Below are 57671 nucleotides of genomic sequence, written 5' to 3'. Positions count from 1 at the left end.
CCGACCTGCGCCGGTGGCTCCGGCGGTGCTCACCCCAAAGCCAGTGCCAGGGACGCCGATGTGCTGTGGCTGGCGAAGTTCCACGTGACGCGACAAAATGGCAAATTCAAAGACGTTTCATCCAGATGTATGTGTACAGGCAACAGTTTTATTGAAACGTATGCATTTGGCGATAAGAGCGCTCGCCCGACAATCAGGTGAACCACAATAGACGACCATGAGCATTTCATTGCCTTCCTGCCTGATATGAAGCTCGACAGGCGTTATCGAAGCTGTGCAGAGCTGGAACATCTGAATGGCGAGCTTCCGACCGCACTTCATCACAGAGCCGACGGCGCCGCCTGGAGATATGCAACATGATGGACTGGAACTGGTTCGATTGGTTCCCTGTAGTCTTCCTGCCGTTCAAGCTTCTCGTGTTGGGCACGGGCATGTTCTTCGCTATAAAGTGGCATCACGATCAAGCGAAGAAGGACAATGAAAACAGCGGGAAGCAAGCGCCCGCCGAACGCACTATTGACGCCTCAGATTAGTCGGTCTTGGTTAAGCAAAGGGGGCAGCAGGTCTCTGGATCGGCTATTGGGCAGTGTCGGCAGGCGGGTCAGCGCCTCGTAGAAACAGGCCTCGGGATGGTTGTGATCCAGGGGGCCCATCTATCGCAAAAGTACTTCGCGGTAGCCGTTGCGTCGAGCAGTCAGGGCGAAGGTATAGTCATCACGCGCGCGGCGGATGTCGATTTCGTGCCTGTCAACATGCATCGCAGGGAATCGAGAGCTGGAAGATGTCCGTCACAACGTCTTTGTGACTGCATTCATCTCTGCTCTATGAGGGCCTCAATGTTGCTTCGCGAAATAACGACCTCTCGGCCACGCACTTTCAGCTCATCGACAGAAGCAATGCCCATCAGCGCCAGGCTTATAGAGACTTCCCTTTCAAGAATGGCGATCACGCCCGCGACACCTTGCTCTCCCGCCGCGGACAGCCCGTAGGCATAGGCACGACCAAGCAATACGCCATCTGCACCGAGACCGATCGCCTTGATGATGTCTGTGCCGCGACGGATGCCACCGTCCAGCATCAGGCAGAAGTCCGGACCGACGGCCGCGCGAATGCCGGTCAGGGCGCGGATCGTGCTGGACGCTCCGTCCAGCTGACGTCCACCGTGGTTTGAAATCACGACGCCGTCGCAGCCGATATCGCGTGCCTTCACGGCATCGTCGGCCGAAAGCACGCCCTTGACGACCAGCTTGCCCGTCCAGCGTTCGCGCAGCCAGGCGAGGTCTTTCCACGAGAGCGCCTTGTCGATGCCGCGTGACAGATTGGCCGCCTGCTCCAACGCGCCGCGGCCGAACTCCGGACGATGTTCGATCGCGCGCACCGAGGGCATTCCACCGAGGGCGATTTCCGCCAACCAGCGCGGGCGAACGGACAGGCGGGCGAACAGCCCCGGCGTCACTCGGGTCAGCGAACGGAAGCCGTTGCGGAGATCGCGTTCACGGATGCCGGTAATCGCAGTGTCGACAGTGACGAACAGCGTATCAACGCCTGCCTGTTCCGCAGCGATAAGGAACTCCTCGCAGAGTGTGCGATCCTCGAGCACATAAAGCTGGAAGTGCAGCGGTCCTTTCGTCTCGGCTCGCAGGTCCGCGAGCGACGCAATGGAGAAGGTCGAGAGGCAGAACGGTATGCCGGCCGCATGGGCGGCGCGAACCGCTTTTATCTCGCCATTGCCCGCGTAGAGACCGAGAAACCCGACCGGTCCCAGCATGAAGGGCAGAGGGTGGCGCATGCCAAGATAGGAGGCTGAGAGATCCTGCGGCTTTGGTTCCACCAGCACATTCTGCTTGAGCTCAAAACCGCCGAAGTCCGTGCGGTTCGCCTGCATCGTGGCTTCGTCGAGGGATCCGCCGTCGATGTAGTCGAAGAAGATCTTCGGCAGCCGGCGGCGTGCGCGTTCGCGGTAGTCAGAGACATTGACCAGCGTCATCTCAGCCTCGACCGGGATCAATAGAATCGAAAAAGCGGGATAATGCATCCTCGCCCGTAACCGGCTCGCTTCCGGCCATGACTGCACTCGAAAAGCCGATCAGCGATGAGACGGGGTTGTGGCTCGTCGCACCCGCACGAAGGTTCATCACCAGCGTTGGGCAGAGGAAAAGGCCCAGGCGGACGACGCGGCGCCAGTCAGCGGGCAGCATGTCGCGCGCTTTGAGGTCCGCAAGCAGCGGCCGCCACATGGCCTCGCCCTTTACGGCAAGCAGTTCGCGCCGAACCTGGCTCGGCTCGTAGCTGGTGGCGACCCGCAATATATCGCCATCAAGCATCACGCTGGCCGAATAACGCTCGGCTGCGAACGCCGGATCGTACAGCCAGAGCGGATGGGCGAGAACGTTGTGAAAGGTGGTCTTCACCTCCGCGAGCAGCGTGGGAATGTTTTCGCCGGCGAAGGCGGGGTCGAAGAAGGAGAGGTGCGCCTCATTGCCGCGATCCTCGTACCAGACATTGGCGTTATGGGCATCGCCGTGAGCGGTGACGCCGCCGGCATCAGCCAGACGCGCGAGTTTGAGCCGTTCGTATGCCTCATCGAAAAGTGCCGCGAGGCTGTCGCGATATTCGATGCCGTTCACTGAGAAGCGAAGCCTGGAAAGGCTTTGCCAATGCAGCGTCAGGCCGGGGAACTCGAAGGTCTTGCCGACATAAAAGTCTGCCATCCGGCCGCCCGGATAGGTGCCCACGGGAGGATCGATCAGGCGTTCGTAGAATAATCGATGTATTGGCTCGGCTGCCACTTCGGCGGGCGTCACGCCGTGCAGGGTTTCCCGATAGATCTTCATGACTGCCTCGTTCAGCTTGCGCTCGGCTTCTACGGCCTTTGTGCGTTTCGCTGGATCGTCCTGAAGGTCAAGCGCACGCAGCACGTCGGAGAAGCGGGGATCGGTGCGCCGGCGGTAGACAAGGATCTGCTCGCCGGGCAGCACAGACATCAGCAGAGGTTGGTCAACCGGCAGGCCAGCTCGGGCAAGAATGTCGGCGCGGTAGTATTCGCCGCTCATCGCTTCTTCGCCCTCTTCCTGGTGGAACTTGAAGAAAAACTGACCGTCGTCGGTATCGAAAAAGCCGTTCAGCGAATTCAGGCTGTATTGGTCGTGGTTGATCGCCACGTTTCTCGCTTCAATCTTGAAGAGGTCGCGCAGCAGCTCGGCGAGCATCTGTTCGGCTCTGCCGTCGGAGGCCTTGGCAATTTTTCTGATTTCCGCGGTGCGGCTGGCGGGCTGGTTCATGGCGCTTGTTCCGGATGTTGTTTCATTTGCTGCCGTGCAGGTAGCGGCTGCCGAGTGAATAACGGCTGCCGACATAGGTCAGCGTATTGACGGTTGCGACGACCTGGCCTGTCCAGGTCTTACGGTGCAGGACGAGGCAGCTGTCGCCAGTGCGGATCTGCAGTAGACGCGCATGAGCCTCGCTGGCTGGCAGCGCGCTGATCAGGTGTTCGACTTCGGTGAGCGGGGTCGCGTTCTGCAGATAGTCGTAAGTTGCGGCAGTGGTGAAATCCTGCTCGACATAACCCGAAACGAGGTCCGGGTTGACGTAGCGTTCCTCGAGTTGCACCGGCAGATCGTCTTCAAAATGGATGACGACCGAATGGTCCACGGGCTTGCTCGTGCTGAACTCGAAGGCGAGCAACAGCTCGGGTTCGGGTCGGGCGATGCGCTCCAGCACCACCACTTCAGCCCGGTGGCGGCTGCCGCGCGCCCTGATCTCGGTGATTATGTTGCTGATCTCGATCAGTGTCGATTGCGGCTTGGGTGGCGCGACGAACGTGCCGACGCCCTGGATGCGACGCAAATGGCCTTCTGAGGTGAGTTCACGCAGCGCCCGGTGAACGGTCATGCGCGAGACGCCGAGCGTGGAGACCAGCTCGTTCTCCGACGGCAGTCGGCTGTTGCGCGCCCATTTACCGCTTCCGATATTGCCGAGGACGAAATCCTTGACCTTCTCATAAAGCGGCGAGGCGGCATCCGAAAGTGCATTCATGGTCACTGTCTCCGCCTCCGCTGTCTTGCGCCGGCATACTGGGGAAGTAACGTGGCGGATTATTCCGCCACGTTTATTATCGTCTTCAAGGCGCTGCTCTCGCCGCGGAGCAGCCGATCGTAGGCGCCGGGTACGTCATCGAGTGACGGCAGCACCTCGATGAAACGCAGGAGCGCCGGTGCAAGTTCGCTCAGCAACGCCACCGCCTCCGGCAATTCGTCGGAGAAGGCGTGGCAGCCGATCAGAGAGATTTCACGTTCGACGAGGACGTTGGGATCAAAGTCGAGCTTGCCGTGGCTGATGCCGACAAGCGCCAGACCGCCGCCACCTGAAAGGAGTTGGATAGCCCGGGCGATTGCCTGAATGCTGCCGGTGGCATCAAGCGCATGGCGAAGACGCCCGCCGGAAAGGGCTGCCTCTATCTGCGTCTTGTCGAGTGGCACGACCTTGCCACCTGTGACATCGCTGACGAGCTTTGCCTTCCCGGCGTTGAGGTCCGCGAGCAGGAGCGGTCCGTCATGCAGGCGGGACAGCAGGAGAGCACTCAGACCGCCGATCGTGCCGCAGCCGGCAACGAGAACCGGCTCACCGGGGGGAACGGCGAGGCGGCGCACCGCATGGAGCGCCACGGCGAGCGGCTCGGCCATGGCTGCGATATGCGGAGAGAGCTGCGGATCATGGCGGACCACCAGCCTGGCCGGCACCTGCACCTCATCGGCGAAACCGCCATCGCACACTTCACCGACGAAGCCCAGGCTTTCGCACACATTGCTGCGGCCACTTAAGCACGCCGGGCAGTTTCCGCACCACATGCGGGAATCCGAAGATACGACATCGCCGATGGCAAGATCACTCACGCGGTCGCCGATTGCCGTTACGCGCCCGCAGAACTCATGACCGGCGGTGGATGGGCGGCGGGATATCCACTGGCCGGTGCGGTAGTTGTGCAGGTCCGAACCGCAGATGCCCGCTGCCCTGACCTTCAGATTGACGAAACCCGCTGGTGGCGCCGATGGCGACGCCATCTCCTCCACGCGCAGATCCATCGCATCATAAAGCCGCACCGCCTTCATCGTTCAAGCACCCTTCTTCAGATAGGCGTCGCGCACCGGCGAGACGGCGAGCGCATGTGAGGAGAAGCCTTCGTAGATGGCCAGGTTGTGCGAATGCCTGGCGAATTCCGGGTAGGCCGGCGGTGTCACATAGCCGATCGAGCTGCGCTTGACGAAGTCGGTGACCGAGAGCGGGCCGAAGGTGCGCGCCCAGCGGCTGGTCGGCAGGACGGCGTTCGGGCCGAGCGAGAAGTTGGCGATGCTGACCGGCGTGTGGGTGCCCATCAGGATTTCAGCGGCTTCGGTGATGTGGCCGAGGTGGATGAACGGCTCTTCCGACAGCAGTTCGAGGTGTTCCGGTGCATAGGCATTGACGAACGCGTAGCTCTCTTCGATCGACGACGTCAGGACGATGCCGCCGGTCTTGCCGGTGAGGACGGTCCTGGAAAAGCCGACGCGCTGTTCCGTCATTTTAGCCCAATGGTCAGGCAAAGCGGCGATCGCCTCTTCAACAACACGGCGGCTGTGGGTGACGAGATAGGCCGAGGAATCCGGCCCGTGTTCGGCTTCGATCAGAAGGTCGAGCGCGGCGAGGCCGCCGTGGACCGTATCGTCGGCCAGGATCATCACTTCGGATGGGCCAGCCGGCAGGCCGGTATCAATGACACCGGACAGCGAACGTTTGGCGGCCACGACCCATGGGCTGCCGGGGCCGACGATCTTGAGCGCCGGCTTCACGGTCTCCGTGCCGTAGGCGACGGCGGCCACGGCCTGTGCGCCACCGACCTTGTAGACTGTGTCGACACCGGCGAGACGCGCGGCAACCAGCGTGGCGGCATCGACAGAGCCATCAGGCGCCGGCGGCGTGACAATGGCCAGGTTTGGAACGCCGGCAACGACGGCCGGGACTGAGGTCATCATGGTGACCGACGGGAAAGAGCCCTTCCCGCGCGGAACGTAGAGCGCGACGGACTGGATCGGCGTGAAGCGGTCGCCCGCAAATGCGCCGGGGCGGATTTCCTTCAGCCACATGGCCTCCGGCTTCTGCTCCTCGTGGAAATGGCGGATGTTGTCTATGCCGAACTGGATGGATTCGACGACGCTCGCATCGACCAGCCTGAAGGCTGCGTCGAACTCGGCTTCGGTAACTTTGAGGTTGGCTTCGGTCACCTCGGCCCTGTCGAGTTCCCGGCCGAAGCGTGCCAGTGCCCTGTCGCCCTCGGTGCGCACGGCCTCCAGGATCGGAGCAACCTTTTCGATAAAGCCGGAGATGTCGCTTTCCGAGCGGCGCAGCAGGGCGGCCTTCTCATCGGCGTCGAGCTTGAAATATTCGTAGAAAGACACTGATGTCATCGTCTTGTCCTTGATGTCGGGCCTTGCGGCCGATGGTCACTTCGATTTCAGGAAGATGTCGAGACCGACGAGGCGGTCGAGCAGCGCGATCGCGATGCCGGCGCAGGCAATGAACACCACGGAAATGGCGGCCAGATCCGGCGTGATGATCGAGCGGATGGAATTGTAGATCTGTACCGGCAGCGTCACGCTTCGCGCGTCCACCAAAAGCAGGCTGACAAGGAACTCGTTCAACGCGAGAATGAACATCAAAAGCGAGCCGGTGATCACGCCCGGCAACACCGCCGGAAGCGTGATGTAAAGAAAACGCTGCAACGGCGGGGCTCCGCAATTGGCAGCTGCGAGTTCCAGATCTGGCGAGAGATTGCTGGCGCTTGCCGTCACCGCCCATATCATGAAGGGCAGGTTGATGACGGAGCATGCGATGCCGACCGGCCAGAGATTGCCAACAACACCCATCTGCCCGAAGACGAGCATCATCCCGATACCGGAGCCGATCAGCGGGATCGTGAAGGGAAGCAGCAGATAGATCTGGATAGAACGTGCGAACCGCACCCGATACTTGGCAAGCGCGATGCCGGCGAGCGTGCCGACGGGAATGGATACCGCGGTGCAGATGGCGGCAACGATCAGCGAGCGCACGAAGGCCTGACGAAGATCGCTCGCTTGGGCGATCTTGTTATACCAATGCAGTGAGAAGCCATCCGGCGGGAAGGTGATAATATTGCCGGAGGTGAACGAAGCGCCGAGAACCACGATGGTCGGAGCCGACAGCATTACGAGCGCGGTGGCGACGAAGGCCCAGATGACGATGGATTTGCTGCGGCTGCCGGTCATTTGCGGTCACCTCCCATGGCTAGCGTTCCTGCACCGAACAGCATGAAGACCAAACCGACGAGAAGGGAGCCGACGGCGACGAGCAGCAGCGAGAGTGTCGCGCCGAGGCCCTGGTCGGAGGTTCGGAAGAACTGGTCGTAGATAGCGTTGGCGATGAAATCCTGCGTGCCACCACCAAGAATGGCGGGGATGGCGAAGTCGGTCAGGGAAAGGGTGACCACCACGAGGCCGGCGCCGACAAGGCCGGGGCGCGAAAGGGGGAGGACGACATGGCGGAAGGTGCGTATCCAGCTGGCGCCGAGAGAGGCGGCCGCGGCCTCGAGTTCGGCCGGAATGGCGGTCAGCGCCGGCGCCAGCATCAAAACCGCAAAAGGCAGCATGTATTGCACGAGGCCGAACAGCACGGCCGGATAATTGTAGAGCAGACGCATCGGCGAGACGCCGACCAGGCCGAGAGCCTCGTTGACCATGCCCTGGTTGCCGAGGATGATCAGCCAGCCATAGGCACGTACCACCTGTCCGATGAAGAAGGGCAGGAACAGCGCCACAAGCAGGAACTTGCGCAGCGCGGATGAAGGTGTGCGAACCATGAGATAGGCGTACGGAAAGGCGAAGATCAGCGTGATCACCGTCACGATCAGCGAGCCCATCAGGCTGCGACCTGCAACGGTCGCGAAGAGTTTCTCGGTGAGCGCTCGCTGGTAATTGGCCAACGTATAGGTCTCTGACATCAAAAAGGTATTCGTGTCCAGCGTCCGCAGGCTCGTGTCGCCGATCTGGATGAGGCCGAGAACCAGAAGACCAACCAGCACGATTGCCGGCAACAGCATCAGATAGGGCAGGCCCCTCTGGAAGCTGGATGGCCAGAAAATGGCCGCAATGCGTTCGAGCACATCCATGACGCGCCACGTCAGGGGATATGCGACACGGGAAGCGCGCATGATACCGATCCTTAAGCGGTTCCAGCAAAGGCTTAAGTGCGTTTGCGAAGGGGCCGCGTAATTTCTAGGTCACAAAACGGAATGCCCGCCGCCAGAGGGGACGCGGCGGGCAAGGCCGGGCCTCAGCCCTGCATGATTTCCTTGAACTTGCCGAACCACTGGCTCTCATTCTCGACCTGGATCCTGGATGAAATCCGGATCAGGTGTTTGAACTCTTCTGCCGTGGTGGGATATGAGGGATCGCCCACGAGGTCGGCTGGCGGGTTGACGCCGGGAATGACACCGGGAAGGCCAAGGCCGTCAAGCCAGATCTGCTGGGCTTGCCTGGTCAGGGCATGGTTGATGTACTGCTTTGCCCAGTACAGCTCGTTCTCCGGCAGGCCCTTCGGAATCCACAGGCCGTCGGTGTCGAATTTGGCGCCTTCTTCCGGAACCACCCATGCGATCTCGATGCCGTTCTTCTTGGCTTCGCGGGCATTGGTCGAAATAGTGCAGGCGGCGTCGATTTCGCCCTTCTGGAACCATGTCGTGAAGTCCGGGTCTTCGCCAAGCAGCGGCTGTTGTTCCTTGATCTTCGAAATGAAGTCCCAGGCCGGCTGCATGTTGCCGGGGATGTCCTCCAGCTTGCCGCCGCCGGCAACCTGCGCCGGGAAATGGAAGCCGATGCCGTCGTTGTAGAGCGCGATCCGGCCCTTCAGCTTCGGGTCGAGCAAATCTTTCCAGGACTTGGGTGCGCCGTTCGGGAATGCCGATGGGCGGTAGGCAAGCACATAGACATAGCCATAGGTATTGACGATCGGGTAGCCGTCGAGACCGACAGGCTTGGCCAGATCGGTGGCGTCCTTGAGGTTTGGCAGATCCGAGAGGTCCTCGGTCACGCCGCGCAGCGCCGATTTTGTGGCGTTGGTCGTGGTGTCCCAGTTGATGTGGATCGGCGGTACGCGCTTCTGCGCGACTGCGGCCCACACCTTGGGCTGGATTTCGTTGTCCTCGGTCAGGTCGTGGCGCACCGCGATGCCCGTCGCTTTGGTGAAGCTGTCGGAAACGCCGGCCTTCAGCGCGTCCACCCAGCTGCCGCCCCAGGCGCGGACGATGATTTCGGCCGGCTTTTCCGGCTCCTGCGCGAAGGCGCGGCTTACACCGAGCGTCGACAGGCAGGCGGACGCGCCCGCTGCGGAAAACGATGCCAGCAGCGTACGACGACGAAGCTGGGCTGTCAGGAATTTATCATGCGACATCAGATATTCTCCTCTGGCTCGACCTTCTGGGGGTCATTTTTGAAAGACATGCATATCCCGTGCATTCCAGCCGAGACAAACGTCATCGCCAGGGCCAAACTGCAGATGTGATTCAGGATCGTGGTCGAATACGCGCATCAGCGCGCCGCCAAGAGCCTGAACCCGGATCTCGTAAACCACGCGCTCGCCTTCGAAAATGCAGTCCTCGACCTTGCCTTCGACCACGGTCGACAGGCCTTCGAGACGACCGCCCTTCGGCGCGATGCGGATCTGCTCCGCGCGAACGGCGCCGGCGCAAGCCGCGCCGATAGAAAGCCTTTCGTCCGATATGATGCCGGCGAGCACCGCGCCCTCGGCTTTGATCGTGACAGTCGGTGCGGCGAGTTCGGCAACCTCGCCTTCGATGAAATTGGTGACGCCGATGAAGTTTGCGACGAAAGCGTTGGACGGCGTGCGGTAGGTGTCCACCGGCCGCGCCTTCTGCTGGATTTCGCCACCGTTCATCACGATCACCTCGTCAGACACTACGAGCGCTTCACGCTGGTCATGGGTGACGTTGATGGTGGTTACGCCAAGTTCCTTCTGGATACGGCGGAACTCCAGCTGCATTTCCTCGCGCAGCTTGCGGTCGAGTGCGGCGAGCGGCTCGTCGAGCAGAAGAAGATCAGGTTCGAACACCAGCGCGCGGGCGATGGCGACACGCTGCTGCTGGCCGCCGGAGAGCTCGTTGATGCGGCGGGCGCCGTAGCCGCCAAGACGGACGAGGTCGAGATAGCGCTCGACTTTCTCCGGAATGGTGCGGGCGTCATGGCGGCGCATTTTGAGCGGAAAAGCCACGTTTTCAGCGGCGGTCATATGCGGAAAAAGCGCGAGCTTCTGGAATACCATGCCGATGGCGCGGTGGTGCGGAGGCACGGCACTGACGGGCTGGCCGTTGATGAAGATCTCACCACTGGTCGGGCGATCGAAACCGGCGATCATTCGCAGCAGCGTCGTCTTTCCGGAGCCGGAAGGCCCGAGAATGGTGAGGAAGCGGCCCTGAGGAAGGTCAAAGGAGGCATTTTTGACGGCGTGCACATTGCCGAAGGACATGCCGACATCCTTTACGGAGACGGCGATCTGGCCGGCGGAAGTATCGGCCGGCCGGAGTTCGGCTGCTGCAGCACCCATGACATTTCCTCTGTCACACTTCGTCAGCGGCGAAGCCCCTGCAAAGTTCGCTTCTGTAGTCTCGATGGCAGGTGGCCAATCGAGTTTGCGTTAGGTTGTCTATACATATTTATACATGTAGCGTCAACTGGATATGCGTAATTTTGCGCCGCAGAAATAATTGAGTAATATTTGTGCAAGTACGGAAATACTGTTCTGCCATGTCGCCAGTTTTGTCCGCCACGGATTAAAAAGGCAAGCGCCCGGCGCGGTTGTTCGGTACTGTTTTGCACCTGCCATGAAATGGCGCTGGACGACTTTAGATTGAGGCCAGATAGCCACCGTCGACAGGGATGCAATGGCCTGTGATATACGCGGCCGCGTCGCTGCAAAGGAATACGGCGACGCCACCTATGTCGCTTTCCTTGCCGAAACGCCGCTGAGGGATCCTGTCCAGCATCCGTGACTGCCATTCGTCGTTCTCGTAGAAAGTTTCGGTCATGGCCGTACGGAAATAACCCGGCGCAATGGCGTTTACCCGAATGTCATGCGCCGCCCATTCGCTCGCAAGCGCATGGGTCACGCCCAGCAGGCCCGATTTCGACGCGCCGTACGGAACGGCCGTTGGAATGCCCACGTAGGATGTCAGCGAGCAGAGGTTGACGATCGCGCCGCCACCCGTTTGCGCCATGATGCGGCCGGCCGCCTGGGCGCAGAAGAAGGCACCTTTGAGGTTGGTGGACAGGATCGACTCCCAGAGCGCTTCATCGACATCGAATGAAGCGCGGACGTTTTCGAAGCCGGCATTGTTGATGAGGATGTCGAGACCACCAAGTTGCTGGGCCGCAGCCCTCGTCACGCTACCGCACGCCTCCACATCGCGAACGTCCTGCGTGAGTGCAACGCAATGGCGGCCCGCATTTTCGATAAGTGCCTGAGTTTCGGAGAGTGACTCGACGGTGCGCGCAGTGATCGCCAGATCGGCGCCTGCTTGCGCAAGGGCCACGGCGATAGCCTGACCTATGCCACGGCTTGCGCCGGTCACGAGGGCGCGGCGGCCGGAAAGGTCGAAATTGGCGCGGGTCATGACGGCTCCTTGTTTGGTCCCCCAGACGATGACAGCATTTTCATGATAAAATGTCTATACATATTTACCGATACGATTTCCGGGCTTATGACTGGACAATCGCCCCCGCACCTCATGGAGACCGCAAAATGGCAAACCCTTCAAGCCCCATCCGCGACGAAATCCGCGCGATCGCCCCTTACAACGCAGGGCTGACGCTTGAGGACGTGCGGACGAAATATGAGGTCGATACCATCGCCAAGCTTGGCTCCAACGAAAACCCACTCGGGCCGTCGCCCACGCTGCGTCGGCTTTTCCCCGATATCGGCGAACTCGCGCGTCTCTATCCCGATCCGCAAGGGCGGACGCTGTGTGGCCGACTTGCCGCCAAATTCAGCGTGGATGACGGTCAGGTGATCCTTGGCAATGGCTCGGAAGATCTGATCGCAGTGATCTGCCGCTCCGTGGTCCGCCAGGGTGATACGGTCACCACGCTCTATCCGTCTTTCCCGCTGCATGAGGACTACACCACACTGATGGGCGGTGTCGTCGAGCGGGTGACTGTAAAGTCTGATTTGACGATCGACGTGGATGCAATGCTCGCGGCGATCGCGCGCAAGCCGCGCATGCTGATATTTTCCAATCCGATGAATCCAGTTGGCTCATGGATGACGCCGGCTGAACTCCACAAAATAATCGCCGCGCTCGACGAGGCAACGCTGGTCGTCGTCGACGAAGCCTATGCCGAATACGCTGCCGGCGAGGACTATCCCTCGGCCGTCGACCTGCTGCGGGAAACAGGCGTTAACTGGGTGGTGCTCCGCACTTTTTCCAAGGCCTTCGGTCTTGCCGGGCTTCGCATCGGCTATGGCATCGTCAGCAGCGGCGATCTCTGCGATCTCCTGAACCGTGCCCGCACGCCCTTCAACACCAACGCGATAGCGCAAGCCTCCGCCGTTGCGGCCCTCCAAGATGATGCGCATCTCAAGAAGACCATCGAGCTGGCACTTTCGGAGCGCGGGCGTGTCGCCGGCGAACTGGAGGCGTCGGGTTACCGGATGGCACCGTCGAAAGGCAATTTCCTGTTCGTCGATGTCAGAGCCAATGCGGTGCAGATCGCGGAAGAACTGCTCAAGCGCGGAGTTATTGTGAAACCGTGGAAGCAGCCGGGCTTCGACACCTTCATCCGTGTCAGCATCGGCTCACGCGGGGAGAATGATCACTTCCTCTGCGCATTCCGGGAAATCACTGCAGGCTGAGGTGCTGCTTTGAAGCGTGCGCGGATTGGCAGGAGCTGACGCGCGTCGCCCGGGCAGGTGGAGTGTGCCTGGGTAACCGGCCGACGGCATGCTCCATCTGGAGGCTTTTGCAATTCATATGGCCGTGCCTTTGTCGTGCTTCAGGTTCACGAGGGGATCAAGGGCAATTCTACCGCTGCCAAGGACCACAAGTGTCAGCGCCATGGCGGCCCAGGGCAGGTGGAAATTGGCCCATCCATCCGGAATGGTGAGCTGGATTACTGCCGTCATCACGAGCAGGCCAAGAGCTGCATAGCGGGTGAAAAGGCCGAGTACCAGCAGGATAGGTAGCACGAGTTCGCCAATTCCGGCCGCCGCTGCCATGGTCAACGGCATAGGGTAAGGGATCTGGTTGCCGAATATATGCAACTTGAATTCCTGTTCGAACAGATATCTGGCTCCGGTTGAAAGGGTCAGAAATCCGTCCCACTTTGTCAGCCCGGATTTGAAGAACGGAATTGCGAGACCAAGGCGCAATGCCAGCAATGGCAGCGACTGTGGGATGGACGCAAGCAGGCCTTCGGCGCGACGATGAAGCCAGACAAGAGCTGCGTCGCGAATGCCGGAAGAAGCGCGTTCGATGGTCATAGAATTTTCCCTTCAACAGGTTCAAAGGCGCTGAATGCGCCAAGGCCAGTCAGGCCGATCATGGCCGATCCGAAATCAAACCCGGGTGCCGTGGCAAGTGCCGTCAGCGCGGCTTCACCAAGGCGCGCTCCCTCAAGAAGACGGGCCGCGAAGACGGCGTCCACTGAGGGTAAAACCGTGATCTCGACATGCGTGGCCGGCCGCACGACAAGCGCCGTCTCGGGTCGCCAGTCAGTGACCGATGTCACGGCATCTCCCTGGTGGGCGCTCCAGATGGAGGCGGCCGGAAAGTCCGACACAACAAGCCGTGCCGAGGGATGCGCGACGAGCGACACGTTTGCGATGTGCTCAGGGGGAACGGCGAAGAGCTGGGCGACTTCCAACGGCACACCGTCTGCAGCATGATAGGCCTCAGTCCATGCGACCTCGATCCGCGCTACGTCGGCCAGATAAACGAGAGACGCTGCAGGCGGAAAGATTGCGATGAAGTCCGGGAAATCGTCGCCATACTGCATCATGAGCGGTGAGAGGGGTTTGTGATCGGTGGCGTAAGCACGTGCCATTCCGGTAAAGAAATCCGAGCCGACCAGCCGTTTTGTCACTGGAAAACGCTGCCCCAGTGCTGTTGTCAGCCCGACATGGACATTGTTGCGATAGACGGCAAAACGCAATGGATCGGCGGCGCCACGCGCGGTGGTGATGTCGTTCGGAAGCGGCCGGTCCGGATGGAGCAGGGCCGCAGCAAAGGCGTTCTGGGTTTCGGTGATACCCATGGTTACGCCGCCCGGTTGGCGCGGCTTTTCCCGGCCGCTTCGTTCAACATGGCATCGACGCGAGTGGCCTCCGCTTGAAGAGTGGCAAAGTCCGGGACGTTGTTGTCCCATTCAATCAATGTCGGCAAGGCACCGCTGCGCGACAGCGTATACCGGAAGAGCTCCACCACATCCAGGCTGACTGCGCTGCCGTGGGCATCGATCAGTAACCGGTCTCCGACGCAATCAAGGGTCTCGTCATAACCGGCAAGGTGGATCTCACCCACCAGCTCGACCGGAAAGCGGTCGATATAGGCGACCGGATCGAGACGGTGGTTCACCGCCGAAACCATGACGTTGTTGACGTCGAGCAGCAGTCCGCATCCGGTTCGGCTGGCGATTTCGATCAGGAAATCCACCTCGTCGATCGTGCTTTCGGTGAATAGCAGATAGGTCGATGGATTTTCGAGCAGGATTTTCCGGCCAAGCCATTGCTGGGTCTCGTCGACGTGGTCGATGACGCGCGCCAGCGTTTCGGCCGTATAGGGCAGCGGCAGAAGGTCGTTGAGGAAGCCGGTCTCGTGGGTCGACCAGGCCAGGTGTTCCGAGAAGCTCTGCGGCCTGTAGCGATCAATGAGGATGCGGAGCCGTTTCAGATGTTCCTTGTCGAGATCGCGTGCCGCGCCAATCGACAGGCCGACGCCATGAAGCGACAGCGGGTAAAGATCCGCAACCGCCTCAAGATAATGGTGCGGCGGGCCGCCAGCGCCCATATAGTTTTCAGCATGGACTTCGAAGAAGCCGACGTCCGGCCTGGTTGCGAGAATGATTTCGTAGTGCTCCGGCTTCAGGCCGAGCCCAGCACGTTGCGGCAAGGCGATGGCATGTCTTTCTGACGCGGTCATTGCTGTTCTCCCGGTTTTGAGTGAAGGGGTGGAGACCCGGAAACCGGGCCTCCGATAGACGTTCAGCCCTTCATAGGTTCCAGCATGCCCTTGTGGCCGTCGACATTCATCGAGGTGCAGGTGCCGGCCGGGACGGCCTTCCAGGCATTGCCCTGGTAGTCCATGGTCGAGGTGCCTGCGCAGGTGGTGCCGGCGCCGGCGGCGCAATCGTTCTGACCCTTGAGTGCAATGCCATAGCATTTCTCGTTGCCGACCATCTTCTCCGGCGCAAGCGGCGCTGCGAAGGAAACGGATGCAATTGCCGACGCGAGGGAGCCAGCGAGGGCGAGGGTAAGCGTGGAGCGGTTCATGGATGATCTCCTCTTTGACATTCGCAGACCGGTGATCGGCTGCGTATATATCTATCCGTTTGGGCTGCCCCGATGTTACGGTCTGCCCACAACACGAATTCGTGATGTCCTTTTTCGTCTCCACGGAACGGTAAATCGGGCGCCGAGTGTCACGTGCTGCGCAGATCATGGCAGGCCCCCTCAAGCTTTACTGCCCAGGCCCGACGGAATGGATTATTGGCCGCAGCATGCTCCTTTTCGATCGGAGGACCCGGAGCAGGCCGTGGTAGCCTTTAGGTTTTCGTGTTCCAGTCAACGGTCGCGCGGTTTGCGGCTTGCCGAACGCGGCGCGGGTTCGACATTCAGTGCGCCATTGTGAAGTCTTGGCATCGACGCGCAGTAGAACTGCACCGGTTCAGCGCCGTCGCTTGCCTCAAAGGTCAGTTTTGCGGATCCATCGAGCTGAACATGCTCGGAGACCTTGCAAGTGATCGCGGAGAACTTGCCCGCAGGCATATGCGTGCGATTGCATTCGTCCATATCCCAGAGCTGCACGAAGATTTCCGTCCAGGCTTCGGGGTTGGCCCCGAGCCCGACGGCGGGAAATACAGTCTGTGCGCGAAACGACCTAGATCCCGCTCCATGGTCGGCATTTTTCACTCGTCACCGCGGGATCACGTGCGGACAACCGTGCAGCGGATCGGGTATGACCAGACAATTCAGCGCAAAAATCTGCCGCATCGTCGCCTCTGTTACCACATCGTCAGGCGTGCCCTCGCGGTGTACTTTCCCGTCCTTGAGCGCAAATACATGATCGGCGAACCGAGCTGTAAGGTTGATGTCGTGGAGAACCATGACGACCGTTTTGCCACTCTCCCGATTCAGCTTTCGCACCAGTTCCAGAAGCTCAATCTGATGGCGCAGATCCAGAAAAGTCGTTGGCTCATCGAGCAGGAGGATTGGCGCGTCCTGCGCTAAAATCATTGCAATGAAAGCTCGCTGACGCTGTCCTCCGGACAGTTCCGACAGGGGTCGCAGTGAGTATGCCTCCACACCGGCCAAGGCCAGGGCGCGCTCGACTGCCAGCGCATCGGCGCGGGACCATTGTGACAAAGGTGATTGCCATGGAGTTCTGCCCCGCGCGACCAGATCGAACACCCGTAGATATTCCGGGACGGCCGAATTTTGCGGCAGGATCGCCAGTTGCCTTGCGACCTGTTTCGAATTCTGGCGATCGATGGGGTCTCCTTCAAGTAAAACCTCCCCCTCATCCGGACGTAAAAGTCGGGCGAGGCAACGCAGCAATGTTGACTTCCCACAGGCGTTGGGACCGATGATGACACTGATCTTTCCCCTCGGGACAGCAATGCCGAGCTTGTCGAGCACGGGGCCGACCGGCCGCGTAAGTGTCAGGCCTCCAGCTGACAGTGGAAAGGTGGCCGTTTTCATCAAATCACTCCCTTGCGGATTTCGTGGGTAAGTCGCCACACCAACAGGGGGGCCCCGATCATTGCGGTAAAGACCCCGGTTGGAAGATCGGCCCCAATAGGAAGAGAACGGCAGACAAGGTCGGCCACGACGGTCAGGCAGGCTCCAACCGCAGCTGCTCCCAAAATCTGTGAACCATCACGCCCACTGAGAACGGATGAAAGCCTGCGGGCGATCGGGTTGGCTGCGAAGGCGACGAATGGCAGTGGTCCAGCAACGCTGACGGCGCATGCTGTCAGGCCAACAGACAGAAAGAGGATTTTAAAACGGACTGTCGAGACGTTGAGCCCCAAACCTGTGGCAATATCATCGCCAAGTGCCAGCCTCTTCAGTGCAAATCCCTGCCATAGCGCGAACGGCCCAAGCGTGATCAATGCGCCAAAGATCAGGGCTACGTCATTCCATTCCGGACTGGAAAACGCCCCGACGAGCCATTTCATGATATCTGCGGCAGTCAGAAGATCCAGCTGCGCCATCATGATGTCGACGAGAGCCATGAGGAAGAGGCTCAGCGCCATACCAGTAAGTACGAGACGCGCTGACGACAGCCCCTTGTTCCAGGCCAGCAGCAGAACGAGCGCTGCGGACAACACGCCGCCGACCATCGCTCCTGGCAGGACCCAGAAACTACTTCCGGTCAGCATAACGGTGAAAAGCGCTCCGGTCGCAGCACCGGAACTAAATCCGATGATGTCTGGAGAGGCCAACGGATTGCGTAGCATGTCCTGGATCAGTGCCCCGGAGATGCCAAAAGCCGCACCGGCACCGATGCCGACCAGAAGGCGCGGCAGACGATGATACCAGATGACGATATCGGGGGTTTCATTCGCGCGCTGAAAGAGAATGGCCGATATTTCCGCAGCGGTCAGCGGATAGTTTCCAAAGTACAGGGCAAGCCCGGAGACAGCCATCAGGATTGCAAGCGTGAGCACGGTGAAGACAAGCGTCTGGGGGGCGCCCCTCCCGGAAAACGCACCGCATCGCCACGCCGTGGAAATCGGTCTTGTCATACGCCTACCCGCCCACTGCGGATTGCCAGAACCAGAGCAGGTGCTCCGATCACGGCGACCATAACCCCCGCCTGCATGCCGGTGCCGGTGAACAGCAGGCGTCCAGCGATATCAGCAGCCAGGAGGATGGTGGCACCCAGAACGGCCGACACTAATAGCCGGATACGCTCGTCCCCGGCGACCAGCCCCGCGGCAAGATGTGGCGCGATCAGTCCGACAAAGCCGATAGGACCTGCCAGCGAGACAACGGCCGAGCAGAGACAAACGGCGGCGGCAAGTCCAAGCACGTAGGCGAGCCGGATATCGACGCCAAGCGACCTGGCGAGATCCTCGCCGAGCACATAGGCGTTCAGCATCAATCCGGCGGCCGCCGCGAGGACAACGCCTGCGGCGAACAGTGGTGACAACGTCCCGATGGCTGCCAGGGATATCCCGTCAAGCCCGCCCATGACCCAGAAACGATAGGTGTCGAGAGCTTGCTGGCTCAGCAAAAGGAAGCCACGCACAATCGCCAGGAAGAACGCGCTGACGGCAGCACCTGCGAGAAGCAGACGTATCGGGTGCGGCCTGCTGCCTGCAAAGGCTCCAAGCGCCAGAACAGCCAGGGCGCCCGAGGTTGCGCCGGCCATGGCGGCCACCGATCTCGCCAGTGTTATTGCATCGCCGGCAACGGCAATGAAGATGACCACACCGAAAGCCGCTCCGGCATTGATTCCGAGCAGCCCAGGGTCTGCCAACGGGTTTCGGGTAACTGTCTGCATGATGGAGCCAGCCGCTCCGAGGGCCGCGCCGCACAATAGGGCTGCCACCAGCCGCGGCAGTCGCAACGACCATATGACAACATCTTCAGGCCGGTTGAGATCCGTGGCAACAAGTGCGTTCCACAGCTCTCTGAACGCGACAGGTCGAGGGCCGAGTGAGAGTGCCAGTCCGATCAATATCAGGAAAATGGGCAACCCGAGGAGTAACAGCGGCCGGCTCTTCATGGGTTTTGGCCCCCGGCGCCAGCAGCTTTTGCGGGCGAAGTAGTCGCCAGCACCTTCTCAAGCTCCGGAACGAGGCTCGAAAGCGCGTAGTCGAGGCTGAGCGGACTGGAATGCGAAAGCGCTGCAGAAAGCAGAACATTAGCATGGACCTCATGTCCGGTCCTGACAGCTCGCAGAAAGGGATAAAGCGGCTGGCTTGCGAATTCGGGACGCCCCTTCTGGGAGTTCAGCCAGATCAATACGTCAGTGTCGATCGGGGTAAGATCTTCAGGAGATAAGCGCACATAGAAACTCCGCCCCGCCGCCAGCGCATCGACCGCGCCTGGCGTTCTGAAGCCAAGGGCGGCAAGGAAGCGACTTCTGACATCGCGCGACGTAAAGGTTTCCGGCCCTCGTATAGACGCCATCACCGCTGTCTTCGTATGCCAGTCCGGATGTGCCGCCCGGACGGCCGCAAACTTCCCCTCCAGTCGATCGATGATCTCCTTTGCGGCCGTTTCGCGACCCGTCGCGTAACCGAAAACTCTGGTCATCTCCTGCCAGGGCATGTCGTAATCCCCGCCGCCGGCCGCCGGTGGCAACGTGGGCGCAATTCTCGACAGGAATCGGTATTCAGCTTCGGTCATGCCTGACCACATGCCCTCAATGAGGTCGGGGTGCAGCGCGGCAATACGTTCGAGATCGAGATGCCCACTCAAAACAACCGGAAGGTCGTCTCCAAGAGCTTTCTCCGCCCAGGGCCAGACACCCTTCGGATTATTTCCGTACCAGTAGCGCAAGCCTGCCGGCTTGACCCCCAATGCCAGCGCGAAATCGTGCCCGATGTAGCTGAGTGTGACCACTCGAACCGGCTTCGCTGTCACGACCGTAGACCCGTAGCGATGCTCGATCCTGCGTGGGAAATCTTCCGCGCACGCGTTGCTCACGGTCAATAACAACGTCGACAGGACTATCAATCTTCTCAAAACCTGCATCGGGTGCCCCGAATAATCTGACACCCGGCGGTGCCTTCGCGTCGCTGGATGCATTGGTTCAGAATTTGCGCGACGCGGTAAGCATTACGCGACGCCCCTCGTTGTAAGTGCAGCTGCCGGCATAGTCCGCCAGTGCGCCTACCGCCGCAGCGAATGTCGCGGTATTGCATTCGGCCTCGTACTCCCTGTTGGCGAGGTTGCGCGCTGCCAGAACGAGACTCCAGTCGTCCCGCTGGTAGCTGATTGATGCATCGAGAAGGTTGGCGGAGCTGATATGATAGGCGTTGGCCGCATCCGAAAAATATGAGCCAACATGCCGGACCCCGGCTCCAAGGCTGAGACCCTCAAGCGCAGGCATCTGCACATCATATTTGACCCAGGCGGAGGCCGAGTGGACAGGCGCCCTTGCAGGCCTGTTGCCCTGCAGCGTCGGATCCTTCGTCACCTCGGCATCCACATACGTGTAGGAGCCGAGAACCGTGAAGCCGTGGTCGAGCTCAAGAAGCGCGTCGACGTCGAGGCCCATAGAGCGAACCTTGCCTGCCTGGATCTTTGTTATTCCGGTCAGGTCGGACGGGTCGTTGTAGGTCGCGTTCAGCTTTGTTGTGTCGAACAGGGCCACGTTAAAGTGACCGCGGTCTTCCGGCAGCTTGTAACGCAGGCCAATTTCGTAGGCGCGGGATTTCTCCATCTCAAGCGCTGCGCCGCTCGCCGTAATCCCGGCGGGAGGAACGTTGAAGGAGTAGGCACCGTTGCCATAGACGGTCCATGCATCATCAAAATTCCAGGCAATGCCGAAACTGCCGGAGGTTACCTGACCTTCAGATGCGATCTTTCCGGCGCTCGTTTCTGTCGAGCTCTTGACCCAGTCATGCCGGATGCCGCCACTGAAAACGAGGTTTTCGAACTCACTCCGGCTCGTCAGATACACACCAGTCTGATCGATGTCATTGTTCAAAACGGCAGGCAGATGGGCGGGAAGCGCACCGGACAGGAAGTTTGTCAGATCACCCGTGAAGAGGTTCATCTCTCCAAGATAACCCTGGGCATAATCCACATCGGAACGGGCAAGATAATGGTCGAAGCCTGCCACGACAGTGCCGCTCAAGTCTCCGGACTCGAATTCGTAAGACAGACTATTATCGAAACTCGCCTGGTAGGCGTTCTGTTCGAGATCGAACTTGCTGAGCAATGCGGTGTCAACCGCACTCGGATCTGCTCCAGGCACACCAAACAGTGCAGGCAGCGAGACGAAAGCGGCCGGAACCGCGGTTCGCATCCGCCAGTCGTTTTCCGCATATCGCGCTTTGCTGTGGAAGGTGATGCCCGTTTCGAACTCATGTTCAAATTCATAGCCGATGGTGGTCTGCCTGGTTTTGACGGAGTTGTGGCCTGCAAGTCCGGTGTAGGTGTCCGGCGAAAAATGGCCAAGGGGGTTGTGGCGCAGCGATCCGTATTCCGGCACGACCGACCAGCTGTCTCCGACATCGTCCCTTTGAATTTCTGCGAAAAGAGTGAGGCTGGTGGTGTCTTCCGGCTTCCACGTCAATGACGGCGCCACGTAGAACCGTCCTTGGTCGACTTCATCATAATTAGTGCCTGACCGGTTGGCCACACCTATGAACCGATAGGCGAAATCATCACCGATCGGGCCGGTGCTGTCGATGCCGGCTTCCGTTCCTCCATAGCTGGAAAGACGGCCAAAGACCGTACTGCTTGGCTCGAAGCTCGGACGTTTGGTCACGGCATTGACCAGGCCCCCGGGCTCGTTGGACCCATAAAGATCGGAGGTCGGTCCTCGGAGAATATCGAGGCGCTCTAATCCAAAAGGTTCAGTCCGCCATGCTGCCCAGCCGAATGTGCGTAACGGCATGCCATCTCGATAGGTGCCAACATTCTGGGTTTCAAAACCGCGTATCACGTATTGGTCGTAGCGATTGTCGTTACCGTAGAGTCCGGTGGCGACACCGGGCGAGTAGGCGATTGCTTCTTCGAGATCGGAGACCCCCCGGTCGATCATCTGTCGCTGTGTCACGACGTTTACCGAACGTGGTGTCTTCTGAATGTCGGCGGAGATGCGGGTGCCCGTGGTACCGGAAGCCAGACTGTAGGAATCCTCACTCGACTGGCCGCCGCTTAGAATGATGGTCTGGAGGACCGTGGCGTCGTCAGAGCCTGCCGCGCCGCCTGCCGTCGCCGATGGACTGATGATCGTAACGCTGTTTCTGCTGGTGAACCGCCAGGTTAGGCCAGTCCCCGATAACAGCCTGGCGATCACCTCCGGCGCTGCGCCGTCTCCTCGAAAGCCACCTGTCCGCAATGACCGCGTGGCCGCAGCATCATAGATAAGCTGCAAACCGGTCGCGTCTGCAAAGCGGTTTAATGCCTGAGGCAGAGGCCCGGCCGCGATTTCGTAGCGCACCGTCACGGCTCGCTCCTGAGCAGCGGCGACGTCGACGAAAGGAACCGTCAGAACGGGAAAACATACCGTCGTCGCAAGAAAAACCACCAGCCTGCGCGTGGAGCGGTGAGACGCCGCAAAGTGAGAACTCATTTAGACCCCCTGGACACATCTCTGACCCCTGACAAACAGGCAATCAGATGATTTCGCCGTTTATGACGTTTGCCCAGAGAAAAACCGGAGTAAGAAAATCAAGAAATTTTAGAAAAATTAGCGATGGATCAGGATCAGGAGACTTCCCAGTCTGGTGTCATTGAATCCAAAGGATTTTTCCAGTGCATCGATGACCTTGACGATGTCGCTGGTCTCAAAGACGCCGCTTACGCGTCGCGCTCTGATCGACTGATCGACGATCCTTATCACCCCGTTATGATAGCGGTTTAGTTCATCGATAACCTCGCCGAGCGGCTGGTCGACGAAGATCAGTTTCCTCCGTCTCCATGCCGTTTCGGATGCCGCGTCCACTTTCTCGATGGCGCCAAGGTTTCCATCTTCGTACCGGACACGTTCATCGGGGCCGAGTTCGAGGGATGCTCCGGCAGGGTTACCCGAAACGGAAACATGGCTTTCGATTACCGTCACGACGCTGCCGCGGTCATCGTTTCGAACGCCATATACCGTGCCGAGCGCGGTTGCCTCGCCTCCCTGAGACTCCACAATGAAGGGTCGGTTCGAATCGGAAGCCACGGTGAACACGGCCTCACCCCTTTTAAGGTGGATCCTGCGCTCACCAGAAGAGTATGCGATTGCAATAGCTGTGCCGCTGTTCATTTCGGCTGTTGAGCCGTCCGGCAAAGTCAGGACCTGGAATTCTCCAACTGCCGTGTAGCCATCGGCAAACATTCTCGATGGGAAATCAAGGGCGTAACTCCCGAGGCCAAGTAGACAGAGAAACGTGAACCCGGCCGCAATCGGTCGAAGGAAACCACGCGCAGGCGGTGGCGCCAGAACGGCCGGGGACGGCTGCATCGAACCAAGTTCTTGCCAGGTGCCGGCAATTTCCGCATAGGCATCGCGGTGCCGATCAGAGGCTGCAAGCCAGGCATGGAATGCCACCTCATCCTCTGCCGACAGAGGGCCGCCATCGTGCCGAAAGAACCATCCGGCGGCCTGTTCCAGAATATCCTTGTCGTTAAAATCCGTCATGAACAAGGGTTCGCCTTGTAACGCCCCGAGACAATGAGACAATGAGTAAGTCCAACCAAAACAGAAGACGTTCTGGAAGAGGCTAACCCCAGGTTGGGTGCAAAATTAGTCATTCGCCTTCACGCGCCGGGCGCAGTGGATAGTTGCCGCTGCCAGATGCTTCTCCACAGCACTGGCGCTGATCCCCATCCGATCGGCGATCTCGGCGTGGGACAACCCTTCAAATCGCCGAAGAACGAAGCATTCGCGGCATCGTGGTGGAAGTTCCGCAACCGCCTGCGCGAGAATTGCCAATCGCTGCCGGCCAATGACCTCCCGCTCCGCATCCGGCCGGTCATCGGCAGCATCCACGGTGTCAGCGTCGATGAAACTTTTTTGAAGGCGCACTCGACGGCGATGGTGATCAGTAACGAGATTAGACAATATGCGGTAGAGATAAGCCCGTGGATTGAAGGGCAGGTCGTCGCCAGTCGTCACCAGCCGTAGACAAGCTTCCTGGACAAGCTCTTCCGCCACCGTATCGTCGCCGACCCTCCGTCGGGCATAGCGCCGCAGCTCTCCGTAACATCGCTCAATGACACCCGCGAGGAGCCGCTGGGGGTCATTGCCGTCCGAGAGCACCAAATCCGTCATTTCCTGAACTGCCTGTACCACCGAGTTATGACCGATGCCGACCTTTGCCATTCATTAGAGCGAACGGGCGGGTATTTCAAGTTTCACGTTCCCTCGAACATCACAGCCGGGCTTGGCATCGCGCCGGGAGCCGGCCGGGCGTTATGAAATTACTCAACTCCCGGCTCACTGAACGAAATTGAACCGTTGAGACGTGAACCTGCTCAGGTCGCTCCGATGCTTGGCTCCTGTGTGTCAGACGATCGCTACAATGTTCCCCTGATTTTTACGGGTTGTTTATTGCCGTCCGGGGGAGACGCTTATTCATCTGACGTTCATGCGCCGGAGGCCACCTTGCGCGTGGTCGCTCCGCCAAGTGGCCCAACAGAGGCCCGCAGCACCCTAGGTCTGCGGGCCTCTATTTTTTGATCGCGAGAAGTTGATCATCGAAATATTCCTGAAAACCAGGCCCTCTGAAGTTGGCGGGTAATTTGGGGGTTGTAGGCTGGTTTCTACGGTTTTAAGACGACGCCCGTCGCGCGTCCCCTGAAACAGGCCGCGGCATCGGGGCCTGTCGCTTGGCGGGGCGACGGGCCCCTTTTTTGCGATCAGTCTGAACCACCAGCCAAACGATTGACTGTATTTCGTGGAGGAACTGTCGACAGCAGGCTGCCCACACTGGATCCCGTCAAGATGTGCTAATCTCAATAGTTCTTTTTGCGAACGGTCTTGTTGCCGTGTGGCCCGCGGAGGCAGGTGTTCTGTCACGGCTTTCAGCAACAAGATTTTGTCAGCGTTCAACGCGATCGGCGGCCAAAGCGCCGCTTTTGACAACCGATTGAACATACAGCCTGGTTCATGCGCGTGGGCGCAATCGCGAAACCGGCAGCGCGGTGCCAGTAGCGCGTCGTGCCGAACTGGAAGCATTTCATAGCCGGAAGATCACACCGGAACGCCGGGAAGGGGGCGCAAAGCTTGTCAGCTATATCATCTCGTTCCTCGCAAGACTGCAGCGCGCTCCCTGTTTCGACTAATGGTCAAGCGGGGTGGATTGACTGATCATACCGGTGCCCAACACTTGTGCCAACCAGCTTGAATGCCGCGCCTGGAGACCCTGCGATCGACCATTGTGGTTCTCGGAGAATTGATTCATCCTCACGAGAACAGTCAACGTTGGATGAGGGCTTGTCCTGATCATAGTGGAAGCTGGCTGTTCTGCTGTCCCTGGTCTTGGGGCAAACGCTGATTTTGCTGGTCGCGTCGCATTCGGCACAGCGTGTCATGATCACAGATGAATCTGAAGGAGATATCGCATGCCCAAGCCCGTCAAGGCTCTTGTTGTAAGCACAATTGCAGTGTTGGCCTCATGCGCCGCCGATAATGCGTCGACAACGCCGGCAAAAGGGCTCTGCAACGCTGACGCTGTTCAAAGCCTTGTTGGCAAGTTAAAGCCGACAGATGCGGAGGCCATGCGGATCACGAACTCGAAAATCGTCCGCCAGATCGAGCCAGGCCAGATGGTGACCCAGGACTTCAGAGAGGATCGGGTCACTATCGAGACCGATCCTGTGTCCGGTCGGGTCGTAGGAGCCAGGTGCGGATGAGACGCCTCAGAGATAGACCGTGCAGGCGCTAGATTTACTGCCAGGTTACAAGTTTCTGTCAAAACCCTATAGTGGCGTGCGCAGAGGGAAATCTGTTTGGAGCGAGGGTGATGAATGCCGTTGGATCCAAACGGGAACGAAAATTGTTCCTGGGTCTGATCGTAGAGACCGCGGTAGGTCCCGCGGCCGAAAGGGATATCGACATCCCCGTATGCTTTGGCGGCCACGTCATCTCATCCACCATGAATGAAATCGGTCGTTCATCCCGGGGGTCTCGAACCCGGCGTCGATCCTGTCCTGGTCGACATGAAATTTCCGCGGATGCCCATGCTTCGCTTTTGCCGTCCCGGGCTGGAGGTTATTTAAAGGAAATCTTGCCCGCACAGACGCTCTACCGATTTGTTGGCCCCAAAACGCGAATTGCGAGCCGATGGTCAAAAATTGCTCGCCCGTTACAAGCGCGGAATCTGAGTCATGCGGGCAGAGAGTTTCCCGCCTTCTCAAGCGGCCGCTCTCTACCCGTTCCGGAAATTCGGTTCCAGTGTGCTGTGGTGCAAAATGAGCGCATTGCCGACGTTCCCGCCCCAATGATATCGGCGGCCCCCACCAATGCGATGGCCGCATCCTGACGTACGTCAACGCAGCTTATGACGATCCGCCCACGCAGCGACGGCCTTGCCGATGATCTCTGGCTGATCTTCCGGGCAAATGTGGGCAGCCGGTCCGCATGCCTCCACCTCCAGGGAGGAGATGTTCCCTTGCGCCCAACCTGACATTTCCGGTCCGATCATGAGGGCGCCACCCGAGTTGTCGAAGGTCAGCAGCAGTTTGGGGGTTTCCGGTGAATTCGCCAGCCAAGTGTCGTAGGCTTCGATGCGTCTCACCGTATCGGCAGGTTCGCCCTCTATCGGCATTTCTCTCGGCCACGCGAGCAGGGGGCGCCTGCTTTCTCGGGTGGAATAAGGCTGCCGGTAGATGTCGTGATCCTCGGCGCTCAGGCCGGACTGAATCGTAACCGAGAGCGCCTGCTCGATAAAGAAGTTCTCATCGAGAACCTTGGCTTCGCCGCTGCCGGTGGCGCGGATCGTCTCGTATCTTAGCCGATGCGGGCCAGGAAAATCATTCCAAGTCATCGGTCGAAGGATCGTCTCCATGAGGACTACGCCCCGGACGCGTTCCGGATGCCGAGCCGCCCAGTCCATGGCGAGCGCGCCGCCCCAATCGTGGCCGATGAGGATCGCTTGGTCGAGTGACAACTTTTCGAACCAGGCGTCGAGATATTCGGCATGATCGGAGAAGCGGTAGGTGATGTCTGGCTTGCCGGACTGACCCATGCCGATGAGATCAGGAGCTAGGCTGCGGGCAGGCGATCCAATATGCGGAATGACGTTTCGCCAGACATAGGACGATGTCGGGTTGCCGTGTAGGAACACGAATGGGTTGCCGGTCCCGGACTCGCGGTAGAACATCGTGGAATTGAGAACTTGCAGCGAAGGCATGGCTTTATTCCTTGCGTCGGATTTAGTAAGGTGCCTGTCTATCTAAACTAGTTAGACAGGCACCTGTCAATATGTCCATAGGCTCTGCTCCCGCTCCGCAATCGCTCGGCGTCCTGCTGCGGCTTGCTCACCAGCATTTTTCCTTGGCCGTCGATGAGGCGCTGGACCAGTCGGGTTTCGGCGACATCCGCCTACATCACGCGAATGTCTTCAGCTTTGTGCCGCCCGAAGGCATTCAGGTGTCCGAACTCACGGTGAAGGCGGGCGTACGCAAGCAATCGATGGCGCAGGCGGTGGAGGAGTTGGAGAAACTAGGCTATGTCGAGCGGCGGCCGCATCCAGCCGACAAGCGTGCACGCCTGGTTTTTCTTACGGAACGCGGAAAGCAGATACGTCCGCTCGCAATGGCCACCGGCAAGCGCGTGGAAGAAGTGTGGGCGCGACTCCTTGGCGAAAGGGACCTGGAGGTGTTGCGTTCTGCTCTGCAAGCACTTCTCGGCAAGCTGCAAGGTAGGGGCAATGATGACAAGAACTGAATGGTTCTAGGCGGCCGATTCATTATCCGACACGAGGCCCGATCGCTGGGGCGGGGCACCGTGGGAATGTACAGAAGGTCCGCCGGCTTCAGGTTCCTACCCCGATTGCGACCTTGCCGGTACGCGCCAATCGGTCAAATGTGCACCCTTTGATCCACCTGCCGTGTATCTGTGCTCCTTTAATGTTCAGAGGCCACCTAGCCGCGATCGCCTTTTCCGGACCTTGCGACGAGATCACGAACGTAGCTTTCCAGCGATGTCGAACCGCGCCAGGGGTCGTCAGCCAGATCAAAGCCGCCATCGACGCTGATCTCGGTCATCCGTACGTAGGACGCTGCAGCCGGCTCGGAGAAGCCCAGATCCAGAAACGCCTGCTTCCACTTGGTTCGTGGCGTGATCGCCAGTTTCACAGACCTCCCAAGCTCCGCTGCGAAAGCATCCGCCACATCGCGCGGCGAATAACGCTCGGGTCCTTCAATGTACCAGACGCCGACGTCTTCGCTCGAAGACAATAGTCGCTCGGCGGCGGCCTGGCCGAGGTCGGCGGGCGCGACCATCGGAATGCTCGTATCCTCAGAAAACATCGTCGGCAGAACGCCATCGCGCTGGATCACATCGAGAAAACCATCCCAGTTGCTCATGTAGTAAACACCACGGTTGATCGCCGCCGGGATGGACTGCTGGCGCAGGCCCTCCTCGAATTCCCACAGGACGTTGAGATCCCCGAGGCGCTCTCCTGGCTGTGCGCCGGCCGTTGACGCCGCGACCACCTTTTCCAGCCCCGACTCCTCCAGGGCGGCGAGGATACTGGCGACTGTGCGCCGTTCGACGACGTCCGTGTCATTACTCGTATCAGCCGGCGGGTTGAGGAGGAAGGCGCGTTTGGCGCGCTGAAACGCCGCACGCAGCGATGGTGTGTCCTCCACATTCAATTCGATGATCTCAGCGCCCTTCGTGCGCCACCCGTCGGCTCGTCCGGCATCACGCGTCACGATTGCCACCGCCTCACCTCGGCCCAGCAGATTCACGGCGATCGCCGAACCAACATGTCCAGTGCCGCCCATGATGATGTGCATTGTCGGCTCCGTTTTTACGCCCATGCACGCAAACGCGCGACGATAAAATCACCAGCGGTCCGGGACATGGGTGTTACCTCCTGGAGTACTTGCTGAAATGGTCTGTATCTTAAACGAACATCGGACACGGCCGGTTGGTTCCCCCGGCGGCGACATTCCTTCGGATCCGTCCGAATCTTGGGTCCGGTTCGTCGGGGCCGAACTTCAATTGTTTTGGAACTTTGAGCGTCGGGTCTGGTTCGGAGACCTTGATATGACAGCCCGGCCAAAGCTGATACCCGGCCCGTCACCTCGATCGCATAAGCTGTCGAGGGTGACTGGATCGCCGCTCTGACGGTTGAATGGACGATCGAGAACCAGGGCAGAAGGGAAGGAGGCCAGGATGGCCGACAGCCAGCGCATGCGCGATCACATGGTCGAGGTGCATATCAAGCGGCGTGGAATAAGGGATGAGCGCGTCCTCAATGCGATGCGTGCCGTCCCGAGAGAGCGTTTCATTGCCCAAGGCATGGCAGAATTCGCCTATGAGGATACGCCGCTGGCGATTGAGGCGGGACAAACCATCTCCCAGCCCTATATCGTCGCTGCGATGATCGAGGCAGCGGAGGTGCGTCCGGGCGACCGCGTGCTCGAGGTCGGCGCCGGTTCCGGCTATGCGGCGGCGGTGACCGGTCAGATTGCCGGGTGCGTCTACGCAATCGAAAGGCATGAAGTTCTGGCCGCATCCGCAAAACAGCGCATGACTGATCTCGGCTACAGCAATATAGAGGTGATTGTCGGCGACGGTACACGCGGATTGCCCGAGCAAGCACCCTTCGACGCTATCCTGGTGGCCGCAGGCGGCCCGGCAGTGCCACAGGCACTGAAGGAGCAGCTTGCCGTGGGCGGGCGACTGGTGATCCCTGTAGGAAATGAGTCCGGCCAGACCCTCAGCAAGGTCGTCCGGCGCACGGTGACCAGCTATGAGGCATCGAACCTCGGAGCCGTGATATTCGTGCCGTTGATTGGGGAGCATGGATGGTCCGAGGACGGTCGGCGCGTCGCGGGCAATCACAGGACCGGCGCCGCGCACAAGCAGAGCCTGCCGGAGATGATCGCCGAAGGAGCGGAAGATCTGCCGGATTTCGACGACCCCGCCTTCGGCCGCCTGTTCGACCGCTTCGGCGACCGACGCGTGGTTTTGCTGGGGGAGGCGAGCCACGGCACGGCCGAATTTTACCGCGCCCGTGCCGCGATCACGCGCCACCTGATCATCCATCGGGGATATACGATCGTTGCAGTCGAGGCGGATTGGCCGGATGCGGCGAGCGTCGATCGATACGTCAGACACCGACCCGGGTCCGAACGTGAAGAGCCTCCGTTCCGACGCTTCCCGACCTGGATGTGGCGTAACACGGAAGTTCGGGCACTGACCGAATGGATGCGGGAGCACAATGCGGGTCTCGGCGCCATGGAAGATCGGGCTGGCTTCTATGGGCTCGACATCTACAATATGTCCGGCTCGATCGGTGCAGTGCTTGATTATCTGGATCGGATCGATCCGCAGGCGGCGGCGGTGGCGCGCGAGCGCTACGGCTGTCTGACGCCCTGGCAGAAGAACCCCGCGACCTATGGCCGGGCGGCGCTCAGCCGCGGTTATGCGCAATGCGAACAGGCGGTGATCGAGCAGTGCCAGGCGCTGCTGCTCAAACGGCTCGACTATGTGAAGAACGACGGCGACGCCTTTCTCGATGCCGCCCAGAATGCTCGGCTGATAACATCCGCGGAGCGCTATTATCGCATCATGTATTATGGTGGAGCGGAAAGCTGGAACCTGCGCGACACCCACATGTTCGAAACGTTGCAGCACCTGCTTGACGCGAAGGGACCGAATGCCAAGGCGATCGTCTGGGCCCACAACAGTCATATCGGTAACGCACGCTATACCGATATGGGCGCAACGCGTGAGGAACTCAACATCGGCCAGCTCTGCAAGGAGGTTTTCGGAAGCGATGCGGCCCTCATTGGTTTTGGAACCCATACCGGCACGGTGGCCGCTGCGAACGGCTGGGACGGCGACATGCAGGTCATGCGCGTCAATCCCTCACGCCGCGATAGCTACGAGCGTCTGTGCCATGAGACGGGGAAGTCCCGCTTCCTCCTCGATCTCTCGCCTGGCAGGCATGAGCCTTTGAGACGCCGCCTCTCGGAGCCGCGGCTCGAGCGTTTCATCGGCGTCATCTATCGGCCCGACACCGAGTTGTGGAGCCACTACAGCCAGGCAGTCCTTCCCGAGCAATTCGACGCCTATGTCTGGTTCGACGAGACCCAGGCGGTGACGCCCCTCGGACCCGAGCATCATCGTGGCATGCCGGAAACCTATCCATTCGGTGAATAGAGCGATGCTTTGCGACGTCGATTATGTCTTGAAGACGCTCGACTGGATGCATGCCGAGGGCATCTGGCCGAACGGGTTGTGCCACCCTTGGACCGACGCCGCCGGTGTCGTGTTCTACCTGTCGCTCTAAGAGAAACCGGTCGGCGAGGTCGATCATGTGCCGGGGCGGCCATGATCACCTCTCCCACGAAGGAACCTCCGGGTGTTGAATCCCGCACCCGCGGATCCGTTCCATCAGGCCCGGCAACCCCTCAACGCCCGGCGGATGACGGGTTTCATGCGGTGGGCCGACGATCCGACCGTTCGGATTTTTCGGAACATCGATACGACCAGGCGGTTCGGCGAGTGTTTCAACAGGAGATCTGATCATGACTGGAAGACTTGAGGGCAAGATAGCAATCATCACCGGGGCAGGCGCGGGCATAGGAGAAGCGATTGCCCACAAATTTGCAGCCGAAGGCGCAAGACTTGTTGTCGCAGGTCTACCGGATGACCCGGTTGAAGACGTCGTTTCCGCCGTTTCGCGGCACAATGGAGAGGCCGTCGCCTTTACCGGTGATCTTTCCCAGGAGGCTAACGCCCGGGCATGCGTCGAACAGGCGATGCGGCAATATGGAAAACTCGATATCCTGGTCAATAATGCCGGCACGTTCATCGAGGTCGCGGAATGCCAGGATTATTCCATCGAGAATTTCGACCTGACGATTGCCAACAATATCCGTTCCCTCTTCCTGATGACGAAATTCGCGCTTCCTCATCTGCAGAAAAGCCGGGGCGTGGTGTTGTCGGCGGGCTCCGAGGCTGGCGAAGTCGGCGAGCCGAACAACGCCCCTTATGGCGGCACCAAGGCCTTCGTTCACGCCTTCATGCGCGGCGTCGCCTTCGAACAGGGCAAATACGGCGTTCGCGCCAACTGCGTCTGCCCCGGGCCGATCGACACGGCCTGGACGCACAAGGAAACCGGGCCAATGAACGAGCAGATGGAGGAGATGACGCTCGCGGGAACGGTTCTTGGCCGCCGTGGAACCCCCGAAGAGATCGCCAATGTCTATGCCTTTCTCGCTTCGGATGAGGCGAGTTATGTGACCGGCGCGCTCTGGTTCGCTGATGGCGGGACGACGATCGCCAAAGGTGGCCCCGGTCGGCAGGTGCAGGATTTCGTCAAAGTGCAACCGAAACCTACGCTCGATCTTTCACACAGTCATGACGGTCTCAAGAACAAGCAGACCACTAACCGCCTGCAGTAATCTGCCGATTTAGTCAGCGGATGACCGAGGAAGACATGCCGCGACATCAATCAAAGGAACAGAAGGAAAACGGACACAGTCAGCACTCCACGTGTGACCTCCAAGTTGGGCGGCTATAGAGAAGTGGGGCCGGGCAGGATATCGTAGGGGTGGCGCCAGCTCGGCAATTGCTTGAGCCGGGCCTTCCAGGCCTCGATGGCGGGGAACTCTGAAGATTCAATTCCGGTTGGTTCTGGCATGAATACATAACCCGCCAGAGAGATGTCGGCGATCGTCAGGCGGCTCCCCAGGATAAAATCCTTGTCGGCCAGATGCTTGTCGACGATGCGATAGGCGCCAACCGCCCGCTCCCTGAGGAAGGCCGTAACCGGGGTTTCCTCGGACTTCTTCACCCCGACCATAAACCGCAGGGTTGCATAGTAACTGGTGAATTTGTGATTGTCGAAAAGCATCCAGCGCCAGATCTCGCGTGCCTCGTCATCTGACCTTGGGCCGAACTGGCCGGTAGTCTTTGCCAGGTAGTCAAGGATCACCCCGGACTGGCTTAGCTTCAGGCCATTGTGCTCCAGAACCGGCGCTTCGCCCAGTTCATTGACTTCGCTCCGGTAGCGGTCGGTTTGTGTCTCCCCACCCAGATAGTCAACAAACACGCTCTCCCAATCCGCACCCGCGAGCTGCAGAAACAAAGCGATCTTGTAGCAGTTGCCCGACAGAGCAAAGCAGTGGAGCCGGTAGTCAGGCATGACGTTCCCCCGTATGACGCGCGTCTGCGCGGTTCTGTGGTGGATCGCACGGTCCCGGCCGCAAATCCAGATGTCCCCGATCCAGGCTCGAAAATAAGTCGGTTTTTCTGCAGTCGCGGCGCTTTGCCGATTTTCCTGGTGGAGTAAACTATCCTCGTTCCAGATCCCTGCTATGGGAACCCAAAATGCCCTCTCCTGCTGGAGTCCAGCCTGCGCCCCCATTCTGAGGCCTGGGTCCCTCAAATTGCAGCCAAACGGGGCAATGCGTTCAGGCTTCCAGCGCCTTCCTTGTTTGGGAGATTGAAGACGAGTTCGTTTCGAGACGGAATGACACCGGATCCCAGAGGAGACCCGGCTGGTTGATGGACTGGCTCTCTGGCCGAACGCGATACGCGCGAACTGCTCGAGAGCATCGAGCCGCCGTTCATCTCGGCCTTCGTCTCCCGGCACCTGCTGCTGTCCGTCGGTCGACAGATTTTCCCACGAACGGTCACGTTGGCGGAATGGCTGGCACCAGCGAGCTGGCAATTAACGGTACGCCCTACGTCGCAGCGTATGCAATCACCGAACTGGTTTAAGGCGGATAGATTACGACTTCTTGTCTTTCAAGGACTTTCCGCGTTTTGGAGCCGGTCCGGAAGATCGCCGTTCTACAAAGGTGGAGGCAATGAGGACACGTCTGGCTGGCGCGGAAAGGCCACGCGTTTCGATCCGTTCCAGTAGAAGACGCATAGCCGTCGCACCCATTTCCAATCCTTGCACTCTGATGGTCGTGAGCTGTGGAGATATCTGTGTAGCCGCTGAGAAATCTCCGAAGCCAACAACGGATATGTCCTCGGGGATCTTAACCCCCCGCGCGAGAAGCTCAGAAACGGCAGTAAGTGCAAGTCCGTCGTGTGCACAGAAGAAGGCCGTGGGAAGAACTCCGGCATTGTGGAGAGACTGAAGCGCCGGGATAAAGCCTCCGTCTTCCTCGAAACGCAGATCATGAAGTCGTGCATCCGGACATTGCTCGAGGCTTTCGCGCAGACCGTGATAGCGTTCCATGCGGCCACGATAGCCCTCCTCACCCCGGAGAAATGCGATCTCCCGGTGCCCGAGTTCGAGTAAATAGTCGCCAACTGCAATCCCGGCTTCATGGTCCGTGCCGCCGACATGGTCGGCCTGTTCGAGAGGAGCGACCCAGCCCAGCCGGACTACAGGAAGGCCAGACTTTTTGAGGATATCCAGCGTTCTTTGCTCATGGGGACCGACAAGGATGATCCCCGCACTGTCCTTCAGCATGACTTCCACCATATTGGCATCGTGGGTCCATTGCAGACGAACCGGCTGGCCGAGACGATGCGCCTCACGTTGCATGCCGTCCTGGAGCATCGTTCGCAATTCGTAACTGACGCTGTCCACGCGATCATGAAAAATCAGAGTGATCTCGCGCTGCTCATCCGAAGGCTTCTGGCGTTGATACCCCAACATTGCAGCTGCATCTTCCACGCGCTGCCGGGTGGCGTCGCTGACCCCGGCTTTACCCGAAAGCGAGCACGAGACCGCGAATTTCGACAGGCCGGTATGATTGGCAATGTCCTGCAATGTGACCCGGCCCATGATCATCCCTTCGTCAGACCGATCCCGCCGGTCGTGCAAACAAAATTCAACATAACGCTTTACCTAACAAACTACATAATACAAGCTATCAAAACTGGAGACTGAAAGCTATCTTCCTAGAGAAGGCAATTTGAAGAAAACGTGGCGGGACCGATCCTGAGGAGGGGAGGCCATCCTGCAACGACGTGACTGGAGGAGGAAACATATGCAAGGATTTAGTCGCCGCGCGTTTCTCGCTGCGAGCACCGCCGCCGTCTTTCTGCCTGCAATGCCCGCGCTCGCACAGGCAACACCGGCAAAAGAGCCGGCCATGCTGGATGCACTGGTGAAGGCAGGCAGGCTGCCTAGGGTGACAGATCGTCTGCCGCTCAACCCGCTGGTCGTAACACCGCTTGACCGTGTCGGAACCCATGGTGGCGACTGGAACAGTGCAATTGTCGGCGGGGGGTCCCTGTCGATGCTGTTCCGCTACCAGGCCTACGAGCCTCTTATGCGCTATGCGCCGGACTGGTCCGGCGCCGTACCGAACGTTGCAGAACACTACGAGAGCAACGCCGACGCGACCGAATTCACGTTCAGGCTGCGCAAGGGCATGAAATGGTCGGATGGGGAGCCCTTCACCACTGAGGATGTCATGTTCTGGTATGAGGATATCTTCAACTACGAAGGTCTGAATGATGTCGGTCAGAACCACCTGCGTTCCGGGGGGAAGAAGGCGCGCTTTGAGGCCGTCGACGACGTCACGTTCAAGGTGATCTTCGCGGCACCCAATGGACTTTTCCCGCTCCGCCTTGCATGGGCGAACGACGACCAGACAACGCGGGCACCGAAGCATTACCTCAAGCAGTTCCACATCAAATACAACCCCGACGCCGAACAGGAGGCGAGGGCCAAGGGTGCCTCCGGATGGATCCAGCTGTTCCAGCGGGAAGCGGGTCTCGTCGTGGACAATGAATTCTTCCAGAACTCGCAGCGTCCCGTGATCCACGCCTGGAAGATGACGGTCGCGCCAGGGCAAAGCACCGATCGCGCAGTTGCCGAACGCAACCCATACTACTGGAAGGTCGATACGGAGGGCAATCAGCTGCCTTATCTGGACCGGATCGTCTATCAGATGGTCGCTGACGCGCAGGTCCTGCTGTTGAAGGCAATGCAGGGCGAAATCGACCTGATGGACCAGTACATCGCCACCCCGGCCAACCGCGCGGTGCTCTACGATTCTCAGGAACAGGGCAAGTTCGGCCTGTATACGCTGACCTCGACTGAAACCAACGAAATGGTCTTCCAGCTCAATCTCAACCATCCGAACGAGGCCAAGCGCAAGCTTTACAATAACAAGGAGTTCAGGGCGGCGCTGTCGATGGCGCTGGACCGGCAGGCGATCATCGACACGGTCTTCATCGGCCAGGGAACAATTTCGCAGCCCGCCGTGCGGGCAGGCGATCCGCTCTACAACGAGCGCCTGGCCACGCAGTTTACCCAGTACGACCCCGACGCTGCGAACGCCCTGCTGGACAAGATCCTGCCGAACAGGGATGGCGAGGGTTTCCGCAAGGATGAGAGCGGCAAAAGGGTCACGATCATATTCGAGATCGATCAGGCGCGCGCGACCTTCCTCGATATCTTCCAGCTGGCACTGCCGATGTTCCAGGCGGTCGGGGTCGATGTTCAGATGCGAAGCATGGACCGGTCGCTCTGGGAGGTTCGCGTCCGCCAGGGGATCGAGTTCGATGGAACCGCCCATCGCTTCGGAGGAAACGGCGGTATCGCCGCCATCCTCGACCCACGTTACTTCATCCCCAACACGACCGAGGCCCTGTACGCCAAGGGCTGGCAGTTGTGGTACCGCGACCCTTCGTCCAAGGGTGCGGTCGAACCACCTCAGCCCGTCAAGGACGCGCTGGAACGATATGATCGCGTGCTCGGATCGCCGGATCCCAAGGTGCAGCAGCAGTTGATGGCCGAAATCCTCGAGATCGCCGCTGACCAGTTCTACGTCTTCGGCATTTGCCTGCCGAGCGACAGCTACGGCGTGGTGAGAAACGACATGCAGAACGTTCCCAGGACGATGCCGAATTCCTGGGGATATCCGACGCCGGGACCTGCCAACCCCGAGACTTTCTTCAAGGCCTGATCGATCACGCCGTCCCGTCCCCATCCTGACGGGGACCGGGACTGGTACCCTAACCTGTTGCACGTGCCCCACGGCGCGAAGGCACACTATTGCCACGGAAAGCCCACATGCTGCATCGACCAAACGTAACCGTTGGTTCCACCGCCCGTTCTCCTGAATGGTACAAGGCCGCCACCCGCTGGACGCAGTTGACGTTCGCGGAAGACGATCCGGACAAATATGATCCGGAATTCTGGATCGACGTGTTTCGACGCACCAGGTCGAATGCGGTGTGCCTCTCGGCCGGCGGCTACATCGCATACTACCCCAGCGAAATCCCGCTGCATTACGTCTCGAGATTCATCGGCGGCACCGACCCGTTCGGGACTATTGTCGAGGGCGCACGCAAACTGGGGATGCACGTCATGGCGCGTGTTGATCCGCATGCGATCCATGCGGATGCGGCCCAGGCGCATCCAGAGTGGGTGGCGATCAACCGGGACGGAAGTCCCCGTGAGCATTGGGCATTCCCCGGCATCTTCGTCACCGATGCGCTGGGCAGCTACAACCGCGATTTCACCACAGAGGTGATCCGCGAGGTCATCACCAGATACGATGTGGATGCGGTCTTTGCCAATCGCTGGCAGGGGCACGGGGTCTCCTATAGCGAAGACAATCAGAGACGGTTCAAAAACGAAACCGGCTTCGAGCTGCCCGCGAAAGCTGATGCCAGCGATCCCGCCTGGCAGGCATGGGCCGCGTGGCGCCGCCGCATCCTGACCGAACTCGTGGTCTACTGGGACGAAACGGTGAAGGCCGTCCGCCCGCATGCGAGTTTCATACCCAATATGAGCGGGTCCTCGCTGATGGAGTTTGACCTGTCGCTCATTCAGAAACACTGCCCGATCCTGTTCGTCGACCATCAGGCGCGTCAGGGCGTAGAGGTTGGCTGGTCGGCCGGCCGCAATGGCAAGCGCATCCGCGGGACGTTCCGCGATCGTCCGGTCGGGCTGATCACTTCCATCGGGCCGGAGGAAGAATATCGCTGGAAAGATTCCGTCCAGAGCGGCGAGGAAATCAAGCTGTGGATCCACGACGGCATGGCGCAGGGGCTGTTTCCCTGGTTCACCAAATTCAATGCCTGCGTTCCGGATGATCGCTGGGTTCAGCCCGTCGTGGACGCGTTCAATCTTCATGCAGATCTCGAGCCGCAGATTGAAGGAATGCAGCCGACGGCCGAGATTGCCATCATCGATCCGTCGACGACGCTGCGGCATTGGGCTCCCGAGGAACGGCATGTCGCCGAGCATAACGACCTCGGTTTCTATCACGCGCTGGTGGAGGCGCGCATCCCATTCGAATTCCTTTCCGACCAGGTGATGACGCCAGACGCGCTGGATCGCTTCAAGCTCATCGTGCTGGCAAATGCCACCTATCTTTCGGACCAGCAATGCGCTGCGATCGAGCAGTATGTCCAGCGCGGCGGATCGGTCGTGGCGGCGCACGAAACCTCGCTCTATGACGAAGTCGGGACACGGCGGAATGATTTCGGTCTGTCGCGTGTCTTCGGCGCATCCCTGACGTCGGCACCCCGAGGTCCGGTCAAGAATACCTATGTGGCGTTGTCCAGGCCGCACCCGGTGAACCAGGGCTACGAGGGCGCCTCGCGCATCATCGGCGGGACCCGTCTGATCGCTGTCGATGCGGATGCCGCAGCCGAGACACCTTTCCTCTATGTTCCCGATTTCCCCGATCTGCCGATGGAGGAGGTGTATCCCCGCGAAGCGCCGACCGGCGCCGCCGTCATTGCACGCGACACCGGCCATGGAGGGCGCGTCGTCTACATCCCGTGGAATATCGGCGAGGTGTTCTGGAAGGTGCTTGCTCCCGATCATGGCCGGCTGATCGCCAATGCAGTGAACTGGGCGATCGGCAAGGATCATCGCGTGCTGGTCGATGGCAAGGGGATCGTCGATATCGCTGTCCACGAAAGCAACGACGCAATGGCGATCTTCCTGGTCAACCTCACCAACCCGATGATGATGAAAGGTCCGCTGAGGGAGGTTTATCCGATCGGTCCGCAAACCCTGTCGATCGAATTGCCGAAGGGACGCAAATCGGCAGCGGCGAGGCTGCTGGTCAAGGATGAAACGGTTTCATGCCGTGTCGTCGGGAACCGGGTTGAAGTCCTGGTGCCCTTGGTCAGCGCGCTGGAAACGGTTCATCTCACCTGGCAGTCGTGAGCCAGGTCGTACGCAGCGGGAGGAAACCATGCTGGCTTATGTGGCAAAGCGCGTTCTGTACATGATACCGACATTGTTCGGCATGTCGCTGATCGCCTTCATGATCATCCAGTTGCCGCCGGGCGACTATCTGACGTCGCTTCTGTCCACCATGGCTGATGGGGGACAAAACCTCGACGAGGCAACGATCGAGCGGCTGCGCGCCCAGTATGGCCTCGACCAGCCGGTCTACGTCCAGTATTTTGTCTGGATCAGCGGGATACTGACCCGCGGCGATTTCGGCTACTCGTTCGAATGGAACCAGCCGGTCTCCACCCTGATCTGGGACAGGATGGGATCGACGCTGCTGATTTCGCTGGCGAGCCTGCTTCTGGTATGGGCAATCTCCCTGCCGATCGGCATCTACTCGGCCGTCAGGCGGCATTCGTTCGGCGACCACGCCTTCACCTTGCTGGGATTCATCGGGCTCGCGGTGCCGAACTTCATCATGGCACTCACACTGATGTATGCCAGCTACCGGATTCTGGGACAAAGCGTCGGCGGCATCTTCTCGCCAGCCTTCGTCGATGCTCCCTGGAGCCTCGCCAGGCTCACGGATATGCTCAGCCACATGTGGATCCCGGTGATCGTCATCGCCATGTCGGGCACCGCTGCCATGATACGGATCCTTCGGGCGAATCTCTCGGATGAATTGAGCAAGCCTTACGTAATCACGGCCCGCGCCAAGGGACTGCCCGAGCGAAAGGTTATTCTGAAATATCCCGTCCGGATCGCGCTCAATCCGTTCGTCAGTTCGATCGGCTGGGTGCTGCCTGATCTCGTCTCCGGTGTCACCATCACGGCGATCGTCCTCAACCTGCCGACCGCCGGTCCTTTGCTCCTGCGCGCTCTGGTGGGGCAGGATATGTATCTGGCGGGCAGCTTCATTCTCCTGATGGGTGTGTTGACGCTGGTCGGGATGCTGATTTCCGACGTTCTTCTGGCGGTGCTTGATCCGCGGATCCGGTTCAACTGAGGGGTCGCCATGTTGATCGACAAAAATTCTGCCGCCCTGCTCGTCGAGTCCGGTCCCGCCATCAGCCCGCTGAAGTCTGGCGGCAAGGTTGAGACCCTGGAAGCTGCGGGACAGTGGACCCTAATCCGTCAGCGTTTCTTCCGCCACAAGGTGGCTGCCTTCGCCGGCGGCATCATTCTGGCGCTCTACCTTGTCGGCGCCTTTGCCGAGTTCCTGGCGCCGGGCCTGCCCAACACGTCCCGGCCCCAGCTCACCTTTGCGCCGCCGCAGAGCATCGCGCTGTTTGCTCCCAGGGCCGATGGAGGAACAGCCTTCCTGCCGCACGTCAAGGGTTACAAGATCGAGATCGAGCCCAAGGCACTGCGCCGCAGCTTCGTCGTCGACGAGACGAAGATCATTCCGATCGGCTTCTTCGTCAAAGGTGCGCCGTACAGGCTCTGGGGCATCATTCCGATGGAAACCCATCTGGTCGGCCCGCTGGACGCCCGCGAGCCGATGTACCTGCTCGGTTCCGACCGCCTGGGCCGTGACCTGCTGAGCCGTCTGATCTACGGGACGCGCGTCTCCATGTCGATCGGACTTGTGGGCGTCGCAATTTCGCTGTCGCTCGGCGTGGTCATGGGAGCGGTTTCCGGCTACTATGGCGGTTGGGTCGATACCCTGATTCAGAGGATCATCGAGATCGTCAGCGCCATGCCGACCATCCCGCTCTGGCTCGGACTGGCAGCCGCGATCCCGCTCAACTGGTCGCCGCTATCGGTCTATTTCATGGTCACGCTGATCGTGTCGCTTCTGAGTTGGACAGGACTGGCGCGAGAAGTCAGAGGACGATTCTTCGCGCTGCGTGGCGATGACTTTGTGACCGCCGCAAGACTGGACGGGGCCGGGGAGCGCCGGATCATCTTCCGCCACATCCTGCCGTCGCTCACCAGCCACATCCTCGCGGTCGTGACGCTCGCCATCCCGACGATGATTGTTGCGGAAACCTCGCTGTCATTTCTTGGCGTAGGACTGAAACCACCGGTCGTCAGCTGGGGTGTGCTGCTCCAGGATGCTCAGAACGTGCGCACGGTCGCAACCGCGCCCTGGCTGCTGATCTGGCCAAGCCTTGCGGTGGTCGTGGCCGTATTGTCGTTCAATTTCTTCGGCGACGGGCTGCGCGATGCAGCCGATCCTTACGATAATTGAGGGGACGATTACATGATGAAGCCTGAAACACTGCTCTCGGTCCGAAATCTGTCCATCGATTTCCGTCTCCGAACGCATGTGCTCCATGCCGTCCGTGACGTCAGCTTCGATCTGAAACGCGGAAAGACGCTGTCGCTCGTGGGAGAGAGCGGATCGGGGAAATCGGTGACGGCACGGGCGTTGATGCGCATCATCGACAAGCCCGGCCGAATGACCGGTGGTCAGATCCTGCTCGATGGACCGAACGGACCGGTCGATGTTGCAGCGTTCGCCGAGGGCAGCAGCGATGTTCTGGCCATTCGCGGTGGCCGGATCGGCCTGATCTTTCAGGAACCTATGAGTTCCCTGTCGCCGGTCCATACAATCGGATCGCAGATCATCGAAGCGGTTCGCCTGCACAGGCGGGTCTCCAGGAAAGAAGCACGCGCGCGCTGCGTCGAACTGCTGCGTCAGGTTGATATTCCGCGGCCGGAACTGATGGCTGACCGTTACACGTTCGAGTTTTCAGGAGGCATGCGGCAGAGAGCCATGATCGCCATGGCTCTGGCCTGCGACCCGGATGTGCTGATCGCCGACGAGCCGACGACGGCGCTCGACGTTACCACTCAGGCGGAAATCCTCGACCTCATCAAGCGGCTTCAGGACGAGCGCGGCATGGCGATGCTGCTCATCACCCACGACATGGGCATCGTCGCCGAAGTCGCGGATGAAGTAGCTGTCATGCGCTTCGGAAAGATCGTGGAGCAGGGAGCGGTCGACGACATCTTCCACGCCAGCCAGCACCCCTATACGCGCCAGCTTCTCGATGCTACCGTCAAGCTCGAAAGCGGAGCGGCCGTGCGAACACTGCCGACCTCGCTGGTGCCGTCCGTCGAGCCGGTTCTCTCCGTGCGCAATCTCACCAGGATTTACGGCGCACCATCGCGAATGTTCTCCCGGGACAGCGGCCGTGGCCTGGTGGCCGTCGATGATGCCAGTCTCGATCTCTTTCCCGGCGAAAACCTCGGTATTGTCGGTGAAAGCGGCTCGGGCAAGACCACGCTCGGACGGATGATCCTGCGCATCGTCGAGCCGACATCGGGTACGATCGCGTATCGCGCTGAGACGGGCGTCGCACCCGTCGACGTGACGTCGCTCGGCAAGGTCGATCTGCGCCGCTATCATCAAGACGTCCGCCTCATCTTCCAGGATCCGTTTGCGTCCCTCAATCCACGCATGACCGTGAAGCAGATCATCGGCGATCCGCTCGTCATATCCCGGGACATGTCAGGCAAGGCGGTCGAGGCGCGTGTTGCCGAGCTTCTGCACAAGGTCGGCCTGGATCCGCTTGCCATGGAACGCTATCCCCACGCGTTCTCGGGCGGGCAGCGTCAACGCATCGGTATTGCACGGGCGCTCGCACTCAACCCGAAGGTCATCGTCGCCGACGAGGCGACCTCCGCCCTCGACGTGTCGATCCGCAGTCAGATCCTCGATCTCCTGCTCGACATCCAGAAGCAGCTGCATCTCAGTTTCATCTTCATCTCACACGATATCTCCGTCGTCCGCTATTTCTGCGATCGCGTGGCCGTCATGCACAGAGGCAGGATCGTCGAAGTCGGTGATGCCGAAACAGTCTGCACAAACCCGTCGCAGCCCTACACGAAGCGGCTGATTTCCTCCGTTCCAAATCCGGATCCCCGCAACAAGCGCATGCTTCACCGCCTGCGCGCAGATCAAGTCTGAGGTCGTCCAGCATGCCGAAGTTCGCAGCCAATCTATCGATGCTCTACACCGAGCATCCGTTCATCGAGCGCTTTGCCGCTGCTGCCGCCGATGGTTTCAGGGCGGTGGAATATGTCAGTCCCTACGAGGAAACCCCGGAGGCGATCACCGCCGAGCTGGCGCGTCACGATCTGCAGCAGGTCCTTTTCAATCTTCCGCCAGGCGACTGGGCTGCCGGCGAGCGTGGTATCGGTTGCCTGCCCGGCCGTGTGGCCGAATTCGAAGAATCCGTCGATAGGGCGATCACCTACGCAGACGCTCTTGGCTGCCGTAAGGTCAATTGTCTTGCCGGCATTGCGCCTGCCGGCGTCGAGCCGGATGTTCTCGAAGATACGCTTGTCGGCAACCTGCGCCATGCCGCGAGGCGACTGGAAGATGCCGGGATCGCGCTGGTCTTCGAACCGATCAATACCCGCGACATCCCCGGATACGTCCTGACCACAACTGACCAGGCCGAGCGCATCATGGATCGGGTCGGCCACGCCAACCTGCTTATACAGTACGATTTCTATCACATGCAGATCATGCAGGGGGATCTCGTCGCGACCTTCGAGAGGCTGCAGGACAAGATTGGTCATGTCCAGATTGCCGACAATCCGGGCCGCCACGAGCCGGGGACCGGAGAGATCGACTACGACTTCATCTTCAAGCGTCTGGACGTACTCGGTTACGACGGCTGGGTTGGGTGTGAATATCGACCGGCAACCGGCACCCGTGAGGGTCTTGGCTGGTTGAAAGCATTTCAGTAAGGGAGATTGAACGTTGAAGATCGGATTTATCGGACTGGGCGTCATGGGCCGCCCGATGGCACAGCATTTGATCGAAGCTGGCCACAAGCTGTACCTGTATCGGGTAAAGCCTGTTTCGGCTCATCTTGTCGAGCGTGGCGCGACGGCCTGCGAGTCCGCGATGGACGTGGCGCAGTTGGCCGATATTGTCATTCTCATGCTGCCTGACACGCCGGATGTCGAAACCGTGCTGTTCGGTGAGAACGGGGTTGCGCAAGGGCTGGGAAGCGGCAAACTTGTGATCGACATGAGCTCCATCTCACCGCTGGCGACCAAAGATTTCGCCGCGCGCACAGAGGCTCTCGGTTGCGATTATCTCGATGCGCCGGTCTCCGGCGGAGAAGTGGGCGCCAGGTCTGCTTCGCTGACCATCATGGTTGGCGGCAAGCCCGATGTCTTCGAGCGGGCCAGGCCATTGTTTGAAAAGATGGGCAAGAATATCACACTGATCGGCGGCGTCGGCGACGGCCAGATTGCCAAGGTCGCCAACCAGATTGTTGTTGCGCTCAATATTCAGGCCGTGTCGGAAGCGCTCCGATTTTCCAGCAGGGCAGGAGCCGATCCCGCCGTCGTCCTCAAGGCTCTGATGGGTGGTTTCGCGGCGTCGCGGGTTCTCGAAGTCCATGGGGAAAGGATGATCAACGAAACGTTCGAGCCCGGTTTCCGGATACGTCTGCATCACAAGGATCTGTCGCTCGCGCTCGAGTCGGCGCGTCTGCTTGAGCTGATGTTGCCAAACACCGCTCTCGTACACCAGGTGATGAACGGCGCCCTGGCCAAGGGACTGGGTGACAAGGATCACTCGGCGCTGATCAAGGCACTGTAAGATGTTCGCACCGATTGTCCGGCCGACGGGAGCAACTGACTATGATCGCACTACCACGTCTGCTTTTAACATCCCCCAGCATGACAACGGCGTTCGTGTTGCCAAGTGGTTCATCGGCAGCCGTCCCGGAGGCGGCAAGGTCGCCATCACCGAAGGACAGGCCGGCGTCTTTGCTTCAAGGAAACCAGCGGCGAGAATTCGAGGTTTCAGGTTGTTGCCAGCGTTCGGGGCAACTGGGATCGCCAACAGTCCTGTGATGCCGCCACTAACATTCAGCAGCAGAACCCGGATCCTGTCGGGTTCTACTGCAACAATGACGGCATGACGCTGGGCGTCCTTGAGGTGGTCAAGGCCGCAGGGTTGCTGGGCAAGGTCGCAAACGAGATCTCTAACATCATCGGAGCCATCGATGAGATTGTGTTTCAGACAAATCTCCTGGCACTGAATGCCGGGGGCGAGGCTGCTTGTGCCGGTGACGCGGGCAAGGGCTTTGCGGTGGTTGCTCAGGAAGTCCGCGAGCTTACGCAACGATCCGCTAAAGCTGCGAAGGAAATCAAGGACCTGCTACGCAACTCCTCCACTGAGGTTCAGAGCGGCGTCAGCCTCGTCAGCGACACAGGTGTGGCGCTGAAGACCGTCGAAAGCTACGTTGTCACCGTCAACCAACACATGGATTCGATCGCCACGTCGGCCAGAGAACAGTCCGTTGGGCTCGCGGAGGTCACACGGCAGTCAACCTGATGGACCAGGTGACGCAGCAAAACGCTGCCATGGTCGAGGAAACCAGTGCTGCTGGTGTGAGCCTTGCCAGCGAGAGCGGCAGATTGCGTGAACTGATCTCGCAGTTCCAGCTCGGCACAGCCGCTCGACAGCCGACCGTCGTGATGACGGCCAATGACGGGCATAGTCCGGTGCAATCCGCCGTACGTCGTCTTGCCGGAAAAGTCGCCCGGGCGTTTTCGAGGAATGCAGCTGTCCGGGAAAACCGGGGGTGACGTTGCCCCCCTGTTTATTCAGTTTTGGGTTCGTTCCAGCGGTAAGTGAAGTGCCCGACCTTGTCGAAGCGCTCAAGCTCCGTGAGCGGTGTAGCACATGTCACTGCACCTCATTGACATAGCGATGATTGGCCGTGGTTGCTCGATGAGAAGAGATAAGCACCGGAGCAGCCATCTGGTCATACGCGACTTCATCAATCGTCAATACCGCAGCGGGCAGAGTGAGGTTGAGCCAGTGAGCATCCAAATCAGCAGCCAGATCCGCACCGATCTGTTCGCGGATGGCTGAGATGCGAATCGCGTAGGCCTGTAGCAGATGCAGGTAAAAGAGCGGCGGGATGTCTTCTGCCTTTTGGGGGAAATCCGGAACCCGTTCGCCTGGCAGGGTCAGTGTTTCGTGCATGATGGGTTTGTCATCTACGTAGCGCACCCGATGGAAAGTGATCACCGGCGCTCCTTCATCGATCTGAAGTTTCTGCGCCTCTGTCGCGGACGCGAGGCCCCTGTCAAGCGCCGTCACCTTCGTCACCGACTTGCTGAGTGACCCGTCCAGTCCGTGCAACCGAAAATACTGGAAGAACAGGCGAAGGCTATGCTGCGGCTTGCGGCCGGTGACAATGGTACCCGTTTTACGCCGACGGCTAAGAAGGCCGTCGTTGGTAAGATCCATCAGTGCACGGCGAACCGTGCCGACGGCCACGCCGTAGGTCTGTGATAATGCCACCTCGCTGGGTAGTACCGACCCGGGCTCGATCTTTCCCAACATGATAGCCTCGGTCAGTTGCCGCTTCACCACTTCATACAGCGGCAAAGATAACTCGCCAACATTCTGCATTTCTGATGAAATTTTGGGCAATTCTCGCAATTATTTGCCTCTTCTTTGGAGTTGACTCACGAACGCGATCTACGCAGTATTACTATATAGTTTATATTAAAGCGCAAGCCGAGGAGGCGAGCGCCGGGGGAGGCGAGGATAGTTCTATGACCGAGCAGCAAACTGCCTTTCAGCAAAAATCCCTGATGTCTGCCATGGCAGCGATTGAACGCAATGTCCAGGTCGCTGTTCAGGATCTGGCACGGATGGTCTCGGTCGATACATCTTTCCCGCCCGGCGAAGGTTATGGTCCTTTTGCCGATCTGATGACGGAAATGCTGGAACCGCTCGGTTTCGACTTCACTCGGGTAACCCTCCCGCGCGACCTCTGGTATGTGGCAGGCGGCCCAGCTTCGGGCGAACGGACAAACCTGGTGGCGACCCGCGACAGCGGGAAACCCGTCTGCGGCCTTTATTACCATGTCGACACGGTCCCGGTCGCGCCGGGGTGGACGCGCGATCCACTTGCCCTGACTATCGAAGGTGACAATCTTTATGGTCTCGGCACGGCCGATATGAAGGGCACGATCGCTGCGACGCTGCTTGCGTTGCGCGCAGCAAAGGAAAACCGTGTCTCGCTTGCCTATGACCCAATGCTGCTTCTGTGCACCGACGAGGAGGGCGGCCTTTATCCCGGCATCCGTTTTCTTGCGGAGCAGGGAATGCTGAAAGGCCATATCCTGAACTTTAACGGTTCGGCGGCGCCGCGTGTCTGGGCCGGCTGTTTCGGTATCTTCAACCTGCAGGTGACGATCACCGGTCATGCTGTCCACGCAGGTGAGGGCAACCGCACCGGTGCGGGCGTCAACGCCATAGAAGGCGCGCTGCCTGTGCTCAACGCGCTTGCGGCATTGAAGCCGGGGGTCGCAACGCGGGAATCGAAACTGGCGCCGCCGCCCCATGCGACCGGGCCTTTGCGACCGTCGCTGACGATTGCCGCCGTCCATGGCGGCACGGCAGGTGGTCAGGTGCCGGCCGAAATAAAGATCCTCGTCTCGCGCCGTTATGCTCCGGAAGAGAGTTATGACGAGGCACGCGCTGAAATCGAAACCGTGATCCGCGACTGCCTGACCGGGACGGAACTCGGACTTGCCATCGATCTTGTCGGCCATCTGATCCCGACCGATGATCCGGACGGCCCGCACTGGCCGCGTTGGCGAAAAGCGCTCTCGGAAGGCTTTGGTTACAAGCCCGGCGACTTTCACAAGTGGGGTGCCGCAAGCTGCTCCGACTTCGGTTATGTGCAGGAGGCGGGCTTTGGACCGGAAGTGCTGCTCGGCGGCCTTGGGCGGCCGGCAAGCTGCATCCACAGCCCGGAAGAGCACACGACGCGCCAGGACATCATCGCGCTTGCCAAGAGCATTCTCGCCTATCTCGCGGCAGACTTCGCCGCAGACGCCATTCCTGAAAAACGCAGATGATAACAAAGGGAACTGAAACATGCTGGAAATGAAACGCCGATCCTTCCTGGCAGGCACTGCCGCCATCCTTGTCGCACCGTCGATGAGTTTTTCCCAGGCAACGCCGATCAAAGGCGGCACGCTGAAGATCTCCGTTGATCAGGCCGCAAGCGTCATCCATCCGCTTTTGACCCGTGTAAACCCGGAGTATCTTGTCACCGAACTGCTCTACAGCAACCTGACGCGCCTCAAAGTAGACATGTCGGTCGAGCCGGATCTCGCCGAAAGCTGGAGCGCCAACGACGCGTTGACCGAATGGACCTTCAAGCTGCGCACCGGGGTGACCTTCCATGACGGCTCCGCCTTCACGGCAAACGATGTCGTCGCCACCTTCAAGGCGATCCTCGATCCGGCAACGGCATCGCCCGGCCGCAACAATGTCGGCCCGATCGCCGATATCGTCGCCATGGACGACGCGACGGTCCTGTTCAAGCTTTCCGGCGCCTATGCCGACCTGCCCGTTTCCATGGCCTATACCAATGCCCGCATCATCCCGGCTGCGATCGCCACCGGAGACCTGAAGAGCCTGTCGACCAAGGCTGTCGGCACCGGCCCGTTCAAGCTTGTTTCCTATGAGCCGGATCGTCTGATCGTCGTCGAACGCAACCCGGACTATTACGATCCGGCACGTCCTTACCTCGACCGCGTCGAAGTGCAGGTGTTCCCGGATACTTCGGCGGAAAGCTCGGCGCTGCTTTCCGGCGATATCGACATCATTACGACCATCCAGCCGCCGGAGTTCATGCGCGTTGACGGCAATGACGGCATCACCACGCTGCGCACGCCGTCCGGCCAGTTCTGCAACATCAATTTCGGTTGTGACACGGCACCGTTCAACGACGCCCGCGTTCGCCGGGCGATCGCGCTCACCGTTGATCGCGAAGCCATGGTTGGCTTCGTCACCGAAGGTTTCGGCACCACGGGCAACGATACGCCCCTCAATCCGTCCTACCGCTTCTTCAAGCAGGTGAAGCAGCGCGAACGGAACATCGAGGAAGCCAGGAAGCTTCTGGCCGAAGCCGGTCACGCGAACGGCCTGGAAATAACACTCATCGCCTCCGACCGCCCGGCCGTGCGCACCCAGCTCGCCGTTGCGATGCGCGAGATGGCCAAGGAAGCAGGCATCACCGTCAACGTCCAGACCATGCCGCACGCCACCTATCTCGAACAGGTGTGGAAGAAGGGCTCGTTCTATGTCGGCTTCTACAACATGCAGCCGACGCCGGACGGCATCTTCAAGCTGCTCTACACATCCGACGCCGCCTGGAACGAGACGCGCTGGAACAACAAGGAGTTTGATGCGCTGGTTGCCGAAGCCCGCGGTACGATGGACGAAGCCAGGCGCACCGAGCTTTATATGAAAGCACAGGAAATCATGAACGAGGACGTTCCCTCGATCATTCCGTCCTTCTTCGACGTTCTGGCTGCCAAGCGCAGCTGGGTCGAAGGTTTCGAAGCGCATCCGCGCGCCTCGGTCTTCCGTCTCGACTATGCTTCGCTGACCGACAAGGCGCCTAAGCGCGGCTGATCCGTCAATATCGCCGGACGCCTGACATGGCGTCTGGCCCTCTTGTCCAAGGAACACGCCACTGTCTCCGAATTACATAGCCAAACGGCTGGTGATGATTGTCTACACACTCTTCGTCGTGTCGCTCATCGTCTTCGCAATAACCCAGATCCTGCCCGCTGACGCAGCCGTGATGATGCTCGGCGAAAACGCCACCCCGGAAGCGCTCGATGCGTTGCGCCAGACCATGGGTCTGCATGCGCCGATCTGGCAGCAGTACTTCACCTGGGCCTGGCACGTCGTTCAGGGTGATCTCGGCACATCCCTGCGCACCGGCCAACCGGTCGGGCCCGCCATGTTCGAAGCGCTTGGGCGCTCGCTGCTTCTGGCGTTTTTTTCGATCGGCCTGATGCTGGTGCTTGCCATTCCGCTTGGCATCATAGCTGCCATCCGCCGCGGCAAGATCGCCGACATGGTCGTAAGCCTCGTCTCCTATGCAGGTGTCGCGCTACCGGAATTTGTCACCGCGACGATTGCCGTTCTGTTCTTTGCGGACTGGATGAAATGGTTGCCGCCGACCGGTTACGTGCCGCTGACGGAAAACTTCGTCGATGGCATTGCACATCTGGTCCTGCCGGTCTGCGTCATCTCGATCATCCTGATTGCCCATGTTTCGCGCATGGTGCGCTCGGAGCTCGTGGACGTGCTGCATACAGACTATATCCGTGCAGCGAGGCTGAAGGGCCTGTCTCGTGGACACGTGCTTCGTCGCCACGCGCTGCGCAATGCGCTTCTGCCGACCATCACCATCGTTGCGCTCGACGTGGGTTATCTGCTCGGCGGTGTCATCGTGGTGGAGGAAATCTTCGCCATTCCGGGCATCGGACGCCAGCTGATTGTCGCCATTCAGGCGCGTGACCTGCCCGCCATCCAGGCTGGCGTACTGATCATGGCTGCCACCTATTCGATCGTGAATTTCATTGCCGACATCCTCTATGCCTGGCTCGACAAGAGGATCCAGTATGACTGAATTCCTGAAACGTCTCCTGAAGACGCCGCAGGGCGCCATTGGTATCTTCCTTGTGGTTCTGGTCCTGTTCGTCGTCGTGTTCGGGCCGCTGGTTGCGCCGTATGATCCGGAAAAGCTGTCGCCGCTTGCCCGCTACAAGGGACCGAGCCTCATGTATTGGCTTGGCACCGACCAGTATGGCCGCGACATCTTCAGTCGCCTGCTGATCGGTGCGCGCGCCACCGTCGTCATGGCGGTGCTCGCAACCCTCGCCGGCACGCTGATCGGCGCGCTGATCGGCACCGCATCAGCCTTCCTCGGCGGACGTGCCGACGAGTTGATCATGCGCACGATCGATGCTGTGATGTCTATCCCGAGCCTCTTGTTCGCGCTCCTCGTGGTCAACCTCCTCGGTTCCAGCACGGTCAATGCGCTGGTCGCCGTCGCAATCGCCTTTGCCCCGGGCATGGCCCGCATCACCCGCAGCGTGGCGTTGTCGGTTCGCAAGCAGGACTATGTGAATGCGGCAATCGCCCGTGGGGAAAGCTCCGGCTATATCATCCGCCGGGAGATGCTGCCGAACGTGATCGCACCGATTATCGTTGAAATGACCATTCGCGTCTCGTTCGCTGTGATGCTGTTTGCGACCTTGAGCTTCCTCGGTCTTGGCGCCCAGCCGCCGGCAGCGGAATGGGGACTGATGGTCTCGGAAGCTCGTCGTTACATGCATATGTCTGCCGGTATTCTGATCTGGCCGAGCGTGGCAATCGCAATCGTCGCAATAGGCTTCAACCTTCTGGGCGATGGTCTTCGTGATGCCCTCAATCCGCGGACCTAAGGTGGCACCCATGACCAATACGGAAAACAAGCCGGTCCCTTCCCCTGTGCTGGCGATCGAGAATTACTCTCTGGATTACGGGACCACCAACGGCCCGTTTCACGCGCTGAAGAACATCGATCTCTCTATTAACCGCGGCGAGATCCTCGGCCTTGTCGGCGAGAGCGGCTCCGGCAAGACTTCGCTGGCCTGGTCGATCATGCGTTATCTGTCGAAGAATGCCCGTGAACCGGGCGGGCGCATCCTGCTCGGCGGAGATAATCTGCTCGACAAGTCCGAGCGCGAGATGGAGGCCATTCGCGGCCGGCGCATCAGCATGGTGTTCCAGGATCCGAGTACGTCGCTTAACCCGACGCTGTCGCTCGGTATCCAGCTGGCGGAAGTACTTGTCCGCCATCGTGGCCTGACCCGCCAGCAGGCGTGGAAAGAAGGCGAGGATCGGCTCGCCCATGTGGGGCTGAAGACGCCGGGGCAGATGATGTATCGCATGCCGCATGAGGCATCTGGTGGCGAAAAGCAGCGCGTGGTCATTGCCTCAGCCTTTGCCTGCAATCCGGAATGTATCATCTTCGACGAGCCGACCACCGCGCTCGACGTGATCACCTCGCGGCAGATTCTCGACCTGTTCGTCGAGCTGCAGGCCGAGACCGGTGTCGCTTCTCTCTATATCTCCCATGATCTTGCGCTGGTGGCCCGCACCGCCGGCCGGGTTGCCGTGATCAAGCGCGGCGATATCGTGGAGCAGGGCACGGTGCGGGAGATCTTCACCAATCCGCAACAGGACTATACCCGCGAACTGATCGCAGCCGTTCCCGATCCCGCCCAACGCCTCGTCAAGGACGACGTCTTCGTGGCCGACACGCCGCTGGTGAAGGTCGAGAATGTCAGCGTCCATTTCGGCCGTAAGCCGTTCCTTGCGACGCTCACGGGCAAGAAGACCGAGCGTGTCACCGGAAACAATGCGATCAGTCTCAGCGTCAATCCAGGGGAGATTCTCGGCATTGTCGGTGAATCCGGGTCGGGCAAGTCGACGCTTGCCAAGGCGATGACGGGCCTCAACCGGTTCGAGGGAAAAATCTGGTTCGACGGACGCCAGATCAAAAATCCCGGCGATATGGACAATGCCTATCGCAAGGATGTGCAGATCATCTTCCAGCATCCGGATGCCTCGCTCAATCCGCGCCAGAAGATCTTTGAGATCCTGTCGCGGCCGCTGAAGCTGTTCGGTGATGAAACCAATCTTGAAAAGCAGGTCGGCGATATGCTGGAGCAAGTGCGTCTGCCGCGGACTCACGCCAACCGTTACCCGCACCAGCTTTCCGGCGGTGAAAAGCAGCGCGTGGCAATTGCCCGTGCATTTGCCTCCAGGCCAAAACTGGTCATCTGCGACGAGATCACCTCGGCGCTCGATGTATCGGTTCAGGCCTCGGTCGTGGAACTTCTGCTCGAGCTGCAGAAGGCGAGCGGCACGGCTTACCTCTTCATTACCCACGACCTCAACCTGGTCCGCCAGATCGCTCATCGGATCGCCGTGATGTATCGCGGCGATCTGATCGAGGTGGTGAAGGCCGATGAGATCGATAACCCTGATCGAGCCTACTATACCCGTCGGCTGATTGAGGCGGTGCCCCGCGCCGCCACCCAATACCAGTGACCCAATGCCAGTAATAATGCATCAAGGAGCATGACGATGGACCCGAAGTCTCTCGTGGATCAGATCGACGAAAAAGCCTGCCTCGATTTCCTGTCGAAAATGGTCCAGCACAAAAGCCATTCGGAAACCGAGGGCGAGAAGGATCTCGCCCGCTGGATGGCGAAGGAGCTTGGGAAGATCGGTGTCGAGGCCGAACTTCAGGCTTTTGACGAAGGCCGCCGCTTCAACACGATCGGCCGCCTGAAGGGGCAGGGAGGCGGCAGGAGCCTGCTGTTCAATGGCCATCTCGACACCAACCCGGTTACCGAAGGCTGGACGGTCGACCCTTACTCAGGTCTCGTCGACGACAAGTTCATCTACGGAATCGGCGTTTCCAACATGAAGGCAGGCGACGCCGCTTATTTCTGCGCGGTCAAAATATTGCTCGATGCCGGTGTCAAGCTTAAGGGCGACGTCGTGCTGACCTTTGTTGTCGGCGAATTGCAGGGTGGCGTCGGTACGCTGGCGGCCATCAGCAGCGGCGTGAAGGCCGACTATTTCATCAACAGCGAACCGAGTGATCTGGTTGCCGTCACCATGCATGCGGCGGCACTGAGCTACGTCATAGAACTGACTGGCGATACCCGCCACCTGTCGAAACGCGAGGAGTCGGTTGATGCGATCGCGGCGGCCTGCGATATCATTCCACGCATCAATGCGATGACCTTCAGCGGTGCGAAGAGTGACACGCACCGCTCGATCAATCGTGGCCATGTCGGCGTGATTCATGGCGCACTTGGCCGGGATCTCGCAGAATGGCGCCCACCGCAGGTGGCCGATTTCGTCCGCCTGCGCGGTTCGCTGCGTTATGCGCCTGGCCAGACGCAGGAAAGCGTGCTGGCGGACGTCGATGCAGAACTGCGCCTCCTCAAAGGCCGCTTCCCTGGTCTGGAGGCCAAGCTCGTTCCCGACATGATCGAAGGCCGCCCGCTGATGCCTCCTTTCGAGGTTTCGCCGGACTCGCGCATCGTCAAATCGATCAATGCGGCCTACGAAGCTGTACGGGGCAAAAAGCAGCCCACCGGCGCGATTACTCCGACGCGCTTCTACGGCACCGACGCCGGTCATCTCTACCATGAACTCGGTATGGAAGGCATCGTCTGCGGTCCGGGCGGCCGTTACAACACCATGCCCGACGAGCGTGTAGACATCGTCGACTATCTCGACATGATCCGCATCTACATGCTGACCATTCTCGATATTTGCGAGGTGGCGTAAGGTGTTCTCACGGGCGGAATTCGATCGTCGTATCACTCTCGCCCGGGGCGCCATGGCATCCGCCGGCGTCGATCTGCTGCTCATCGATAGCGGCGAGTTACTGGCTTGGCTGACCGGCTACACCGTCTCCGAAACCATGTACCGCGCCGCCTTCTTGCCGCGCGATGGCGAGGCGTGGTTCACCTTGCGCGCGCTCGACGAGGCGCCCTGCCGCGAAAAGAGCTGGATCGCGGATGTAGTCGGTTTTGCCGACACCGGAGAGGCGCAGGCAGCCGTTGCGGCCAGTATCCGCGACCGCCGGTTCGGCAAGGCGCGGATCGGGCTCGACACCAATTCCTACAGCATGAGTGCGGCAACTTTCATGCGCCTCACCGAGCTTCTGCCCGAGGCGACCTTTGTGCCGATGCCGGGCCTGAGTGACAGCCTGCGCTGGGTGAAATCGGACGAAGAGATCGCCGTGCTGCAGCAGGCGTCCTCGATTGCTGACAAGGCGATGGCCGAAGTTGCCCGGCAGGCAAAACCCGGTATGACGACGCGTGATGCGGCGGCGATCGCCTCCGGTGTTTTTTTACGCGAAGGCGCCGATACCGGCGAAGTGGGACCGGTGGTGAAGGCCTCCGGCAGCCACGAATTCCTACATGGCGTGTTCAAGACCGAAACGATCATGGAGGGCGACGTGCTGCATGTCGAACTGATCCCGCGTGTCGGAAATTACGGCGCACGGATTATGCGGCCGATCGTGGTCGGCCAACCATCCGCTGGCCTGACAGCGGCTGCTGAAAAGCTGCTCAAACTGCAGGACCGGCAGATTGCCGCGATGAAACCGGGGGCGATCGCCAGCGACGTAGATGCCATCATGCGGCGGGGCGCAATCGATGCCGGCCTGCGGCCGGTCTACGACAATATCACCGCCTATACGCTTGGTCTCTATACCCGCACGCCGCGCACCAGCGATTTTTCCCGCGTGTTCCTGGAAACCTCGGATTGGGTGTTGGAGGAGGGATTGGTTTTCCACCTTTATACGAGTGCACATGGCCTCGGCTTCAGTGAAACTGTTCTCGTCAGCAGAGACGGAGGCCTTCGGCTCACAAAAAGCCCCAGGCAGATTCTGACTGCACATTAAAAGAAGAATGTGAATTCATCGGACGCCTGTTTCAGCAAGGCCTGTAATCCACATTGAAGGCCCATTCCCTGAAGCTCGATGATGGGTGCCCACATCGACCGGTAACGACCGAAATTTCTTGCAAAGCGTTCCGACTGCGACCTCGAAGACACCGAACATTATGGCAATTTCGCTGGCCGTGTGCTCCCTTACCAATGCAAATAGCTCTTGTCCCGACATGTCGCGCTTAGCCATCCGAAGACCCTCAAGCAATTCTCAGGCTGCGGCATTTGCAGTTTGGGAGATGGCAGACATCCTTCGAGAAACTCATCGAAAGTCTCGGCATCATCTTCGGAGGTCGTCGTCCACCGCGACGGGAAAGGTTGTGATTAAACAAGTGCCAGAATACGAGCCGGGCCACCGGTTCCGCCTCGGTGGGTCGGTGCGCCGACGACGATTGTCGCTCCTTTGAGAGGCAGGGCTTCAAGGTTGTTCAGGCCTTCGATGCCGTAGCGGCCCGCCGGAAGCCACGAATTGTGCACCGCAAAATCGGCAGAGTTTCCCGGATCCAATGAAAGCGTGTCGACGCCGATTGCGACGGTGTCGAGCTTGAGCAGTAAATCCGTTGCCGACTTGCTGAAACCGGGGAAGGCGAATTTGCCAGCGTCGTCATTGCGAAATGAAGGACTTTTCACCTTTGTCGCCCAGCCAGAGCGCAAAGCCACGACAGCACCCGCGGGAATCTCGCCATTTGTGCTGATCCATCGTTCCACATCCGCCGCCTCAATGGTCGAATTGGCATCCTCTTTGGCACGGTCCGTGATGTCGATGATGACCAACGGTGCGACCAGCTTTTGTGGTTCCAGCTGATCGACGCTGACGCCATCGGCGCTGAAGTGGAAAGGCGCGTCGATATGGGTTCCAGTGTGCTCGAAAACTGTCAGTTTATGGAGTTGATATCCGTCTTTGGCGATATCGGCGGCCCATTCAAACTCTATTCCGGGCTTGCCATCAAATGTTGGAAACGTTGAATCGTACACGTGAGTGAGATCGACAACTTTCCTGGCGGACTGAGCAAGCACCGGTGTCGCCAGATTTCCCACGCCCATTGCCACACCTGCCAAGGCCGCACCTTTGAACAGCATGCGACGCGACAGCATGTTCTTCTTCACGTCCTCTATCACGCAGTGATTGCACATCCGATCTTCCCTCCGTTACAAAACCTGTTCATGACGGTATCTCAAAACCGCAATGAAGCAAGATTAGTCGATTTTTTTAGATCGCAGCTTCAGTAGAAAGACGTACTGCCTTTTCACCGGTCAGATCCTCAATACCTCCCACAAGAGCGCCCATGATCTCGGTGTCGAGATATCAGAGATATCCGACAGCGCAGAACTGGAGCTGGAAAGTGCGCCGCTGGTTGTCGCCAACGTTGTCCTGTCCGTGAGATCTACGAGACTGGACGGGCCCGACGCGAAGACCTTAGTGGAACCGTCTGGACGGTTTGCACGGTCGCAATCTCCCTCAATCGTGGCGTGTCGACGCTGAAGGTAGTTTAACTTAGAGGGAAGCGGAAGGATCCATGGCTCGAAGGCGTGGATGTCATCCCTCGGAATGGATACGGCGCCCTGGGAGGCAAGGTCCGTTGAATGTGCAGTCCCGCGTTCTTTGCCGCCACGTATGACTTCCTCCAGGAGCAGGCTCCCGTGTTGCGCCTCTGGGCCTTGAGGCCTTGGGCTCTCTTAATCTTCAGAAAAGCAAAGTCTTTGAAGTGCGCAACAGGGATTCTCGTTTCAGCTTCATGCGAAGACGTTTTCCTCATGCAGGTGGCCATGATAGGTATCGGTCCCGGCTGATGCATGGGGTAAAGGGCGCTTTCGGAGGACAGCTTCATGAACGTGAATCTCAAGGAAGCCACGTGGCTCAACGAGCCGGCAGTGTGGGAGGCCACAGAAACTGGCCTCACTTTAACGACGGCTGCGAACACCGACTTCTGGCGTGAGACTCATTATGGATTTACGCGCGACAGCGGGCATTTCTTCGGTGTACCCGCGGGTAATGGCTTCACGGCGAGGGTCCGCGTTCAGGGCGAATTCCGGTCACTTTATGATCAGGCAGGTCTGATGGTTCGCAT

The 57671-nt window shown here is 59.7% G+C and carries 49 protein-coding genes and 3 pseudogenes (1 of these 52 running past the window's edge); 24 read left to right on the top strand and 28 right to left on the bottom strand.

Features of this window, described 5'->3' with window-relative positions:
* The first annotated feature begins 356 nt into the window (after positions 1–356).
* Positions 357–533, top strand: coding sequence for a hypothetical protein (locus QSK43_RS19570; protein WP_332304950.1), 177 nt, complete (start codon positions 357–359; stop codon positions 531–533).
* 278 nt (positions 534–811) lie between these two features.
* Here the strand turns inward: QSK43_RS19570 and QSK43_RS19565 are convergent, their stop codons facing one another.
* The 10 genes from QSK43_RS19565 to QSK43_RS19520 all read right to left on the bottom strand — a co-directional run bounded on the left by QSK43_RS19565 (position 812) and on the right by QSK43_RS19520 (position 11692).
* Positions 812–1987, bottom strand: a complete 1176-nt coding sequence (locus QSK43_RS19565; protein WP_332304847.1) for an alpha-hydroxy acid oxidase — start codon at positions 1985–1987, stop codon at positions 812–814.
* A 1-nt stretch (position 1988) separates the two neighbouring features.
* Positions 1989–3281, bottom strand: coding sequence for a hypothetical protein (locus tag QSK43_RS19560; RefSeq protein ID WP_332304846.1), 1293 nt, complete (start codon positions 3279–3281; stop codon positions 1989–1991).
* A 22-nt stretch (positions 3282–3303) separates the two neighbouring features.
* Positions 3304–4035: a histidine utilization repressor gene (gene hutC, locus QSK43_RS19555; protein WP_332304845.1), complete on the bottom strand. Its 732-nt coding sequence runs from the start codon at positions 4033–4035 to the stop codon at positions 3304–3306.
* A gap of 59 nt (positions 4036–4094) precedes the next feature.
* Complete coding sequence (locus QSK43_RS19550; protein WP_332304844.1) at positions 4095–5108, bottom strand: zinc-dependent alcohol dehydrogenase; 1014 nt, start codon at positions 5106–5108, stop codon at positions 4095–4097.
* A gap of 3 nt (positions 5109–5111) precedes the next feature.
* The gene (gene hisD / locus QSK43_RS19545; RefSeq protein WP_332304843.1) at positions 5112–6440 is read right to left on the bottom strand and encodes a histidinol dehydrogenase; all 1329 of its coding nucleotides are present in this window, start codon (positions 6438–6440) and stop codon (positions 5112–5114) included.
* 36 nt (positions 6441–6476) lie between these two features.
* Positions 6477–7277: an ABC transporter permease gene (locus QSK43_RS19540; RefSeq protein WP_332304842.1), complete on the bottom strand. Its 801-nt coding sequence runs from the start codon at positions 7275–7277 to the stop codon at positions 6477–6479.
* Positions 7274–8218, bottom strand: coding sequence for an ABC transporter permease (locus QSK43_RS19535; protein ID WP_332304841.1), 945 nt, complete (start codon positions 8216–8218; stop codon positions 7274–7276). The genes QSK43_RS19540 and QSK43_RS19535 overlap by 4 nt, the downstream gene beginning before the upstream one ends.
* A 122-nt stretch (positions 8219–8340) precedes the next feature.
* The gene (locus QSK43_RS19530; RefSeq protein ID WP_332304840.1) at positions 8341–9456 is read right to left on the bottom strand and encodes an ABC transporter substrate-binding protein; all 1116 of its coding nucleotides are present in this window, start codon (positions 9454–9456) and stop codon (positions 8341–8343) included.
* Positions 9457–9489: 33 nt separating this feature from the next.
* Positions 9490–10626: an ABC transporter ATP-binding protein gene (locus QSK43_RS19525; protein ID WP_332304839.1), complete on the bottom strand. Its 1137-nt coding sequence runs from the start codon at positions 10624–10626 to the stop codon at positions 9490–9492.
* Between the two features lie 298 nt (positions 10627–10924).
* On the bottom strand, positions 10925–11692 hold the full coding sequence (locus QSK43_RS19520; protein ID WP_332304838.1) for an SDR family NAD(P)-dependent oxidoreductase: 768 nt from the start codon (positions 11690–11692) through the stop codon (positions 10925–10927).
* 128 nt (positions 11693–11820) lie between these two features.
* Here QSK43_RS19520 and QSK43_RS19515 point away from each other — a divergent pair, with 128 nt between their 5' ends.
* Positions 11821–12930, top strand: coding sequence for a histidinol-phosphate transaminase (locus tag QSK43_RS19515; RefSeq protein WP_332304837.1), 1110 nt, complete (start codon positions 11821–11823; stop codon positions 12928–12930).
* A 114-nt stretch (positions 12931–13044) separates the two neighbouring features.
* Here the strand turns inward: QSK43_RS19515 and QSK43_RS19510 are convergent, their stop codons facing one another.
* From QSK43_RS19510 to QSK43_RS19455, 12 genes and pseudogenes are all read right to left on the bottom strand, one after another.
* The gene (locus QSK43_RS19510; protein WP_332304836.1) at positions 13045–13557 is read right to left on the bottom strand and encodes a DoxX family protein; all 513 of its coding nucleotides are present in this window, start codon (positions 13555–13557) and stop codon (positions 13045–13047) included.
* Positions 13554–14330 carry a DNA-binding domain-containing protein gene (locus tag QSK43_RS19505; protein ID WP_332304835.1) on the bottom strand — a complete coding sequence of 259 codons (777 nt, stop codon included), beginning with the start codon at positions 14328–14330 and terminating at the stop codon, positions 13554–13556. Before QSK43_RS19505 ends, QSK43_RS19510 begins: the two co-directional genes overlap by 4 nt.
* Before the next feature lie 2 nt (positions 14331–14332).
* On the bottom strand, positions 14333–15214 hold the full coding sequence (gene bufB / locus QSK43_RS19500; protein ID WP_332304834.1) for an MNIO family bufferin maturase: 882 nt from the start codon (positions 15212–15214) through the stop codon (positions 14333–14335).
* Positions 15215–15276: 62 nt separating this feature from the next.
* Positions 15277–15564, bottom strand: a complete 288-nt coding sequence (locus QSK43_RS19495; RefSeq protein ID WP_045020650.1) for a BufA1 family periplasmic bufferin-type metallophore — start codon at positions 15562–15564, stop codon at positions 15277–15279.
* A gap of 213 nt (positions 15565–15777) precedes the next feature.
* Positions 15778–16149: pseudogene (locus QSK43_RS19490) on the bottom strand (DUF6428 family protein); the annotation flags it as partial.
* 57 nt (positions 16150–16206) lie between these two features.
* Entirely contained in the window at positions 16207–16992 is a 786-nt protein-coding gene (locus tag QSK43_RS19485) for an ABC transporter ATP-binding protein (protein WP_332304833.1), read from the bottom strand.
* Positions 16992–17942 (bottom strand): FecCD family ABC transporter permease, encoded by a 951-nt coding sequence (locus QSK43_RS19480; RefSeq protein WP_332304832.1) that lies wholly within the window; start codon positions 17940–17942, stop codon positions 16992–16994. The genes QSK43_RS19485 and QSK43_RS19480 overlap by 1 nt, the downstream gene beginning before the upstream one ends.
* Positions 17943–18037: 95 nt before the next feature.
* Complete coding sequence (locus tag QSK43_RS19475) at positions 18038–19027, bottom strand: FecCD family ABC transporter permease (RefSeq protein ID WP_332304831.1); 990 nt, start codon at positions 19025–19027, stop codon at positions 18038–18040.
* Positions 19024–20001 (bottom strand): ABC transporter substrate-binding protein, encoded by a 978-nt coding sequence (locus QSK43_RS19470; RefSeq protein ID WP_332304830.1) that lies wholly within the window; start codon positions 19999–20001, stop codon positions 19024–19026. Before QSK43_RS19470 ends, QSK43_RS19475 begins: the two co-directional genes overlap by 4 nt.
* Positions 20002–20059: 58 nt before the next feature.
* A complete protein-coding gene (locus QSK43_RS19465) occupies positions 20060–22429 on the bottom strand; it encodes a TonB-dependent siderophore receptor (protein ID WP_332304829.1) in 2370 nt (789 codons plus the stop codon).
* Between the two features lie 243 nt (positions 22430–22672).
* Positions 22673–23608 carry a FecR family protein gene (locus tag QSK43_RS19460; RefSeq protein WP_332304828.1) on the bottom strand — a complete coding sequence of 312 codons (936 nt, stop codon included), beginning with the start codon at positions 23606–23608 and terminating at the stop codon, positions 22673–22675.
* 105 nt (positions 23609–23713) lie between these two features.
* Entirely contained in the window at positions 23714–24292 is a 579-nt protein-coding gene (locus tag QSK43_RS19455) for an RNA polymerase sigma factor (protein ID WP_332304827.1), read from the bottom strand.
* Positions 24293–25113: 821 nt separating this feature from the next.
* Here QSK43_RS19455 and QSK43_RS27205 point away from each other — a divergent pair.
* A pseudogene (locus QSK43_RS27205) lies at positions 25114–25316 on the top strand (hypothetical protein); the annotation flags it as partial.
* Positions 25317–25533: 217 nt separating this feature from the next.
* Positions 25534–25824, top strand: a complete 291-nt coding sequence (locus tag QSK43_RS19450; RefSeq protein WP_332304826.1) for an I78 family peptidase inhibitor — start codon at positions 25534–25536, stop codon at positions 25822–25824.
* 635 nt (positions 25825–26459) lie between these two features.
* Here the strand turns inward: QSK43_RS19450 and QSK43_RS19445 are convergent.
* Positions 26460–27365, bottom strand: coding sequence for a haloalkane dehalogenase (locus tag QSK43_RS19445; RefSeq protein ID WP_332304944.1), 906 nt, complete (start codon positions 27363–27365; stop codon positions 26460–26462).
* Between the two features lie 29 nt (positions 27366–27394).
* Between QSK43_RS19445 and QSK43_RS19440 the strand changes: the two genes are divergently transcribed.
* The gene (locus QSK43_RS19440) at positions 27395–27859 is read left to right on the top strand and encodes a MarR family winged helix-turn-helix transcriptional regulator (RefSeq protein ID WP_332304825.1); all 465 of its coding nucleotides are present in this window, start codon (positions 27395–27397) and stop codon (positions 27857–27859) included.
* A gap of 197 nt (positions 27860–28056) precedes the next feature.
* Here QSK43_RS19440 and QSK43_RS19435 read toward each other — a convergent pair whose 3' ends face one another.
* Positions 28057–28935, bottom strand: a complete 879-nt coding sequence (locus tag QSK43_RS19435) for an NmrA family NAD(P)-binding protein (RefSeq protein WP_332304824.1) — start codon at positions 28933–28935, stop codon at positions 28057–28059.
* A 382-nt stretch (positions 28936–29317) separates the two neighbouring features.
* Between QSK43_RS19435 and QSK43_RS19430 the strand changes: the two genes are divergently transcribed.
* The 3 genes from QSK43_RS19430 to QSK43_RS19420 all read left to right on the top strand — a co-directional run bounded on the left by QSK43_RS19430 (position 29318) and on the right by QSK43_RS19420 (position 32559).
* Positions 29318–31312: a protein-L-isoaspartate(D-aspartate) O-methyltransferase gene (locus QSK43_RS19430; protein WP_332304823.1), complete on the top strand. Its 1995-nt coding sequence runs from the start codon at positions 29318–29320 to the stop codon at positions 31310–31312.
* Positions 31305–31442 carry a hypothetical protein gene (locus QSK43_RS19425; RefSeq protein ID WP_332304822.1) on the top strand — a complete coding sequence of 46 codons (138 nt, stop codon included), beginning with the start codon at positions 31305–31307 and terminating at the stop codon, positions 31440–31442. Before QSK43_RS19430 ends, QSK43_RS19425 begins: the two co-directional genes overlap by 8 nt.
* A 238-nt stretch (positions 31443–31680) precedes the next feature.
* On the top strand, positions 31681–32559 hold the full coding sequence (locus tag QSK43_RS19420; protein ID WP_332304821.1) for an SDR family NAD(P)-dependent oxidoreductase: 879 nt from the start codon (positions 31681–31683) through the stop codon (positions 32557–32559).
* Between the two features lie 113 nt (positions 32560–32672).
* Here the strand turns inward: QSK43_RS19420 and QSK43_RS19415 are convergent, their stop codons facing one another.
* Both QSK43_RS19415 and QSK43_RS19410 read right to left on the bottom strand, forming a co-directional pair.
* The gene (locus tag QSK43_RS19415) at positions 32673–33302 is read right to left on the bottom strand and encodes a glutathione S-transferase family protein (protein WP_332304820.1); all 630 of its coding nucleotides are present in this window, start codon (positions 33300–33302) and stop codon (positions 32673–32675) included.
* Between the two features lie 588 nt (positions 33303–33890).
* A complete protein-coding gene (locus QSK43_RS19410) occupies positions 33891–34904 on the bottom strand; it encodes a LacI family DNA-binding transcriptional regulator (RefSeq protein WP_332304819.1) in 1014 nt (337 codons plus the stop codon).
* Positions 34905–35109: 205 nt separating this feature from the next.
* Here QSK43_RS19410 and QSK43_RS19405 point away from each other — a divergent pair, with 205 nt between their 5' ends.
* The 8 genes and pseudogenes from QSK43_RS19405 to QSK43_RS19370 all read left to right on the top strand — a co-directional run bounded on the left by QSK43_RS19405 (position 35110) and on the right by QSK43_RS19370 (position 45836).
* Positions 35110–37038: an ABC transporter substrate-binding protein gene (locus QSK43_RS19405; protein WP_332304818.1), complete on the top strand. Its 1929-nt coding sequence runs from the start codon at positions 35110–35112 to the stop codon at positions 37036–37038.
* Positions 37039–37145: 107 nt separating this feature from the next.
* Positions 37146–39260, top strand: coding sequence for a family 10 glycosylhydrolase (locus QSK43_RS19400; protein ID WP_332304817.1), 2115 nt, complete (start codon positions 37146–37148; stop codon positions 39258–39260).
* 28 nt (positions 39261–39288) lie between these two features.
* On the top strand, positions 39289–40275 hold the full coding sequence (locus QSK43_RS19395) for an ABC transporter permease (protein WP_332304816.1): 987 nt from the start codon (positions 39289–39291) through the stop codon (positions 40273–40275).
* 9 nt (positions 40276–40284) lie between these two features.
* Positions 40285–41463: an ABC transporter permease gene (locus tag QSK43_RS19390; RefSeq protein WP_332304815.1), complete on the top strand. Its 1179-nt coding sequence runs from the start codon at positions 40285–40287 to the stop codon at positions 41461–41463.
* A gap of 12 nt (positions 41464–41475) precedes the next feature.
* A complete protein-coding gene (locus QSK43_RS19385) occupies positions 41476–43188 on the top strand; it encodes an ABC transporter ATP-binding protein (protein ID WP_332304814.1) in 1713 nt (570 codons plus the stop codon).
* 11 nt (positions 43189–43199) lie between these two features.
* A complete protein-coding gene (gene otnI / locus QSK43_RS19380; RefSeq protein ID WP_332304813.1) occupies positions 43200–43976 on the top strand; it encodes a 2-oxo-tetronate isomerase in 777 nt (258 codons plus the stop codon).
* Between the two features lie 13 nt (positions 43977–43989).
* On the top strand, positions 43990–44841 hold the full coding sequence (locus tag QSK43_RS19375; RefSeq protein WP_332304812.1) for a 2-hydroxy-3-oxopropionate reductase: 852 nt from the start codon (positions 43990–43992) through the stop codon (positions 44839–44841).
* Between the two features lie 105 nt (positions 44842–44946).
* Positions 44947–45836 (top strand): annotated as a pseudogene (locus QSK43_RS19370) (methyl-accepting chemotaxis protein).
* Between the two features lie 100 nt (positions 45837–45936).
* Here the strand turns inward: QSK43_RS19370 and QSK43_RS19365 are convergent.
* Positions 45937–46701, bottom strand: a complete 765-nt coding sequence (locus QSK43_RS19365) for a GntR family transcriptional regulator (protein ID WP_425965139.1) — start codon at positions 46699–46701, stop codon at positions 45937–45939.
* A gap of 116 nt (positions 46702–46817) precedes the next feature.
* Between QSK43_RS19365 and QSK43_RS19360 the strand changes: the two genes are divergently transcribed.
* The 7 genes from QSK43_RS19360 (at position 46818) to QSK43_RS19330 (ending at position 55558) form a co-directional block, all read left to right on the top strand.
* On the top strand, positions 46818–48131 hold the full coding sequence (locus QSK43_RS19360) for a M20 family metallopeptidase (protein ID WP_332304811.1): 1314 nt from the start codon (positions 46818–46820) through the stop codon (positions 48129–48131).
* Between the two features lie 19 nt (positions 48132–48150).
* A complete protein-coding gene (locus tag QSK43_RS19355) occupies positions 48151–49698 on the top strand; it encodes an ABC transporter substrate-binding protein (RefSeq protein ID WP_332304810.1) in 1548 nt (515 codons plus the stop codon).
* Positions 49699–49759: 61 nt separating this feature from the next.
* The gene (locus QSK43_RS19350) at positions 49760–50707 is read left to right on the top strand and encodes an ABC transporter permease (RefSeq protein ID WP_332304942.1); all 948 of its coding nucleotides are present in this window, start codon (positions 49760–49762) and stop codon (positions 50705–50707) included.
* Positions 50700–51524 (top strand): ABC transporter permease, encoded by an 825-nt coding sequence (locus QSK43_RS19345; RefSeq protein WP_332304809.1) that lies wholly within the window; start codon positions 50700–50702, stop codon positions 51522–51524. The genes QSK43_RS19350 and QSK43_RS19345 overlap by 8 nt, the downstream gene beginning before the upstream one ends.
* 10 nt (positions 51525–51534) lie before the next feature.
* Entirely contained in the window at positions 51535–53178 is a 1644-nt protein-coding gene (locus QSK43_RS19340) for an ABC transporter ATP-binding protein (protein WP_332304808.1), read from the top strand.
* Positions 53179–53214: 36 nt separating this feature from the next.
* On the top strand, positions 53215–54435 hold the full coding sequence (locus QSK43_RS19335) for a M20 family metallopeptidase (RefSeq protein ID WP_332304807.1): 1221 nt from the start codon (positions 53215–53217) through the stop codon (positions 54433–54435).
* A 1-nt stretch (position 54436) separates the two neighbouring features.
* Positions 54437–55558, top strand: a complete 1122-nt coding sequence (locus tag QSK43_RS19330) for a M24 family metallopeptidase (protein WP_332304806.1) — start codon at positions 54437–54439, stop codon at positions 55556–55558.
* Between the two features lie 368 nt (positions 55559–55926).
* Here QSK43_RS19330 and QSK43_RS19325 read toward each other — a convergent pair whose 3' ends face one another.
* Positions 55927–56736: a cyclase family protein gene (locus QSK43_RS19325; RefSeq protein ID WP_332304805.1), complete on the bottom strand. Its 810-nt coding sequence runs from the start codon at positions 56734–56736 to the stop codon at positions 55927–55929.
* A gap of 693 nt (positions 56737–57429) precedes the next feature.
* Between QSK43_RS19325 and QSK43_RS19320 the strand changes: the two genes are divergently transcribed.
* Positions 57430–57671: the beginning of a DUF1349 domain-containing protein gene (locus tag QSK43_RS19320; RefSeq protein ID WP_332304804.1), read on the top strand. The gene runs 346 nt beyond the window's last position; only the first 242 of its 588 coding nucleotides appear in the window; it begins with the start codon at positions 57430–57432; its stop codon lies beyond the right edge, outside the window.

The sequence above is a fragment of the Rhizobium sp. GR12 genome, assembly GCF_036596185.1.
Classification (GTDB): domain Bacteria; phylum Pseudomonadota; class Alphaproteobacteria; order Rhizobiales; family Rhizobiaceae; genus Agrobacterium; species Agrobacterium nepotum.
This window is presented reverse-complemented; position numbering and strand designations above follow the sequence as displayed.

Coding starts and splice junctions, on each gene's coding strand:
- QSK43_RS19570 (WP_332304950.1), top strand. CDS start 357: ATGATGGACTGGAACTGGTTCGATTGGTTCCCTGTAGTCTTCCTGCCG.
- QSK43_RS19565 (WP_332304847.1), bottom strand. CDS start 1,987: ATGACGCTGGTCAATGTCTCTGACTACCGCGAACGCGCACGCCGCCGG.
- QSK43_RS19560 (WP_332304846.1), bottom strand. CDS start 3,281: ATGAACCAGCCCGCCAGCCGCACCGCGGAAATCAGAAAAATTGCCAAG.
- hutC (WP_332304845.1), bottom strand. CDS start 4,035: ATGAATGCACTTTCGGATGCCGCCTCGCCGCTTTATGAGAAGGTCAAG.
- QSK43_RS19550 (WP_332304844.1), bottom strand. CDS start 5,108: ATGAAGGCGGTGCGGCTTTATGATGCGATGGATCTGCGCGTGGAGGAG.
- hisD (WP_332304843.1), bottom strand. CDS start 6,440: ATGACATCAGTGTCTTTCTACGAATATTTCAAGCTCGACGCCGATGAG.
- QSK43_RS19540 (WP_332304842.1), bottom strand. CDS start 7,277: ATGACCGGCAGCCGCAGCAAATCCATCGTCATCTGGGCCTTCGTCGCC.
- QSK43_RS19535 (WP_332304841.1), bottom strand. CDS start 8,218: ATGCGCGCTTCCCGTGTCGCATATCCCCTGACGTGGCGCGTCATGGAT.
- QSK43_RS19530 (WP_332304840.1), bottom strand. CDS start 9,456: ATGTCGCATGATAAATTCCTGACAGCCCAGCTTCGTCGTCGTACGCTG.
- QSK43_RS19525 (WP_332304839.1), bottom strand. CDS start 10,626: ATGGGTGCTGCAGCAGCCGAACTCCGGCCGGCCGATACTTCCGCCGGC.
- QSK43_RS19520 (WP_332304838.1), bottom strand. CDS start 11,692: ATGACCCGCGCCAATTTCGACCTTTCCGGCCGCCGCGCCCTCGTGACC.
- QSK43_RS19515 (WP_332304837.1), top strand. CDS start 11,821: ATGGCAAACCCTTCAAGCCCCATCCGCGACGAAATCCGCGCGATCGCC.
- QSK43_RS19510 (WP_332304836.1), bottom strand. CDS start 13,557: ATGACCATCGAACGCGCTTCTTCCGGCATTCGCGACGCAGCTCTTGTC.
- QSK43_RS19505 (WP_332304835.1), bottom strand. CDS start 14,330: ATGGGTATCACCGAAACCCAGAACGCCTTTGCTGCGGCCCTGCTCCAT.
- bufB (WP_332304834.1), bottom strand. CDS start 15,214: ATGACCGCGTCAGAAAGACATGCCATCGCCTTGCCGCAACGTGCTGGG.
- QSK43_RS19495 (WP_045020650.1), bottom strand. CDS start 15,564: ATGAACCGCTCCACGCTTACCCTCGCCCTCGCTGGCTCCCTCGCGTCG.
- QSK43_RS19485 (WP_332304833.1), bottom strand. CDS start 16,992: ATGAAAACGGCCACCTTTCCACTGTCAGCTGGAGGCCTGACACTTACG.
- QSK43_RS19480 (WP_332304832.1), bottom strand. CDS start 17,942: ATGGCTGTCTCCGGGCTTGCCCTGTACTTTGGAAACTATCCGCTGACC.
- QSK43_RS19475 (WP_332304831.1), bottom strand. CDS start 19,027: ATGAAGAGCCGGCCGCTGTTACTCCTCGGGTTGCCCATTTTCCTGATA.
- QSK43_RS19470 (WP_332304830.1), bottom strand. CDS start 20,001: ATGCAGGTTTTGAGAAGATTGATAGTCCTGTCGACGTTGTTATTGACC.
- QSK43_RS19460 (WP_332304828.1), bottom strand. CDS start 23,608: ATGACGGATTTTAACGACAAGGATATTCTGGAACAGGCCGCCGGATGG.
- QSK43_RS19455 (WP_332304827.1), bottom strand. CDS start 24,292: ATGGCAAAGGTCGGCATCGGTCATAACTCGGTGGTACAGGCAGTTCAG.
- QSK43_RS19450 (WP_332304826.1), top strand. CDS start 25,534: ATGCCCAAGCCCGTCAAGGCTCTTGTTGTAAGCACAATTGCAGTGTTG.
- QSK43_RS19440 (WP_332304825.1), top strand. CDS start 27,395: ATGTCCATAGGCTCTGCTCCCGCTCCGCAATCGCTCGGCGTCCTGCTG.
- QSK43_RS19435 (WP_332304824.1), bottom strand. CDS start 28,935: ATGCACATCATCATGGGCGGCACTGGACATGTTGGTTCGGCGATCGCC.
- QSK43_RS19430 (WP_332304823.1), top strand. CDS start 29,318: ATGGCCGACAGCCAGCGCATGCGCGATCACATGGTCGAGGTGCATATC.
- QSK43_RS19420 (WP_332304821.1), top strand. CDS start 31,681: ATGACTGGAAGACTTGAGGGCAAGATAGCAATCATCACCGGGGCAGGC.
- QSK43_RS19415 (WP_332304820.1), bottom strand. CDS start 33,302: ATGCCTGACTACCGGCTCCACTGCTTTGCTCTGTCGGGCAACTGCTAC.
- QSK43_RS19410 (WP_332304819.1), bottom strand. CDS start 34,904: ATGGGCCGGGTCACATTGCAGGACATTGCCAATCATACCGGCCTGTCG.
- QSK43_RS19405 (WP_332304818.1), top strand. CDS start 35,110: ATGCAAGGATTTAGTCGCCGCGCGTTTCTCGCTGCGAGCACCGCCGCC.
- QSK43_RS19400 (WP_332304817.1), top strand. CDS start 37,146: ATGCTGCATCGACCAAACGTAACCGTTGGTTCCACCGCCCGTTCTCCT.
- QSK43_RS19395 (WP_332304816.1), top strand. CDS start 39,289: ATGCTGGCTTATGTGGCAAAGCGCGTTCTGTACATGATACCGACATTG.
- QSK43_RS19390 (WP_332304815.1), top strand. CDS start 40,285: ATGTTGATCGACAAAAATTCTGCCGCCCTGCTCGTCGAGTCCGGTCCC.
- QSK43_RS19385 (WP_332304814.1), top strand. CDS start 41,476: ATGATGAAGCCTGAAACACTGCTCTCGGTCCGAAATCTGTCCATCGAT.
- otnI (WP_332304813.1), top strand. CDS start 43,200: ATGCCGAAGTTCGCAGCCAATCTATCGATGCTCTACACCGAGCATCCG.
- QSK43_RS19360 (WP_332304811.1), top strand. CDS start 46,818: ATGACCGAGCAGCAAACTGCCTTTCAGCAAAAATCCCTGATGTCTGCC.
- QSK43_RS19355 (WP_332304810.1), top strand. CDS start 48,151: ATGCTGGAAATGAAACGCCGATCCTTCCTGGCAGGCACTGCCGCCATC.
- QSK43_RS19345 (WP_332304809.1), top strand. CDS start 50,700: ATGACTGAATTCCTGAAACGTCTCCTGAAGACGCCGCAGGGCGCCATT.
- QSK43_RS19340 (WP_332304808.1), top strand. CDS start 51,535: ATGACCAATACGGAAAACAAGCCGGTCCCTTCCCCTGTGCTGGCGATC.
- QSK43_RS19335 (WP_332304807.1), top strand. CDS start 53,215: ATGGACCCGAAGTCTCTCGTGGATCAGATCGACGAAAAAGCCTGCCTC.
- QSK43_RS19325 (WP_332304805.1), bottom strand. CDS start 56,736: ATGTGCAATCACTGCGTGATAGAGGACGTGAAGAAGAACATGCTGTCG.